Annotated in this window: 52 protein-coding genes (2 of these 52 only partly in view); 29 read left to right on the top strand and 23 right to left on the bottom strand. The window is 41.4% G+C overall.

Annotated features, from left to right (window positions below; translation table 11 throughout):
- A protein-coding gene (locus tag IEY40_RS05255) for a YbgA family protein (RefSeq protein WP_188954040.1) crosses the window boundary here: on the bottom strand, positions 1-496 show its 5' portion. 467 nt of this gene lie to the left of the window's left edge; 496 of the gene's 963 nt are visible here — the first part of the coding sequence; its start codon is at positions 494-496; its stop codon lies off the left edge, out of view.
- A gap of 270 nt (positions 497-766) precedes the next feature.
- Positions 767-1,702: a polyprenyl-phosphate transporter gene (locus IEY40_RS05250; RefSeq protein ID WP_487250656.1), complete on the bottom strand. Its 936-nt coding sequence runs from the start codon at positions 1,700-1,702 to the stop codon at positions 767-769.
- Between the two features lie 153 nt (positions 1,703-1,855).
- Here IEY40_RS05250 and IEY40_RS05245 point away from each other — a divergent pair, with 153 nt between their 5' ends.
- From IEY40_RS05245 to bamJ, 5 genes are all read left to right on the top strand, one after another.
- Complete coding sequence (locus IEY40_RS05245; protein WP_188954569.1) at positions 1,856-2,332, top strand: hotdog fold domain-containing protein; 477 nt, start codon at positions 1,856-1,858, stop codon at positions 2,330-2,332.
- Between the two features lie 43 nt (positions 2,333-2,375).
- Entirely contained in the window at positions 2,376-3,260 is an 885-nt protein-coding gene (locus IEY40_RS05240; RefSeq protein ID WP_188954038.1) for a prohibitin family protein, read from the top strand.
- A 173-nt stretch (positions 3,261-3,433) separates the two neighbouring features.
- Positions 3,434-4,582, top strand: coding sequence for a DUF418 domain-containing protein (locus IEY40_RS05235; RefSeq protein ID WP_188954036.1), 1,149 nt, complete (start codon positions 3,434-3,436; stop codon positions 4,580-4,582).
- 72 nt (positions 4,583-4,654) lie between these two features.
- The gene (locus IEY40_RS05230; RefSeq protein WP_188954034.1) at positions 4,655-5,002 is read left to right on the top strand and encodes a DUF1294 domain-containing protein; all 348 of its coding nucleotides are present in this window, start codon (positions 4,655-4,657) and stop codon (positions 5,000-5,002) included.
- Between the two features lie 109 nt (positions 5,003-5,111).
- A complete protein-coding gene (bamJ, locus tag IEY40_RS05225; protein ID WP_188954032.1) occupies positions 5,112-5,582 on the top strand; it encodes a BamJ family beta-barrel-assembly machinery protein in 471 nt (156 codons plus the stop codon).
- 80 nt (positions 5,583-5,662) lie between these two features.
- Here bamJ and IEY40_RS05220 read toward each other — a convergent pair whose 3' ends face one another.
- Positions 5,663-6,877, bottom strand: coding sequence for a M24 family metallopeptidase (locus tag IEY40_RS05220; RefSeq protein ID WP_188954030.1), 1,215 nt, complete (start codon positions 6,875-6,877; stop codon positions 5,663-5,665).
- A gap of 232 nt (positions 6,878-7,109) precedes the next feature.
- On the opposite strand from IEY40_RS05220, the gene IEY40_RS05215 reads away from it, so the two are divergent.
- The 4 genes from IEY40_RS05215 (at position 7,110) to IEY40_RS05200 (ending at position 10,381) form a co-directional block, all read left to right on the top strand.
- Positions 7,110-8,897 carry an aminopeptidase P family protein gene (locus IEY40_RS05215; protein WP_188954028.1) on the top strand — a complete coding sequence of 596 codons (1,788 nt, stop codon included), beginning with the start codon at positions 7,110-7,112 and terminating at the stop codon, positions 8,895-8,897.
- 249 nt (positions 8,898-9,146) lie between these two features.
- Entirely contained in the window at positions 9,147-9,623 is a 477-nt protein-coding gene (locus IEY40_RS05210; RefSeq protein ID WP_229777016.1) for a type VI secretion system amidase effector protein Tae4, read from the top strand.
- Positions 9,624-9,678: 55 nt separating this feature from the next.
- Positions 9,679-9,981 (top strand): hypothetical protein, encoded by a 303-nt coding sequence (locus tag IEY40_RS05205; RefSeq protein ID WP_188954026.1) that lies wholly within the window; start codon positions 9,679-9,681, stop codon positions 9,979-9,981.
- A gap of 166 nt (positions 9,982-10,147) precedes the next feature.
- The gene (locus IEY40_RS05200; protein WP_188954024.1) at positions 10,148-10,381 is read left to right on the top strand and encodes a hypothetical protein; all 234 of its coding nucleotides are present in this window, start codon (positions 10,148-10,150) and stop codon (positions 10,379-10,381) included.
- 79 nt (positions 10,382-10,460) lie between these two features.
- Here the strand turns inward: IEY40_RS05200 and IEY40_RS05195 are convergent, their stop codons facing one another.
- The 3 genes from IEY40_RS05195 to focA all read right to left on the bottom strand — a co-directional run bounded on the left by IEY40_RS05195 (position 10,461) and on the right by focA (position 15,073).
- Positions 10,461-11,927, bottom strand: coding sequence for an Lcl C-terminal domain-containing protein (locus tag IEY40_RS05195; protein ID WP_188954022.1), 1,467 nt, complete (start codon positions 11,925-11,927; stop codon positions 10,461-10,463).
- A 285-nt stretch (positions 11,928-12,212) separates the two neighbouring features.
- On the bottom strand, positions 12,213-13,079 hold the full coding sequence (locus tag IEY40_RS05190; protein WP_229777015.1) for a transporter substrate-binding domain-containing protein: 867 nt from the start codon (positions 13,077-13,079) through the stop codon (positions 12,213-12,215).
- Between the two features lie 368 nt (positions 13,080-13,447).
- On the bottom strand, positions 13,448-15,073 hold the full coding sequence (focA, locus tag IEY40_RS05185) for a formate transporter FocA (protein WP_229777014.1): 1,626 nt from the start codon (positions 15,071-15,073) through the stop codon (positions 13,448-13,450).
- Positions 15,074-15,968: 895 nt separating this feature from the next.
- On the opposite strand from focA, the gene IEY40_RS05180 reads away from it, so the two are divergent.
- The 3 genes from IEY40_RS05180 (at position 15,969) to purT (ending at position 19,515) form a co-directional block, all read left to right on the top strand.
- Positions 15,969-17,270 (top strand): DEAD/DEAH box helicase, encoded by a 1,302-nt coding sequence (locus IEY40_RS05180; protein WP_188954017.1) that lies wholly within the window; start codon positions 15,969-15,971, stop codon positions 17,268-17,270.
- A 148-nt stretch (positions 17,271-17,418) separates the two neighbouring features.
- Positions 17,419-18,051, top strand: coding sequence for a peroxiredoxin-like family protein (locus IEY40_RS05175; RefSeq protein WP_188954016.1), 633 nt, complete (start codon positions 17,419-17,421; stop codon positions 18,049-18,051).
- Positions 18,052-18,324: 273 nt separating this feature from the next.
- Positions 18,325-19,515 carry a formate-dependent phosphoribosylglycinamide formyltransferase gene (gene purT / locus IEY40_RS05170; protein ID WP_188954013.1) on the top strand — a complete coding sequence of 397 codons (1,191 nt, stop codon included), beginning with the start codon at positions 18,325-18,327 and terminating at the stop codon, positions 19,513-19,515.
- A gap of 108 nt (positions 19,516-19,623) precedes the next feature.
- On the opposite strand, the gene IEY40_RS05165 is transcribed toward purT, so the two are convergent.
- The 4 genes from IEY40_RS05165 to IEY40_RS05150 form a co-directional block, all read right to left on the bottom strand.
- Positions 19,624-20,577 (bottom strand): D-2-hydroxyacid dehydrogenase, encoded by a 954-nt coding sequence (locus tag IEY40_RS05165; protein ID WP_188954011.1) that lies wholly within the window; start codon positions 20,575-20,577, stop codon positions 19,624-19,626.
- Positions 20,578-20,608: 31 nt separating this feature from the next.
- Positions 20,609-21,382: a co-chaperone DjlA gene (gene djlA / locus IEY40_RS05160; RefSeq protein WP_188954009.1), complete on the bottom strand. Its 774-nt coding sequence runs from the start codon at positions 21,380-21,382 to the stop codon at positions 20,609-20,611.
- A 71-nt stretch (positions 21,383-21,453) separates the two neighbouring features.
- Positions 21,454-22,131 (bottom strand): N-acetylmuramate alpha-1-phosphate uridylyltransferase MurU, encoded by a 678-nt coding sequence (gene murU, locus IEY40_RS05155; RefSeq protein ID WP_188954007.1) that lies wholly within the window; start codon positions 22,129-22,131, stop codon positions 21,454-21,456.
- The gene (locus IEY40_RS05150; RefSeq protein WP_188954005.1) at positions 22,128-23,159 is read right to left on the bottom strand and encodes an aminoglycoside phosphotransferase family protein; all 1,032 of its coding nucleotides are present in this window, start codon (positions 23,157-23,159) and stop codon (positions 22,128-22,130) included. Before IEY40_RS05150 ends, murU begins: the two co-directional genes overlap by 4 nt.
- A gap of 143 nt (positions 23,160-23,302) precedes the next feature.
- Here IEY40_RS05150 and lptD point away from each other — a divergent pair, with 143 nt between their 5' ends.
- The 7 genes from lptD to IEY40_RS05115 all read left to right on the top strand — a co-directional run bounded on the left by lptD (position 23,303) and on the right by IEY40_RS05115 (position 32,414).
- A complete protein-coding gene (lptD, locus tag IEY40_RS05145) occupies positions 23,303-25,603 on the top strand; it encodes an LPS assembly protein LptD (protein WP_188954003.1) in 2,301 nt (766 codons plus the stop codon).
- A gap of 143 nt (positions 25,604-25,746) precedes the next feature.
- The gene (surA, locus tag IEY40_RS05140; protein ID WP_188954001.1) at positions 25,747-27,051 is read left to right on the top strand and encodes a peptidylprolyl isomerase SurA; all 1,305 of its coding nucleotides are present in this window, start codon (positions 25,747-25,749) and stop codon (positions 27,049-27,051) included.
- Between the two features lie 9 nt (positions 27,052-27,060).
- Entirely contained in the window at positions 27,061-28,044 is a 984-nt protein-coding gene (pdxA, locus tag IEY40_RS05135) for a 4-hydroxythreonine-4-phosphate dehydrogenase PdxA (protein ID WP_188953999.1), read from the top strand.
- Between the two features lie 9 nt (positions 28,045-28,053).
- Positions 28,054-28,860, top strand: coding sequence for a 16S rRNA (adenine(1518)-N(6)/adenine(1519)-N(6))-dimethyltransferase RsmA (rsmA, locus tag IEY40_RS05130; RefSeq protein ID WP_188953997.1), 807 nt, complete (start codon positions 28,054-28,056; stop codon positions 28,858-28,860).
- Between the two features lie 55 nt (positions 28,861-28,915).
- Complete coding sequence (apaG, locus tag IEY40_RS05125; RefSeq protein ID WP_188953995.1) at positions 28,916-29,296, top strand: Co2+/Mg2+ efflux facilitator ApaG/CorD; 381 nt, start codon at positions 28,916-28,918, stop codon at positions 29,294-29,296.
- A 2-nt stretch (positions 29,297-29,298) separates the two neighbouring features.
- Positions 29,299-30,117, top strand: a complete 819-nt coding sequence (locus tag IEY40_RS05120; RefSeq protein WP_188953993.1) for a symmetrical bis(5'-nucleosyl)-tetraphosphatase — start codon at positions 29,299-29,301, stop codon at positions 30,115-30,117.
- Between the two features lie 275 nt (positions 30,118-30,392).
- Positions 30,393-32,414 carry a methyl-accepting chemotaxis protein gene (locus IEY40_RS05115; protein WP_188953991.1) on the top strand — a complete coding sequence of 674 codons (2,022 nt, stop codon included), beginning with the start codon at positions 30,393-30,395 and terminating at the stop codon, positions 32,412-32,414.
- A 147-nt stretch (positions 32,415-32,561) separates the two neighbouring features.
- Here the strand turns inward: IEY40_RS05115 and IEY40_RS05110 are convergent, their stop codons facing one another.
- The 7 genes from IEY40_RS05110 to rplU form a co-directional block, all read right to left on the bottom strand.
- On the bottom strand, positions 32,562-32,969 hold the full coding sequence (locus IEY40_RS05110) for a DUF3718 domain-containing protein (protein ID WP_188953989.1): 408 nt from the start codon (positions 32,967-32,969) through the stop codon (positions 32,562-32,564).
- Positions 32,970-33,065: 96 nt separating this feature from the next.
- Positions 33,066-33,548, bottom strand: a complete 483-nt coding sequence (gene folA, locus IEY40_RS05105; protein ID WP_188953987.1) for a type 3 dihydrofolate reductase — start codon at positions 33,546-33,548, stop codon at positions 33,066-33,068.
- A 73-nt stretch (positions 33,549-33,621) separates the two neighbouring features.
- A complete protein-coding gene (locus tag IEY40_RS05100; RefSeq protein ID WP_188953984.1) occupies positions 33,622-34,092 on the bottom strand; it encodes a threonine/serine exporter family protein in 471 nt (156 codons plus the stop codon).
- On the bottom strand, positions 34,092-34,850 hold the full coding sequence (locus tag IEY40_RS05095) for a threonine/serine exporter family protein (RefSeq protein WP_188953982.1): 759 nt from the start codon (positions 34,848-34,850) through the stop codon (positions 34,092-34,094). Before IEY40_RS05095 ends, IEY40_RS05100 begins: the two co-directional genes overlap by 1 nt.
- A 20-nt stretch (positions 34,851-34,870) precedes the next feature.
- Positions 34,871-36,037 (bottom strand): Obg family GTPase CgtA, encoded by a 1,167-nt coding sequence (gene cgtA, locus IEY40_RS05090; RefSeq protein WP_188953980.1) that lies wholly within the window; start codon positions 36,035-36,037, stop codon positions 34,871-34,873.
- Between the two features lie 201 nt (positions 36,038-36,238).
- Positions 36,239-36,493 (bottom strand): 50S ribosomal protein L27, encoded by a 255-nt coding sequence (gene rpmA / locus IEY40_RS05085; protein ID WP_160054094.1) that lies wholly within the window; start codon positions 36,491-36,493, stop codon positions 36,239-36,241.
- 16 nt (positions 36,494-36,509) lie between these two features.
- Entirely contained in the window at positions 36,510-36,821 is a 312-nt protein-coding gene (rplU, locus tag IEY40_RS05080; protein ID WP_188953978.1) for a 50S ribosomal protein L21, read from the bottom strand.
- A 449-nt stretch (positions 36,822-37,270) separates the two neighbouring features.
- Between rplU and ispB the strand changes: the two genes are divergently transcribed.
- A complete protein-coding gene (gene ispB / locus IEY40_RS05075) occupies positions 37,271-38,242 on the top strand; it encodes an octaprenyl diphosphate synthase (RefSeq protein ID WP_188953976.1) in 972 nt (323 codons plus the stop codon).
- A 93-nt stretch (positions 38,243-38,335) separates the two neighbouring features.
- Here ispB and ung read toward each other — a convergent pair whose 3' ends face one another.
- A complete protein-coding gene (ung, locus tag IEY40_RS05070) occupies positions 38,336-39,001 on the bottom strand; it encodes a uracil-DNA glycosylase (protein WP_428848144.1) in 666 nt (221 codons plus the stop codon).
- 251 nt (positions 39,002-39,252) lie between these two features.
- On the opposite strand from ung, the gene IEY40_RS05065 reads away from it, so the two are divergent.
- Positions 39,253-39,570 carry a DUF3144 domain-containing protein gene (locus tag IEY40_RS05065; RefSeq protein ID WP_188953973.1) on the top strand — a complete coding sequence of 106 codons (318 nt, stop codon included), beginning with the start codon at positions 39,253-39,255 and terminating at the stop codon, positions 39,568-39,570.
- 42 nt (positions 39,571-39,612) lie between these two features.
- Here the strand turns inward: IEY40_RS05065 and IEY40_RS05060 are convergent, their stop codons facing one another.
- Entirely contained in the window at positions 39,613-40,230 is a 618-nt protein-coding gene (locus tag IEY40_RS05060; protein ID WP_188953971.1) for a LysE family translocator, read from the bottom strand.
- A 109-nt stretch (positions 40,231-40,339) separates the two neighbouring features.
- Between IEY40_RS05060 and IEY40_RS05055 the strand changes: the two genes are divergently transcribed.
- Positions 40,340-40,861, top strand: a complete 522-nt coding sequence (locus IEY40_RS05055; protein ID WP_229777013.1) for a thioredoxin family protein — start codon at positions 40,340-40,342, stop codon at positions 40,859-40,861.
- Positions 40,862-40,945: 84 nt separating this feature from the next.
- Here the strand turns inward: IEY40_RS05055 and IEY40_RS05050 are convergent, their stop codons facing one another.
- Complete coding sequence (locus tag IEY40_RS05050) at positions 40,946-43,519, bottom strand: TonB-dependent receptor plug domain-containing protein (protein WP_188953967.1); 2,574 nt, start codon at positions 43,517-43,519, stop codon at positions 40,946-40,948.
- Between the two features lie 470 nt (positions 43,520-43,989).
- On the opposite strand from IEY40_RS05050, the gene IEY40_RS05045 reads away from it, so the two are divergent.
- On the top strand, positions 43,990-45,588 hold the full coding sequence (locus tag IEY40_RS05045; protein ID WP_188953965.1) for an AMP-binding protein: 1,599 nt from the start codon (positions 43,990-43,992) through the stop codon (positions 45,586-45,588).
- 85 nt (positions 45,589-45,673) lie between these two features.
- Here the strand turns inward: IEY40_RS05045 and IEY40_RS05040 are convergent, their stop codons facing one another.
- A complete protein-coding gene (locus tag IEY40_RS05040; protein ID WP_428848135.1) occupies positions 45,674-47,491 on the bottom strand; it encodes an ABC transporter transmembrane domain-containing protein in 1,818 nt (605 codons plus the stop codon).
- Positions 47,492-47,619: 128 nt separating this feature from the next.
- Here IEY40_RS05040 and IEY40_RS05035 point away from each other — a divergent pair, with 128 nt between their 5' ends.
- Positions 47,620-48,099 carry a prepilin-type N-terminal cleavage/methylation domain-containing protein gene (locus tag IEY40_RS05035; RefSeq protein WP_188953961.1) on the top strand — a complete coding sequence of 160 codons (480 nt, stop codon included), beginning with the start codon at positions 47,620-47,622 and terminating at the stop codon, positions 48,097-48,099.
- An 11-nt stretch (positions 48,100-48,110) separates the two neighbouring features.
- Here the strand turns inward: IEY40_RS05035 and IEY40_RS05030 are convergent, their stop codons facing one another.
- Entirely contained in the window at positions 48,111-48,521 is a 411-nt protein-coding gene (locus IEY40_RS05030; protein ID WP_188954565.1) for a hypothetical protein, read from the bottom strand.
- A 196-nt stretch (positions 48,522-48,717) separates the two neighbouring features.
- Between IEY40_RS05030 and IEY40_RS05025 the strand changes: the two genes are divergently transcribed.
- Positions 48,718-49,863, top strand: coding sequence for a methyltransferase (locus IEY40_RS05025; protein WP_188953959.1), 1,146 nt, complete (start codon positions 48,718-48,720; stop codon positions 49,861-49,863).
- 430 nt (positions 49,864-50,293) lie between these two features.
- On the opposite strand, the gene IEY40_RS05020 is transcribed toward IEY40_RS05025, so the two are convergent.
- Positions 50,294-51,034: a FadR/GntR family transcriptional regulator gene (locus tag IEY40_RS05020; protein ID WP_188953957.1), complete on the bottom strand. Its 741-nt coding sequence runs from the start codon at positions 51,032-51,034 to the stop codon at positions 50,294-50,296.
- Between the two features lie 572 nt (positions 51,035-51,606).
- On the opposite strand from IEY40_RS05020, the gene IEY40_RS05015 reads away from it, so the two are divergent.
- The 4 genes in view from IEY40_RS05015 to IEY40_RS05000 are tightly spaced (at most 33 nt apart) and all read left to right on the top strand, a layout consistent with a single transcriptional unit that may run on beyond the window.
- Positions 51,607-53,895, top strand: coding sequence for a polysaccharide lyase 6 family protein (locus tag IEY40_RS05015; RefSeq protein ID WP_188953955.1), 2,289 nt, complete (start codon positions 51,607-51,609; stop codon positions 53,893-53,895).
- Entirely contained in the window at positions 53,892-56,189 is a 2,298-nt protein-coding gene (locus IEY40_RS05010; protein WP_229777012.1) for a heparinase II/III domain-containing protein, read from the top strand. Before IEY40_RS05015 ends, IEY40_RS05010 begins: the two co-directional genes overlap by 4 nt.
- 33 nt (positions 56,190-56,222) lie before the next feature.
- The gene (locus tag IEY40_RS05005) at positions 56,223-56,570 is read left to right on the top strand and encodes a cupin domain-containing protein (protein WP_188919606.1); all 348 of its coding nucleotides are present in this window, start codon (positions 56,223-56,225) and stop codon (positions 56,568-56,570) included.
- Positions 56,567-57,671, top strand: the 5' portion of a protein-coding gene (locus IEY40_RS05000) for an MFS transporter (RefSeq protein ID WP_188953953.1). The gene runs 182 nt beyond the window's last position; 1,105 of the gene's 1,287 nt are visible here — the first part of the coding sequence; its start codon is at positions 56,567-56,569; the stop codon falls past the right edge of the window. The genes IEY40_RS05005 and IEY40_RS05000 overlap by 4 nt, the downstream gene beginning before the upstream one ends.

Genomic DNA, 57,671 nt, shown 5'->3' with positions numbered 1-57,671 from the left:
AGTTTTCCCGTATAGGTAGATCATGCAAACGCCCTTCTTCCTCAACAGGCAAGAATGGGTAACGCTCCATTAATATTTTTGCAAAAACACCCACGCCTGTCTTACTACCATTATTAGTACCAATTTTGTATTCGGTTACTCGTTCCATTCCGCAGGTTGGTGACTTTGCACATAAAATATAACCGCCTAAATAGTCGAGCTCTTCTACTTTGCTTCTAGAATATTCATTAAGTTTATCGGTAACGTCTAACGACCCATCAGCACTGCGAATATGCACAATGTCGCCATCGCGGATTTGACGAATACTTTTGCGTGGCGCCCCCATGCCAATTGCCATTTCAGGACAAACTGTGGTGTATTCAAAAAATGGTTCAATCTCTTGTTTGCAGTAGTAAGAGTTTTTATGGCCGCCATCAAAACGAACTTGATTGCCCAATAAGCAACTGCTGATCCCAATTTGGATTTTTTCTGGTACAAATACGACTGTATCTGGCATGTATTACACTCCCGGACCGAATGAGTTTTGCCTATGATTGGCAAATAATTTAATGATAAATCGAATATTTATTATGGCTGATGATACGAAAATGAAATCAATTAAGTTCATTATTTATCATATGTTTTGATTAAAATTTGAAGTAATACTCAGATTATCGAGTAGAAGTATCTATAACAACACAAAATGATAGCAAAGGATAATATGATGGGCATAAAAAAAGCAGAACATATGTTCTGCTTTTTACAAGATAACGATTAGCTTTTACGCTTAAACCGCTTGCATTTTAGCTTTATGACCTACGTACTCAAGACCCCAAACCAAGCCAATGCCGACTAACGCAAACACGATGGCCATAACGATTTGCGATGGTTCACCTGTGACTTGTTCAAACTGAAACGGCGATAAGTTTTGCTCCAACAAAGGCACTTGTTCGCCTTTACTATTTTCACGCCAGCTAATCACTTCTTTCCAGGGCCAAATTTTACCTAGTGTACCGAGCATCAGCCCTGTTAAAAACAACACTGTAGCATCATGAAACTTGCGTAACAGCGCCGATAGCACATGGCTAAAACTAAGCAGACCGATGGCAGCACCCGCGGCAAAACACGCTAGATAAATAATATCGAATCCTTTTGCCGCTGCAAGCACCGCAGGATACATACCAAGTAACAGCAAAATAAAGCTGCCAGAAATTCCCGGTAAAATCATTGCACATATCGCAATTGAGCCACAAAAGAAGAAATTAAGGTAGGTAATCTGCATTTCAATAGGGTGCAACACCGTAATCGCCCACGCAAAAGTCACTCCGAGGATAAACATCACTATGCGCAACGCAGTATATCGCTCAACCTGCTTAACCATGTGTACAACAGAGTAAATAATTAACCCAAAAAAGAACGACCATACCGGAATTGGATGAGTGGCTAATAACCACGAGATCAACTTAGCCAAAGTAAAAATACTGGTTAATATGCCACCAAAAACACACAACAAAAATGGCCCATTAATGTGCATAAAGGCAGCTTTAATACCTTGTTGCTTAATAATGCCAAACAAAGATAAATTGATTTTGCGGATACCGTCTAAAAGTGGATCTAAAATTCCGGTAATAAAGGCAATCGTCCCACCAGAAACACCCGGCACCACATCGGCAGCTCCCATGGCCATACCTTTGATATAATTCAACAACAAGTTCGATTTCAAAATTTATCCTTAAATATTCAGCACTGGTAAAATTATACCTGTCGCCAAGCAAATGAGCGATGAAAAAGAGTATCTAGCACTTCACCCAAGGTTACAACAATGTTAATCTCATCCGACCAGAGAACCAATTCAGAGCATAACGCGAGTTTAAAAATGACACCTACAAAACCTAATAAAGTCATGTCACTGTACAAAAAAGTGACCTCATACCCTTTCGGTAAGCATATTTTTTCTAAAATGGTCGCACGCATGGCGCCCTATTTTGGCACGGTTCATCCGTACATTAACGAGTTAAAAGTTAATCGTTGTGAATGTTTAATTAAAAAACGTAAAAAAGTCCAAAACCATATTGGTACCGTGCACGTTATTGCGATTTGTAATGGATTAGAAATGGCAATGGGCACCATGGCCGAAGCTTCTATTCCAGCCCATTTACGTTGGATACCTAAAGGGATGTCAGTTGACTATACCGCTAAAGCGGGGACTGATATTCTGTGTGTGGCAGAGGTAACACCAGAGCAGTGGCAAGTTGGTGATATGTTAGTCGACGTAAAAGCCTATGACACGAATGGTGTAGTCGTAGTACAAGGCCACATTAAACTGTGGATTTCTGAAAAACCTAAAAAATAGTCATAAAAATCATATTCATTTTATTTTTTGCTAGGGAAGCATAATGTTAAAAAACGATCTCGCAAGTGTAAGCAATAATCACCTAGGTAAAATTATTCCGGTGTCGATATTACTGATCCTTCTGATCAGCCTATATGGCAGCTGGTATACCGTCGATCAGGGCGAACGCGGCGTATTATTGCGTAACGGTAAAATTATCGATACCGCAGAACCAGGCCTTGGGTTTAAAATTCCATTAATGGACACAGTGGTAAAAATCTCAACTCAAACCCACACTGCGAGCTATCAAGCATTACAAGCGTATAGCCGCGATCAACAACCAGCAACCTTACGCGCGTCAGTTACCTTTAGCGTACCGCCTGATCGTGTTGAAGAAGTCTATGCCAAGTTTAAAGGCATCGACTCTATGGTTTCACGCTTACTCGACCGCCAGGTGCCGACTCAAGTTGAAAACATCTTTGGTAAATATACCGCCATCTCTGCGGTACAAGAGCGTATTAAGTTTGGTATTGATGTAACTGATGCCATTACCAAGTCAATTAAAGGCCCAGTAACCATTACCTCGGTACAGATTGAAAACATCGATTTTTCTAATGCGTATGAAAAATCGGTAGAAGACAGAATGCGCGCCGAAGTAGAAGTGCAAACTCAATTGCAGAATCTAGAAAAAGAACGGGTTAGCGCCCAAATAGCGGTCACTCAAGCACAGGCTGAAGCAGATTCACAGTTAGCCCGCGCCATTGCCGAAGCTGAAAGTATTCGCATTAAAGGTAATGCTGAAGCATCTGCAATTAAAATTCGTGCAGAAGCATTAGCGCAAAACCAAAATCTAGTTGAACTGACAAAAGCGGAGCGTTGGGACGGAAAACTACCAACTACTATGTTACCAACGGGTACAATTCCGTTTTTAGAAGTACAGAAAAAATAATCAACTCGGCCAAGTCAGCATTGCAGGCATGTTTAATCCTCAATCATGATTAACAGCATAAAAAGCCAAGCAAAATGCTTGGTTTTTTATTGCCTCACGGGTACATTAACTGCAACGTTGATATTCTAAACTCTTATTGCAAAAGGACTTCTGCGATTAACAGTGCAAATAACATGGACGAGCAATCTGCTTCGACTAAACCACAACGTCTAGCCAACCTTGATGCCATTCGTGGTGTGGGTGTATTGGGTATTTTCTTTTTAAATATCTATTTTATGGGTAATAGCTTTTATGGCTATGCGCCGCATGCTGTACAGCCTATTGGCGATATTGCTATTGAACTGTTCAGTAACTTTTTTCTAGAAGGACGCTTCTTTAGCTTATTCGCAATGTTGTTTGGCGCGGGTATGTTAATTCAATTTCAAAAATACCAATCTGAATTAACGATTAACGCGTCCCAACCATTTCTCAAACAACAAAAATGGCGCTTATATTGGCTGATTATATTTGGAATTTTCCACGGGATTTTTATTTTCCCGGGCGATATTTTGTTGTCTTATGGCGTCAGTGGATTATTGGCTTTTAAGTACCGTTACCTCGATGCAGATGCATTAATCAGGAAGGCTAAATGGTTTATTTTTATGTCACTTATTCCTATTTCGTTGATATCGCTTACCCCAGATGACCAAGTGTACCTTCGTGACTCTACACTATTTATTGAGCAATTATCGGCATGGACTGGCAGCTATTCTGACCAATTATTTCTACATTTTATGATGCTTAGTTACATGGTGACGGTCATTCCACTGACGCTAATGTGGTTTATTGCTGGGCTAATGTTAATCGGTATGGCGTTGTATAAGCGCGAGATATTTAGCAAGGGATTAGACCCCAAGTTACTAAGACAATGTCTCTTCTGGGCTGTTAGTTTGTCGTTAGTCGATTCAGTATTGAGTTTTAGCGGTAATACATTATTAGAGGCGCTCTCTGACGTGATATTACTGCTAAGCGCTATCGCCTGTGCTTTGGTGTATATCCACGTTATTTGTTTGGTGTGTAACAACAGCCCACAGCGTTTAAGCGCGCTGCAAAACGTCGGGAAGCTGGCATTCAGTTTATATATTCTACAGTCCATTGTCGGAATTATACTGTTACGTTATATTGCCCCACAATGGCAGCAACAGCTTGATAGAGATGGTTATATCTCTATCGCAGTGATTTACAGCGTAATACAATTATTATTAGCACACTGGTATTTACGTTATTTCAAACAAGGTCCACTAGAAAAGTTGTGGCGATATTTAGTGCTTAAGCAAAGCTGAACTCTGTAAATATTAAGATAAGTTGCTCGGCATGTTAACCCACGACATCATCATAAAAGTGAACACGCACATATGAACAAATTTGCTTGGCTAATGTTAACAGTAATCAGTATTGTGAGCTTATTCACTCAACCTTGGCTAACCGCTGTATTTTTATCGATTAACTTGCTGACCATCAGCTTATATTACCTCGATAAACGTGCGGCAATTAAAAACTCACGCCGCATCAGTGAAAAAACATTACAGGTTTGTGCGTTACTCGGCGGCTGGCCTGCGGCGCTGTTAGGCCAATTTCATTTTCGCCATAAAACCCAAAAGAAATCTTTTATTCGGCTATTGTGGTGCTGCATTTTGGTTAATGTTGCCATAATAAGCGCTGCAGGCTATGTCTATTTTGATTTGACCACAGTGCAAATGTAATAAGGTATTAAACAATAACGCACTGACTAAAATAGAGTTTGCATATTTGATAGCACCAATCGTTTTGCGGTAAACTCATGCCACTAAACTTACTTTATTGAGAACAATTATGCGTATGATTTTGGCCGTTGTGGTCATTGCTGGCGTGATATTTTACTTTTTCAGCCAAATGAATAACTCAAAAGCAGCAAAAGAAAATATTGAAAAAGGTAAGCTATTTTTAGCTGAAAACGTCAAGCGCGAAGGCGTAGTGCAAACCTTGTCTGGGCTACAATATGAAATCCTCACCAAAGGGGACAACACCGAACATCCTAAAGCTAACAGCAAAGTGACTGTGCATTACCACGGAACATTAGTGGATGGCACCGTATTTGATAGTTCGGTTGACCGTGGCGAAACCATTAGCTTTGGCTTGAGTCAAGTGATTAAAGGGTGGACTGAAGGCGTACAATTGATGAGTGTGGGCGACAAGTTCCGCTTCTTTATCCCAAGCCAGCTCGCCTACGGCAACCGCTCAACCGGCAAGATTGTAGGTGGTTCAGTACTAATATTTGATGTTGAGTTATTTGCAATTAATTAATTTATGTAGTGCTGCTGACCAACATAAAAGCCTCCGAGATGGAGGCTTTTTAGTATCAACAAATTAGCTTTAGCCTATGCTCACCCTAAGTAAAACGGATCATCAATGGATTTAGCGGGTTGGGTAAACCACTTAGGCCCTTGCGCTGTCATATAAAAATGGTCTTCATGGCGAATACCAAACTCACCCGGAACACACAACATCGGCTCGTTACTAAAACACATACCACTGGCAAGTAAAGTTGAATCATTACCCACTAAATACGGCCATTCATGAATATCTAAACCAATACCATGACCAGTGCGATGTGGTAAGCCTGGCACCTTGTAACCAGGACCAAAGCCCGCAGCTTCTAATACCTTGCGCGCAGCAACATCGACATCACAGCATTTAATGCCTATTTGTGCGGCATTAAATGCTGCAACTTGTGCATCTTGCTCTAATTGCCATAACTGGCGTTGACGCTCATTGGGCTCACCAAATACATACGTTCGTGTAATATCTGAGTTATAACCGTGCAACTGACAGCCGGTATCAATCAGCACAGTGTCGTTAACTGCTAATGATTTTGGCGACTTAACCCCATGCGGATAAGCCGTGTCTTCGCCAAATAACACAATACAGAAATACGAACCTTTAATTGCGCCAACGGCGTAATGCGCCTGGTCGATAAAATCCTCTACTTCCGTAGTGGTGATCCCTTCGCGCAATATACTCGCCGCTGCTTTATGCACTTCAAGCGTCATATCCTTAGCACGTTGCATTAAGGCTATTTCGGCAACTGACTTAATCATTCGGCAACCTGCGGTAACCGTTGTTGCGCTAACAAGTCGATGTTGAGGTGCCGCTTGAGCGATGCCATCGCTAATAAAAAAGGGTGTCGATTCATCTATGCCAATCTTAGCTTGCTTAAGTCCCATGTTGTCGAGCACACTGGTAAACAACTGATAAGGGCTTTGGTCTTCATGCCAGGTGTTTACTTGACCTTTAATGGCCATATACCCTTGTAAAGTATCCAGTTCAAAAGCTGGGGCAATATACTCAATATGGCCCACTGCAGGAATAATCGCACCAACCATACGTTCACTTGAAAACCAACGTGTGCCGCTAAAATAGTACAAATTAGTACCCGCATTGACATAAATGGCATCTAGACCATGTTGCGCCATTAACTGTTGTGCACGCGAAATTCGTTGATTAAATTCATCATCGCTTATTGCTGCAACACCGTCAGCCATATGAGTTAATTTAGCTAACGCTTGCTGTGGACTTACGCCACCAATACCGATTGTCATAACATTTCCTTTATTATTGTTCTTATTTCGTTTAATTGAAGCATTTATTCTGAACAAGGATACCGTCTGCTTAATATTGTTACCATGCATACAATATCTATTTACAATATAAGTTTACAATTTTAGCCCACCTAATCTTAGCGACTTTGCTTGCAAGGCCTGTGCAGCCCTTGCGATAATTGTATTTCATTCTACAGAGCTGAGTTCATCAGTCGCCTCCAACGGAGAAATCATGTCCAATATTATTGCTACACGCCTAAATGCTATTCGCCAACAACTTGAAGTGAATCAAATTGATGCCTTTATTATTCCCCGTGCCGATGAATACTTAGGTGAATACGTGCCTGCGCGTAATGAGCGTTTACATTGGGCCACTGGTTTTACCGGTTCTGCAGGTATGGCGATTGTACTAAAAGATCGCGCAGCCATTTTTACCGACGGGCGTTATACCGTGCAGGTTCGCCAGCAAGTAGATGGCAGTTTGTTTGAATACTTAAGCCTGTACGACGACCCACAAATCGACTGGCTAATAGATACCTTACCGGCGGGAGCTAACGTGGGCATCGACAGCCGTTTACATACTCTTGCCTGGTATCAACAAACTAAAGCACAATTTGATAAAGCCCAAATTAATCTGGTTGAAGTGAATGACAATCCGATTGATGTAAGCTGGTTAGACCGCCCCGCGCCATCCGCATCCACCATGACGTTATTTAGTCATGAAGGTGCTGGGCGTAATAGTGTTGAAAAGCGTCAACAAATCGGGGCGTTAGTTAAAAAGCAAGGTGCTGATATGGCGCTTATTGCAGCATTAGATTCATGTTGCTGGTTACTTAACATTCGCGGTAACGATGTACCGCGCTTTCCGGTCATACTGGGCTGCGGTTTATTATCCACTAATGGCGATATGACCTTTTTTACTGACTTAGCGAAAGTGCCTAATAACATTACTGAGCATGTTGGTGCTGGAGTCAGTTTTAAAGATGAAGCAGAACTCGCCACCGCGCTCGCAAAAATGGAGGGCGTTAAGCTATTAGCCGATCCTCATTCAGCCAATGCTTACTCACAATTATTAGCGCAAAAGGGTGGAGCCAAACTCATTGTCGGGACCGATCCTGTCGCCTTACCAAAAGCACAAAAAAATAGCGCTGAACTCGCGGGCATGCGCGCCTGTCATATTCGTGATGGTGTTGCGGTTAGCCGCTTTTTAGCCTGGCTAGACAGCCAAGTAGAGCAACACATCATGCACGATGAAGCGCAACTGGCAGATAAATTAGAGAGTTTTAGACTGCAAGACCCACTGTATCGAGAGCCAAGTTTTGACACTATTTCTGCTACTGGCGCGAATGCAGCCATGTGCCATTACAATCATAACAATGGCACACCAAGTACCATGACCATGGACAGCATTTATCTGGTTGACTCTGGCGCACAATATATCGATGGCACTACCGATGTCACCCGCACGATTGCCATTGGCAAAGTAACCGATGAGCAGAAAAAAATGGTGACCTTAGTATTAAAAGGCCATATTGCTTTAGATACAGCACGTTTCCCTAAAGGCACCTCGGGCCAGCAACTTGATGCCTTTGCACGCCAATATTTATGGCAACACGGTTTTGATTATGATCACGGCACCGGCCATGGTGTAGGCCATTTTTTAAGTGTACATGAGGGCCCCCAACGTATCGGTAAAAACGTCAATGGCGTTGCGCTGTTACCTGGCATGGTGTTGTCAAACGAGCCAGGCTATTACCGCGCCGACGGTTTTGGTATTCGCATAGAGAACCTCGTCACGGTGCAACCTTGCCAAGCATTGCAAGGTGCTGAACGCGAAATGTATGAGTTTGACGCATTAACTCACATCCCAATGGATGCACGCTTAATCGATAAGTCATTATTAACTGATTTTGAAGTGAATTGGTTTAATCAATACCAACAAAAAGTACGTCAAACTCTTGCGCCATTAATGCAAGGCAACGAGCTAGCATGGTTAAACAAAGTAACCAACGCAATTTAAAATAGCGCTTAAACCATCACAACAGAAAGGCTTAGAGTGAGTTCATCTTCTAAGTCTTTTTTACATTAAAACCAGTTAAACGAATAAAAGAATATACTAATACGTTAAATACACTCTTCAAACACATACTTACAGGTGATATTTTTGTAAAGATTATCTGGTATTCTATTAATTTATTTAAGTGAAAAACTAGAATAAATCCTAATCATTAAATTAATAGAAAGGACTCTTCATGAAAAAACTGCCTAATTGGGACGTATTGAAAAAAATTACCCTGCATTACCTGCACCAGCTGTATTTAAACAAATCGGAGGTAAAGTTGAATTGAATTTTGATATTGGTGTATTTGGAAATTCATGCGCTACACGAGTATCAAAATCACTCAATGGTTCAGGAGGATTGCATAAAATCCCATTTTATAAAGCTATTGGACCTAACGGGAAGCTCGAAGGACAAGTATCATCAGGAAAAGATAAATCTTGGTATATTTTTAGGGTAAAAATATTAAATAAATATCTAACTGAAACTTATGGAATTCCAGAAACTTATACACCGGAAGAATATGAAAACAAAATAAAGAATCGTAAAGGTATTATTATATATGAAGTAAATGGGTGGTCTGATGCAACAGGGCATGCTGACCTATGGGACGGTTCTCAGTGCGTATACAAAGGCTATGGAGATGTTTCACATAAAATTCATTTTTGGGAAGCTCATAATGATTAAACTTATACGAATAACCATAACAATCAATATTTTAGCATTTATTTCCGGATGTTCGGTGGCCAAACCTACTTACGGAGACACAGATGCTTTGCTTGATTTTGCTGAGTCAAATTGCATATTCTGGTATTTAAAATCTAAAGACTATGAAGTATCTGACATAAAAAAAGTAACAGCAGGCATCGTTGAAATGAGCACTTATTCTGCTAATAAATTCCAACAAACGGCATTACTAGTAAAAGAGTATAAACCTGACATATCGAGAAACGACAACGTTGACTTAGACCTTTTAAAGTGTTTTACCATGAAAAAAGATAAGCTATTTTTAAAAAAATTAGAAATAATAAGAGTGCAGCAATAAGGTCATATATAATGTTTAATATGAGATTCGTCATTAAGTATGGCAATCATACTTAATACTATTAATTATTTTTTAGTTATTTACCTAAACAATCACAACAGAAAGGCTTAGAGTGAGTTCATCTTCTAAGTCTTTTTTACAATGGTTAAAGTCAAAGGATATGATATTGATAGAAGACACGTTATCAGCTTTGGGTAGAGTAATAGTCCAACTTATAAAGTGGATCATTATCGATGCCATTATTGAAGGGGTTGTTTATGGCTATGGTTATCTTAGCCTCAAACTCATCACCTTAGGCAAATACCCTAAAGCGAATCAACATAATGATATTCTATGTATTATCAGCGGTGTTATTTCCATTGCTGTCACGATTAGCATTATTGTGCTGTTTAGCTCATAGGATCGAGCCAAACCTTGCGGGTTAAAAATAAAAACGCAGGCTCTTGCGAGTCTGCGTTTTCATCAGGTTATGTCGATAGCTAATTTACATCACGAACCAAACGAACGTAGTTGTAAATGCGGACGCTATCCAGCTGAGGACCATAACCACCCGAGTAGTCTTCACCATCCCATATTTTTGGATCGCTACGCTGCGCACCTGCCCCATGAACATCGATCCAACGTCCGGCATCACTGTCGTAGCCCAGGGCTTTACCAAAAGCCACATAAGAGGCGGCATTACCATAGGTTGTATTTAAATCCGTATCATCAGAATAAAAGCCGTCTGCAGCATGGGTTGTGCTGCTCCAATATAGGCCATAATCAGCTTCACCATTCTCGTCGGTAATTGTTGTAATGTTAAATATATCGTCAATCACAGCATAGTCGGTATCTGCCAGCTCCTCGGTGTATTCAACTAGGCTATGTAACTCTTTTATATTTGGTAAACGCCAATCACTGTAACCTAAATAATTAGCCGCATTCATGGCATCAACATAAGTAAAGGCATCTTGCCATAACATTGCGCCGGCTAAATCAGTGTCGTCAGCAATGATCAAGCCATTACCGTCAGCATCTGTCCAATCTAGCTTGGTGTAATCAAAGCCTGTGGACTCTGTCACAGTGCCTTCCGTTTCATCAAAATCTGAACCACTGTCAGATTGCGCCCACATTAAGTTCGTAGCATTATCGGTTACTGTATGGTCACCATTGTCGATGAAATCATTAGTGGCATAATCGGTATTGCCGCGCATACACATCACAAAGTAAGTTTTGTCACCATTATAAAAAGCTTCGGTATAACCTTTAATACGACCATCGGCAAAGTTCACTCCGAACATCATTTCGGTTCCCTGGCCGTTGTAGAACTTTGAAGTCGTCGCATATTGAGAGTCGATTATCCGTTCGCCATCGGTGCTACCGTAGGCGAAATCAAAATAATCCCAATCAATAAAGGGTTGTAGATAAGTCAAATCATCAGAAGTTGGATCGGTTCCTTGAAAATTCATCAAAGAGTAAAGTTGTTTCACATTAGGCAGTTGCCAATCTGTTTGGCCCGCGTAGTCTAATGCCTCACAATAAGTTGCTGCTGCGCTTGAGCTGAGTTTATCTGCGCTGGTAATTTCACCATCATTATTCATTTCTGGGCTTTGGGTCCAGATAATTCCTGTGACATTATCGGTGACAGTGATGTCGCCATCATCGCTCACATTGGTAGTGTAGCTTTGTGCGCTACCATTGAGTATTTGAGCATCTTGACCATAAAAATCATCTAATGACGATGTTGGGCAAGATATTTCTATATTATTGTTATAACAGACATTCTGAGCGGAATCTGCAATGGCATAAGAATAAGCAGTTGATGAATTATCATCGCTATCCGTCGATTCTGATACTGTTGTTTCCGAAGCCTCAACGGAGTCATCTGAAGATGAGCTACCACACCCACCTATCAACAGTAGCATTACAATAATACTCACTTGGGTTAGCTTGGTTTGAACGCTCATTCTTAATCCTCTTCATATGACATATCAAGACTTGATAACTTGCCTTCACAATAGCGCTCCAATGTGCAGAAATTGTGTAAAAAAAATGCAAATATTGTTAGCTATATTCAAAGCGGAATCTGGCTCACATATTGATGAGGTATGCCTATGTAGTTATGCCAATCAAGTTGCCATAAGTAAAAATGAATCTAGGTATCAATGTTAATTATCGACAATGAGAAATAAAGAAGACAAATAGAAATGCGAAATAATTGACTGGCTTAATCGCGTCATAGTGAATACAAGCTACTGATATTGTTTACACAATTGATTAAAATCATCTCGCGGATTGAGCATAAAACCATTACCCAAGCTCGAGATTATCTCAGTTTCTGAAAGATACGGATTATCAATTTTAAAAATTAACCTTTTATCCAGTTTACTCTTGAGTAAAAACTCACAATGACGCTGATAAAATAACTGATCAAATTGACCATTTTCGATGATTCGTTGTAACCCTACTTGAATTCGTTGAGCAAGTCGCGGTTGATTAGGAGACACATAGTAATAGGTTGCAAGTGGAATGTGCAGCATTAGGTGCTCATCAATAATTAACTCGGGATAGAGTTGATTAAATTGTGTAATTTCTTGGAAAACTTCGTTAACACCACGGCCAAAAGTCACAAAACGCCCTTTTGCTAACATAGTAAATAAATTTTCATATTGGGTACTTTCCATCACATCAAAACCAGCTTGTTGCATGGCGTATTTAGTTGACCATTGACTACCAGACCCCGTTTTGAGAGACGTTAACTGTGCCAAAGTTGTGATGTTAGCAAGCGTGCTAGCATTATCTTTTTTAATAATAAATACCCTAAAGCCCTGAATCCCTTTGCGTATAGGGATTTTTATAGGAATAAGCTCTTCATTCCAGGTTGACCTAGACGCTTCAGCAATAACATTAATGCTTTCACCGTCTTTTAATGACCTAAAAATACGATTTCGGCTCATTCTCATCTCTGCAACAACTAAACTCCCTTCACCAAAGTCAGCCTTGGTCGCCTCAATGATTAACGCCAATAAATCATAGGTATATTGGTATCGACTATCTAATTCTGATTCTGAGCGATTAATAACAAATTGATCATCTGATTGACAGGTAGGGAAAAACATCAATCCCCCTATTATAAGCAGGCTTAACAATAAACATGAGCGCCGAACTGCATTCATAAATTAACTCGTTGCGATAGAAAAGATAATGGGTGCATATCCATGTTAGCCGCAAGAGAACGGATCAATTCGATAAAAAACAAACACCTTGACGTCATTTATCATAGATTGGCTTTGTATGAATATCAAACAATTGTGCAAAGCTATTGTGCAAGTGTGATGCAGGGCAGCGATTGTCGTTGTCCGCTGATATTAAGTGAGTACTTTAGTACTAGGCAGGTAATAAATAACCTCAACTCAGTCATCGCCGAGTTGAGGTTATTTAATTAAAAAGTACAGTGAATGAAGTACTTAATCTGAACACGAAAGAATTAAGCTACCGATTGTTGCTCTACAGGGTGACTATTGCCATCATGCTTTGGACAATAGTATTTTGAAAACATTTTTAATAATGCTTCGCGGCGAATCACACCGCATAAACGGCCGTTTTCAACCACTGGGTATACGCTTGGCACTGCTGCTGACGCATCACGTAAGCGCTCTTCATAGCTTTGATATCCACCGCTGATGTACATTCCTGTGTCGGTGACAGGGAAGAGTTTCTTTTTATCAACCACCATGAACTCAAGTAACTGAGCTATATTTTCGGTTGGCGCAACAGTAAGCATTTTAGTTTGCATAATATCTTTGACAGATATGGGTAACTTAGCAGAGAACTCCTCTGACCAAAGTGAGCGCATCAAATCTTGCTCAGAGACAAACCCTAATAACTGATATTTGCTGTCTACCACAGGCGCACTGCGTACATTGTCGTTTGCGAGTAATGTCAGTGCGTCATAAATAGTCATATCAATTGAAAGAGAGGTTGGTTTAGTGTCCATCAATTCACTGACGATAAGTTTTTGGATTTTATTTTTCATGGCAATGTACTCTTTACTAAGTTGATGTTGAGTTTGTGGATCAATGCTAACTTGTTGAAACGACTCCGAACTGGACATGTTTTGCTGTAGGTCGGGAGTTTGAACATGCATTAATGTGTGTTCTTGTGTGTCGTTAAAAGGACTTATATGTAACGATGGCGCGTTGTTAATGGCTTTAACACCTTTGTTATCTATCCAGTAATAACCTAGGCCGACAAATACCGCGCCACCCAAAATGTTGCCTAATGTCACAGGGATCAAGTTATGAAGCACAAAGTTGCTAATGGTTAAGTCTGCAAAGATTTGTGGCGCAACACCTAAAGCGATGAAATATTCATTACCCGCGAAGTGTTGAATGGCGATACCCAGTGGCACCATAAACAAGTTGGCAATACTGTGTTCAAAGCCGCTAGAGACAAACATCGCCACTGGTAATATCAGTAATAACGACTTGGCTAACGCATCTTTGCAGCTAAAGGTCATCCAAACCCCTAAGCAAACAAGTAAGTTACACAAGGTGCCTAAGGCAAAAGCCTGACTCCAATCATGATGAATTTTATGTTGAGCAACATGCAGTGCATTTAGGCCCCATTCATTACTATCTAAGCCATACATTTTCGACATCATGACCAATAGCAGTATCAACATGGCACCACATAAGTTGCCTAAATAGACTCGCATCCAACAGCTTAATAACTGTTTAGTTGTTACTTTCTTTTGCGCCCAAGCAATTGCACTTAATACCGTACTGGTAAAGAGCTCACCACCAAGCACCACAACAAGAATCAACCCTAGGCTGAAGGCAACACCACCACTAAACCTGACTAAGCCCCATGAGTTTTGAGCAGAGCCCGTGGTCACGGTAAGGTAAAATACAAATGCTAATGCGATAAAAGCCCCTGCAAATACCGATAACCCAAATGATTGCGCAATATCTTTAGTGACTTTGGCTTGCCCATACTCTGCTGCTTTTCCAAATGAACTCATCTGTGCAGGAGTTTCAACTACCGCAAGGTGGTTTACTGGCCGACCATGACCTTGTTGATGAAGCGCCTCTTGGGCGTAAAGACCTCTCATAATGTCATCCGCATAATATTGCGGACTCCAATGCAAGAGGAATGTCCATATGCTATATGCATGGGTAACTCCTTGAATTTGTTTATGACATGATTAGGTACACATTTAGAATACAGCAGACGGCCAAAAATAATATTGAGTCTTTCTTAGCTTATGCATCAATAAAACTGATACTTAAAAAATCAGTGGAATCTCATTTACACGAGGATTTATGCAGGTTTATTAGTGGTTTTTACACGATTTTGTAATAGGGATTAGTCTGATGATATTAGTAAAATGCGGCGAGGTTGATGGCGCAAAAATGATAAATATCTAACCTTAAGATTATAAAAACCCAGTCACAGCGCGGAAAAACAGACTTGATAGCGAGTATCAAATTTATATGTAATCACATACACATAAAATCAAAGGTTGTGACGTTTTATTGTAGAAAAATATAACTCAGCCCCCCCCATAGGCTCAAAATATTAATTAGCATCAAAAAAGGGGGCAAAACATGATTCGAATAAACAATATGATATCTGTCTGCTAAGGCGATAATCTTGTATTACGTTTTACTCAAGCAGCCGAAGTGCGCATATAAAACCCCGCATACAGTGAGTCGCTAGACGAGGATGATTCTCACGAAAAAATCTTACCGACAAACACAGATAAAGTTCAGGATTTAAACAAAAGTTTGTTATACTCCGCGGCCGCTTATCGATGGCGCCCAAATTGGGTATCCCACTCAAGCTTAACGTTTTTCAACTATCCTAAGAAGTTAACAACACGGTTAAGCATGAATTTAGCCATTTAATAAGGCTAACGACCCAAATTATCTAGATTAAGCTTGTGCAGCTGATAGGCTAAACACAACTAAATCGCTTTGTTTTGATGTACATACAGGAACCGCACCATGAAATTCGAATCTTTTAGCTTCGCCCCAGAAATATTACGCGCGATCGCTGAGTGCGGTTATCAATCTATGACGCCAGTTCAACAACAAGCGATCCCGGCCATTCGTCGTGGTGAAGATGTATTAGCCAGTGCGCAAACTGGTACAGGTAAAACCGCAGCGTTTGCATTACCAATATTGCAAAGAATGTGCGAAAACCCAAGAGAGACAATGCCGTCGAATACTCGAACGTTGATTTTGACGCCAACTCGCGAGCTTGCCGCCCAGGTTGCAGACAATATTAGCGCCTACAGTAAATACTTAAACTTAACAGTATTGACCATTTATGGTGGCGTTAAAGTAGACACTCAAGCGCAAAAGCTTAAACGCGGTGCTGACGTTATCGTGGCCACACCGGGTCGCTTACTTGAGCACATCACCGCCTGTAACTTAAGCTTGTCGAATGTGGACTTTTTAGTGCTTGATGAAGCGGACCGCATGTTAGATATGGGCTTTAGCGCCGACATTAAAAAAATTCTACAAGCGGTAAATAAAAATCGCCAAAATATGTTGTTCTCAGCGACCTTCTCAACGGAAGTAAAAAAGCTTGCTAACGACATGCTAGATAAGCCTAAAGTAATTACAGTTGATAAACAAAACACCACAGCAGCGACTGTCAGCCAAGTTATTTACCCTGTTGAACAACGTCGTAAGCGTGAATTATTATCTGAACTCATTGGCACTAAAAACTGGCGCCAAGTGTTAGTATTTACGGCAACGCGTGACGCAGCAGACAAGCTAGTAAAAGAATTAAACCTAGACGGTATTCCGTCTGGTGTAGTACACGGCGAGAAAGCCCAAGGCAGCCGTCGCCGTGCATTACGTGAATTTGTTGAAGGTAAAATTCGTGTATTAGTGGCCACTGAAGTTGCTGCTCGTGGTCTTGATATTCAAAACCTTGAATACGTAGTTAACTATGACTTACCTTTCTTAGCTGAAGATTATGTTCACCGTATTGGCCGTACTGGCCGTGCAGGTAAAACAGGTGTGGCTATCTCGTTTGTAAGCCGTGAAGAAGAACGTACCTTGGCTGACATTGAGAAATTAATCGGTCAGCCAATTCGTCGAGTGACTGTTCCAGGATATGAAGTAGGCAGCCGTGAAATGTTGCTTAAGCAAATTGAAAAGCGTCGTAGTTTTGCCAAAAAGCAACAACGCAGCGACAACGTGGGCGCGCAGATGATTGCTGAGAAAAACATGGACGGTCGTCGTGTTAAAGTGGGTAAAACGACCAGCACAGTAAAGTATAAAAAAATCAAATAACCTCATTTGGGTTAAACAAAAAAGACGCTTCGGCGTCTTTTTTGCTTTTAAATGAAATTATTACTGTTATTTACAGGTCTGCTTTTGTAACTTACACGTACGACTATGATATTAAGTACTTCAGGACAACAACAAACAAGGACATATCATGTTAAAAAACCTGCTTCTTACCACCACATTAATGCTAGCCAGTTTTGCTAGTATCGCTAAACCGATTGCCACTGACGAAAACAATGTGATGCCGCTTCTCAACGGTCATCAAATACCTGCTATCACTTTACAAGATGTTGATGGAAAAGCAGTTGAACTCGATAAGTTGGTGGCACAAAAGCCGACAATATTCTTCTTTTATCGTGGCGGTTGGTGTCCATTTTGTAACTCACAAATGGGTCAATTAAAAGCAATAGAACCAAAGCTGATTGAGATGGGATTTCAGTTAGTGGGGATTTCACCAGACACACCTGAAAAAATGCGCGCGTCATTAAACGACCAAAAACTCGATTACTTATTGTTATCAGACACGTCTATGGCGGCATCGCAAGCATTTGGATTAGCCTATTACACCAGTGCAGATATCACTAAAAAGTACATGGCTAGTCTTGCCGTTACCAACGACCTATTCACCACGCCTGAAGGCGAGAAACGTTTGGTACTCCCTGTTCCGGCAGTTTATCTGGCTGATAAAAATGGCTTAATTCACTTTCAGTATGTTAACCCAAACTATAAAGTTCGCCCGGCGCCTGAGTTAATTTTAACGGCAGCAGAACTACTCGTTAAGTAGTTTTTGGTTAAGTCATCGCTATAAATCCAGTACGGCTAAGCCAGCTACATTATGTTGCTGGCTTTTTTAAGTTAACGATATCAATCATCATTTAACTTAAACCACCGCAAAGTTGATGACTTATCCCTATAAAACACAATCTTCCATCACAAAAATTGACCATATGCACAATAAAATCATGATTTATTGATTTTTGTATTGGATTTTTAATCGTGCATCTCGCTACACTGTTCGCCATATAAAAATATCCCTACACAAAGGCTATAAATTATCATGTCCATTCCTACTACATTCGGTACAGCAAACACCCCTGGAACCATAAAAGCCATGCTGTTAGGTTGCGGTGAGCTTGGTAAAGAAGTCGCGATTGAACTACAACGTTTCGGTATTGAAGTGATTGGTGTCGATCGCTATCCAAACGCCCCAGCAATGCAGATTGCGCATCGTTTCCATGTCATTAACATGCTCGACACTCAGGCGCTTAAAGCCATTATCGAATTAGAAAAGCCTGATCTGGTTATCCCTGAAATCGAAGCTATTGCGACCCAAACCCTGGTTGAGCTAGAGCAACAAGGCTTGCATGTCGTACCCACAGCTAACGCAACTAAATTAACCATGGACCGCGAAGGTATTCGCCGATTAGCCGCTGAAACCTTGGCCGTACCTACATCACAGTATTTCTTTTGTGATACCCAGGCAGAGTTTGAAAAAGCCGTAAATGAGATAGGCATTCCTTGTGTTGTAAAACCGGTCATGAGCTCATCGGGTAAAGGGCAAAGTGTGATTAAGACGAACGATGCCATTGCCAAAGCATGGGCTTATGCACAAGAAGGCGGCCGAGCAGGCCAAGGACGAGTCATAGTAGAAGCTTTTATTCCATTTGATTATGAAATCACCTTACTTACTATTAGCGCAGTAAATGGTATTCATTTTTGCGACCCGATTGGTCATAGACAAGAAGATGGTGACTACCGTGAATCATGGCAGCCACAAGTGATGTCAGATGTTGTACTGCAAAAAGCACAAGCAATCAGCAAAAAAGTGGTAGAAGCATTAGGTGGCTATGGTTTATTTGGCGTTGAGTTATTTGTAAAAGGTGATGAGGTGTATTTTTCGGAAGTATCTCCAAGGCCTCATGATACTGGTTTAGTGACGCTAATTAGCCAAGACCTATCCGAATTTGCATTGCATGTCCGTGCTATTTTAGGACTGCCGATCAGTAATATCGTCCAGCATGGCCCTAGTGCCTCGGCGGTTATTTTAGCTGAAGGAACCTCAACTAATATTCGCTACCAAGGCATGGCAGAAGCGTTAGCACCTGCCAATACCCAATTACGTTTATTCGGCAAACCAGATATCGATGGTCGCCGCCGTTTAGGCGTTGCATTAGCGCGTGACACCTCGGTAGAAAGTGCCATTGAAAAAGCCAAAACGGTCGCAAGCAACATCAAGGTATTATTTTAATCAGCATCTGTAACGTGCAAACAACAAAGCCGCAATTATTTGCGGCTTTGTTGTTTGCACGTATATAAAGTAAATACTTTTTCGATATAACAGCGACCGAATACACCATTAACCGTTAACGCAATTAACGGTTTTACCTAGCTGAAACTGCTTTACATTATTAATAGCGATATTAAGTAAGTTTTGTCTTGCTTGTAACGTTGCCCAAGCAATATGTGGAGTAATGGTAATATTTGCTGCGCTAAGCAAGGGGTTATCAGGGCTTGGCGGCTCTGTCGATAACACATCAACCGCGGCAAAACCGTTATTTTGATTCAGCCAATAAGCTAAGTCGACTTCATTAATTAGATCGCCGCGGGCGGTATTTACGAGTAAACACTTAGGTTTGAGCAAACGTAAACTATCACTGTTTATCATGTATTTGGTGGCCGCATTTAGCGGACAATGAAGTGAAATAATATCAGCTTGTGTGAGTAAGGTGTCGCGTTCACACCATTGAATATTCTCAGGCAGGCCGGTTTTGGCTTGTGCACTAGTGATCAACACGTTCATTCCAAAAGCGACACCTAAAGTAGCTACTTGCTGGCCAATATCGCCATACCCTACCACACCTAACGTTAACCCTTTCAATGAGGTTAACGGACTTAAGGTAAAACAAAAGTCTCGACTGGCGCTCCACTGCCCCATTTTTACAGCTTGGTCATGCAATGCCACTTGTTGATGATGATGCAAAATATGAGCAAACACCATTTGTGCGACGGCATCAGGACCATAGGCGGGTATATTGGTTACAGTAATTTTATGCTGACTCGCACTGTGAATATCAACAACATTAGTACCTGTCGCTAACACACCAATATAACGCAGCAGCCCTAACTGACTGAGCGTTTGTGCATTGAGTATCGTTTTATTGGTCAACACAATTTGCGCTCCCTGGCAACGAGCAACAACCTCATCGGCTAGGGTATGATCATAAATTTCACACTCACCTATGGCTTGCAATGCTTGCCAATCCAAATCGCCCGGATTAAGTGTATAACCGTCTAGTACCACTATTTTCATTAACTACCTCAATCCTTTGTTAGGTCAAACATTAGCGCATTGAGCGTGATGTTTTAATGCGTTCATAAGCGGCTTGAATGTCTTGCGCTTTGGTTTTGGCTAAGGCCATCATTTCTTCTGGTAACCCTTTGGCCACAAGCTTATCAGGGTGATGCTCATTCATTAATTTACGATAAGAGCGCTTAACATCTTGATCGCTGGCCGATTCAGACACGCCTAGCATGACATAAGCGTCGGTCAGCGGCATTTTATTGCCCTGTGGCGATTGGTGATGGCTAAACTCAGCTTGCCATCGTGCTAGCATCGCATCCAGTTGCGATGCCATACCAAGCTTATTGGCAATAACCGATAAAATTTGTTTCTCGTTTGCGTGCAATTCACCGTCAGACAATGCCGTTTGAATTTGGATTTCCAAAAACATTTGCGCTAATTCGGCACGCCCTTGAATCACATGACGAAATTGTTCTAATTGCTTTGGTAAATCAAAGTCGGCTTGTCGTCCTTGCCTAAACGCTTCTTGGGCATCAATACGTGGTTGACCAGATAACTTCATCTGATCCATAAGCATGGTAGCAATACGAATATCGTTTTCAGTCACTCTACCGGATGCTTTAGCCACATGTCCCATTACAGCAAATGTCGCATTAAAAAACATCGCCTGACGCTCGCTGCCTTTACGCATTAATGATGATAAGCCTTGACGTTTATCGTACGCATGCCCGAGCCACAATCCTAAAAATGCACCAAAAAAACGGCCAAACATAAAGCCGATAATAAACCCGAAAACTTTACCCCAAATGCGCATTTTACCTTCCGCTTTATATAATTTCTTGAATCTGTACGCCGCATATTGTGGCGCTATATGTCATTCTGGAATTAAGCCAGCAATCTGTTTTGCAGTTGTTCCAGCCTTGCTAGTGTGCCGACATCACACCAGTAGGAATCAAAATATTCCCCTGCAATAGTTTGTTGGGCAATAGCCTGTTTAAGTAAAGGGCCGAGTGCTTGCTTACCCGCAGGTAGAGCATTAAAGAATTGCGGATGATAAATCCCTAACCCAGAAAAAGTCAGTTTGTCTGTTTCAGGTAAACTAAGCTTGCCATCAGCTTTAATTGCAAAGTCACCTTGTGGGTGATGCTCGGGATTATCAACTAACCACAAAAATGCTGCGACATGTCCTTGCAAAACTTGCTCATATGCCGCCCTCAAATCTGGTAGGTGATCAATAAAAACATCGCCATTAATCACTAAAAACGGATCGCTTCCGAGCAAAGTGAGAGCCTGCTTAATACCACCGGCTGTTTCTAATGCTTCGGTTTCAGCACTATAACTAATATCTAAACCCCAGCGCTGTCCATTATCAAGCATTTCTGGCAACTTATGGCCTAACCAAGCATGGTTAATTACGACGTGTTTTACACCTAAGAGTGCGAGTTTCTCAAGGTGATATTCAATTAAAGGTTTACCGGCAACACTCACCAAGGGTTTTGGCAATGTATCAGTTAATGGGCGTAATCGCTCACCGCGCCCCGCAGCCAAAATCATCGCTTTCATACGTTACACTCTGCTTGATTTGCCGCAGAAAGCTGTTCCACTCTTGGAATAATGACATGACTCACCCAAGAGCTAAACTCTGCAATTTGCGGGTATTGTGAGCCAATATCAACAATATATTGTAAGGTTAACGGAATATCAGCCAAGTAACCGCGCTTGCCATCACGATGATACAAACGTGCAAAAATGCCGGCTGCCTTAATGTGACGTTGAACACCCATTAAATCAAACCAATGTTGATAAGTTTCAAAGTCGACTGTGTTATCGATAAGTTGATGCGACTTAATCAATTGAAAATGATACTGCATTAATTCGTGCACTTGTTTTGCCGGCCAACGTACATAACAATCACGAAGTAATGAAACCGCATCGTAAGTAATCGGCCCTATTACCGCATCTTGAAAATCAACCACCGCAAGTTCATGTTCATTGAGTAATAAATTTCGGCTGTGATAATCACGATGCATGCCCACTTTAGGTTGCGACATCGCACTTTGTGTCAAAGCAGCAAAAGTATTGGTAATCATTTGCTGCTCATTGTTTGTTAATGTGTAATCTATATGCTTATTAACTAACCAATCAACAAATATCATCAACTCGCGCTGAACAAACTCTGCATCATAATTCGTTAACGGCCCAAGCTCAGTGTGGGTAACAGTGGCAATGGTCGGTAACAAATTAAGCGCTTGTTGATAATAGCTGGCCACGTTTTGTGGATTAAGCACAGATAATAACTGTTGCTCGCCAACGTCTGTTTGTAAAACAAATCCTTGCTCATTACAGGTTGCCAGCACTTCTGGCACCAATAACCCGACTGTTTTATACGCCTGTGCCATCGCAACAAATGGAGAAATGGGCACTAAGTCGATTGGCGAATCCGCTACAATATAGTGCTTACCTAAATGCTCAATACGAAAATAACGACGAAAACTAGCATCACCGCAAATTAACGTTGCACTCACTTGATCAGCAAAATATTGGTTTAACCAGTGGCTTAAGGCGACAAATCTTGGATCAGATAAACTCATCTCAATGGCTCTTCACGAAAAATTGCTTTATTATAGCCAGCATAACATTTGGAAACAGCTAAAGAATGGAATGTTTTACTTAGCTGAGTATCTTTTTCTCTCCAAAACTTTCCGGAATCAGAATTCATAAATTATTGACAACAATGCAGATCCGTTACTTTCTGGCACTATGCCTACTCCCTAATATTGTTTTAGCTGAAGAAGCTGAAGCGACTGAAGAGCCAATAACGCAATGCTTTGTTGCGCCTCCGGTTTCTCGTTCATTTGATGATAGAGCTGCATTAACTGGTATTGATGATGACCAAATCGTTATTATCAGCGACTATTCGACTGCGGCATTTAACAACCAAGCGCAATTTACCGGTGATGTAAGCTTTAGTCAGGGTCAACGTCATATTGCCGCTGACAACGCCATTTTGGACCAAAAAAACCAACGCTTAAATGCTAATGGCAACTTAATTTTTAAAGACGAATTATTTACCGTTACCGCTGACTCCCTTGAAGCGCAAATGAGTACCAACAGCGCAACGCTTCAAAAAGCACAATACTGGCTACATGGTCAACAAGTTCACGGCGATGCAAGTAAGTTACAAATCACTTCAGATAACAATTTATTACTGACCAAAACTAACTTTACAACTTGCCCACCTGGCGATGAATCATGGCTACTTGAAGCAGACATGATAAAAATTGACAGTAAAGAGGAATGGGGTGAAATTTGGAATGCTAAGTTAAGAATTGCTGATGTGCCAGTGCTGTATATTCCTTATATGACAGTGCCTGTATCTGATAAACGAAAATCAGGTTTTTTATTTCCAAGCTTCAGTACCAGTACAACTAACGGTGTCGAAATTAGCACACCTTATTACTGGAACATTGCACCAGAATACGATTTAACCTTTACACCAGACTTCATGTCATCTCGCGGGCTATTCACTAAAACTGAATTTCGTTACCTTGCTGGAGAGCAACAAAATGGACAGTTTAATGTTGAGTATTTAGGCAGCGATGACAAATTATCCTCAAATGAAGATCGTTATTTATATCATTGGAGTCACCAAGGCGCGATAAACCAAAATTGGCGCGTCAGATCAGACTATACCGATGTGTCGGATAACAATTACTTTAACGATTTGAGCTCTGATGTTAATCAATCAACTGACAATCAATTATCACGTATTGGCGAAGCCAGTTATTTTGAACGTAACTGGGATTTCACCATGCGAGTACAAGACATTAAAGTGCTTGGCGAAGATGAAAAACCTTATCAGGTGATGCCACAGCTAAACTTTAATTACCGTACCGCAGACATATTTGATGCTATCGATTTTAAGTTTAATACAGAGTTGACTAACTTTAGCCACCAAGAGAGCGAGTACAATACTGCGACGCGTTTACACCTAGTGCCCAGTTTAATTTGGCCTATCCAGGGGCCTGCAGGCTCGTTTACCAGTGAAGTTAAACTGCTGCAAACCCAATATTGGCAGCAAAGCCTCGATGAAGATTCAACCTTAGACGAGAGTGTAAGCCGCACCATTCCACAAGCACGCTTGCATGGCCAAGTTAATTTTGAACGGGCAACGCAATTATTTGATGAGCAATACCGTCAAACACTAGAACCGCAAATTCAATATCTTTATGTAGGTTATGAAGACCAATCAAATATTGGTATTTACGACACTGCAGAACTACAAGAAGATTACTATGGCTTGTTCCGTGACCGCCAATACTCAGGGTTAGACCGTGTAGCTGACGCGAACCAATTTACACTTGGTTTTACCACTCGCTTGTTTGACCATAGTAACCGCGAAAAATTTAAGTTCAGTGTTGGGCAGATTATGTATTTGGAATCATCTAAAGTAAGTCTGGATGATACTTTTGAAGAAACCTCGCCCTCAACATCTGTTTTAGCCGCTGAGTTAGATGCGCAACTGTATAATGATTGGTTTATTAGCGGTTCGGTACAACATGACACTGAAACAGGCGACAACAAAAAGAATGAAGTCACTTTAGATTACCGCCCAAGTGAAGATAAACTGCTGCAATTAAGCTACCGTTTTGTGCCAGACCTATTAAATACTAACACCAACGACCAAGTGGATATTTCACAAGCCGGTGTTCGTACTTCTTGGCCATTAACAGACAGCTTATATTTTGTCGGAAACTACTATTACGACCTAAACGAATCTCGTAATATTGAAACCTACACTGGTGTACAATACGAATCTTGTTGCTGGGCAGTCCGATTAAGTTACCATTATCGTATCAACACTAATTACGACGATGATTTATCAGAAACCATCGACGGGCGTGAAGAGTTTGAAAGTGGCGTATACCTAAACTTTGTCATTAAAGGCTTAGGGGGGTCTGGTCCGTTAGGCGTTGCAGACATGCTAAACGAAGGCTTATTTAACTACCGTAAGCCACTTTACTTGAGGAATTAGTAATCTTTTGTGATAGATTGCTGAACCTAGCGATAAACTCATAGTCCAATAACAACAAACATGCTGTTGAGTATGAAGAAGAAACCTTATTTTGGCGATGTATTGCCAGTTTTATTGAATCGAATGTGCCAAGGATTTTGTGGATGAAACACAGTAAAAAAATGATTTTTGCATTACTCGCACTGGCAATGAGCCAAACCAGTGTTGCAGCGCCAGTACCATTAGACCGCGTATCAGTTCAAATTAATGATGGTATTGTTCTCGAAAGTGAAATCAAAAATATGATTACCACTGTTAGAGCAAACGCAAAAGCAGCTAACCAAACTTTGCCATCGGAAGAGGCACTACGCACTCAGGTTATTGAACGTCTTATTCTAACCCACCTGCAAATGCAAATGGCTGAGCGTATTGGTTTACAAATTGGTGATCTCCAATTAGACCAAACTATCGAAAACATCGCCAAAGAACAGAAAATGTCTGTGGCGCAAATGCAACAATCTATTGAAAGCGAAGGTACCAGCTTTAACCAATACCGTGAACAGTTGCGCCAAGAGATCACCTTAGGTGAAATTCAACGTATCCAAGTTCAACGTCGCATTCAGGTATCTCCTCAAGAAATCAATGGCCTCGTAAAGCTTATTGAAGAGCAAGGCTTAAAAGATGTTGAATTTCAAATTGGTCACATCTTAATTGAAGTGCCAAGCAACCCAAGCAGTGAGCAGTTAGAAAGCTCAAGCCGCCGTGCTGAGATCGTCCTAAAACGCTTAAATGAAGGCGACGATTTCCGCAGTACTGCTATTGCATCATCTTCAGGCCCTAAAGCACTTGAAGGCGGTATTTGGGATTTCATGAACATCAATGAAATGCCAACCTTGTTTGCTGAAGTGGTTAATAGCGCTAAAAAAGGCGATATTATTGGTCCTATCAAATCAGGTTCTGGTTTTCATATTATTAAAGTAATCGACACGCGCGGACTGCAAACTCAAGAAGTGTCTGAAGTGAAATCACGTCACATTCTTTTAAAGCCGTCACCGATTTTATCGGAAGAGCGTGCTAAAGCGATGCTAGACAACTTTTTAGTGCAAGTTCGTAATGGTGAAGCCGACTTTGCTAAGTTAGCTAAACAGTATTCTGAAGATCCAGGTTCAGGGGCAAAAGGTGGTGAATTAGGTTGGGCGGATCCTGGTATGTATGTACCTGAATTCTCTCAAACTTTAGCCAGTTTAAGCGAAGGTCAAATCAGTGAGCCGTTCCGTACAACACACGGCTGGCATATTGTGCAACTCGAATCTCGTCGAACGACTGATGCAACCGATCAATTTAACAGTAATCGAGCTCATCAGTTAATCTTCCGTCGTAAATTTAACGAAGAATTACAAAACTGGTTAGATGAAATGCGCTCTGAAGCTTATATTGAAATTATTGAGCCTGAAACAAAACGAGGTTAAGCAAGATCAATGACTAAACGTATTGCTATTACTCCCGGTGAACCAGCAAGCATTGGCCCCGACTTAGTCATCAAACTCGCTCAGCAGGCTTGGTCTGCTGAGTTAGTTGTTTGTGCCGATCCAGATTTATTGATGAGCAGAGCCAAATTACTTGGACTCCCTTTGCAACTCAAACCTTATCAACCGTCACAACCGCCAAAACCTCAAGCAGCAGGCACTTTAACTATAGTGCCATTTTCATTAGCTGAGCCTTGTGAATGTGGGGGATTAAACGAAGCCAACAGCGCCTATGTTGTTGATACCTTGCGTTACGCTGGCGAAAAAAACATGTCTAATGAGTTTGATGCGGTCGTGACAGGCCCCGTGCACAAAGGCATTATCAATCAAGCCGGTATTCCATTTAGTGGCCATACTGAGTTTTTTGCGTTACAAGCAAACTGTGCCGACGTTGTTATGATGCTAGCAACGCCAGGCTTACAAGTTGCCTTAATGACCACGCACATCCCGTTAGCGTATGTAGCTAAAGCAATTACACGTGACAGATTGCACCATATCATTAGCATTTTACACCGTGAACTAGTGAGTAAATTTGGTTTAGGTTCACCTAAAATTTATGTATGTGGTTTAAACCCGCATGCAGGAGAAGACGGCCATTTAGGTCGTGAAGAAATTGATACCATGATCCCCGCGTTAAACGAGTTACGTGCGCAAGGTATGGATATTGTTGGCCCACTGCCAGCAGATACTCTATTCCAGCCAAAGTACCTTGAACAAGCTGACGTGGTGCTCGCCATGTATCATGACCAAGGATTACCTGTGCTTAAATCGTTAGGATTTGGCAAGTCGGTCAATATTACCTTAGGTTTACCTTATATCCGCACCTCAGTCGACCATGGTACAGCACTAGAACTCGCTGGTACCGGAAAAGCGGATAGCGGCAGTTTTACCTGTGCATTAAACAAAGCCATCGAATTGGCCTCAAAAAGTAAGTAACCCATTTTAATGAGCAATAAAGTACATTTAGGCCACACGGCCAGAAAACGTTTTGGACAAAACTTTCTTACCGATCAAGGCGTGATCAGCAGTATTGTCGGTGCTATCGCACCTGATAACGATCATGTAATGATTGAAATTGGTCCAGGTCTTGGAGCCTTAACCGAGCCGGTTGCAGACACCATTAATAACCTAACCGTTGTTGAATTAGACCGTGACTTAGTAGAACGTTTACAACAACACCCTATTCTTAAAGACAAGTTAACCATTCATCAAGGTGACGCGCTGCAGTTTGATTTTTCGAAACTACAACAACCTGGCAAAAAGATGAAAGTGTTTGGTAATTTGCCTTATAACATTTCAACGCCGTTGATGTTTCACTTGTTTGAGTTTGCTGAACAAATTGAAACGATGCACTTCATGCTACAAAAAGAAGTGGTATTGCGTTTATCAGCCAGCCCAGGCACAAAAGCTTATGGACGCTTGACCGTTATGGCCCAGTACTTCTGTCAGGTTGTTCCTGTACTTGAAGTGCCACCGCATTGCTTTACACCAGCACCTAAAGTTGACTCCGCAGTAGTGCGTTTGTTGCCATACGAAGTTAAACCTTGGCCATGTAAAGATGTGAATGTGCTACGACACTTATGTTCAACAGCGTTTAGTATGCGCCGTAAAACATTACGAAATAACCTAAAAGCTTTACTGTCTGATGATGATTTTGCATCATTAAATATCGACTCAAGTATGCGGCCAGAACAAATCAGTGTTCCGCAGTATGTCGCGATGGCTAATTTACTGTGTGACAACAAAAAGTAATAATAAGGGCATGCCAATACGAGCATGCCCTTTTGTTTTAAAGACAGGATGTAGAATGAGCCAAGGCGAATCTCCGATAAAAATTAAAGTCGACACCCAATATCTAGAACAACAATCAGATGTTGCCGACAACAAATACCTTTTTAGTTATACCATTACCATCATCAATTTAGGTGACAGTAAGGTCACACTCAAAGATCGTCACTGGATTATTACCGACGCTAATGGCAAAGAAAGTGAAGTAAAAGGCCCTGGCGTTGTAGGTGAAACCCCGACAATTTCGCCCAATACGGCTTATCAGTATTCAAGCGGCACCGTCATGGAAACGCCAGTAGGCTTTATGCATGGGTCTTATGGAATGGAAGATGCGCAAGGCAAGCGTTTTTTAGCAGCTATTCCGGCGTTTAGATTAGCCGTACCAGGCATTTTACAGTAATCATGGCACACTATTTTGTTGGTGATATTCAAGGATGCTTTGCAGAGCTAACCTTACTATTACAAAAAGTAGACTTTAACCCATCTAAAGATGAGTTGTGGGCGGTCGGCGATTTAGTCGCCCGTGGAAGCGAATCGTTGGCAACGTTAAGGTTTTGCAAGTCACTGCAAAACTCCGCGAAAGTGGTGCTCGGCAATCATGATTTGCATTTACTGGCACTGCATGGAAAGTTAAAACGACCTCATCCACAAGATCATCTTAGTGAGTTACTTAACGCGCCCGATATCAATCAACTGATCGATTGGCTCAGACAACAACCGTTAGTTCGCACATTGCCAGAACACAATATCATCATGACGCATGCAGGCGTTCCACCACAATGGGATATCGACACCCTGTTACAAGAAGCTGAGCAGGTCAGCATTGCTCTACGAAAAGATGATTACTTAACGGCGTTAATCGCACAAATGTATACTGAAGATTCAGAGCAATGGTCAAGTGAGTTACAAGGTATTAATCGGTTACGTTATTGTATCAACGCCTTAACACGAATGCGTTTTTTGCACTCAGATGGTCGCCTTGATTTTAAATGCAAAACACCACCACAACAGCAAACTTCGTCTGAGCTAGCCCCCTGGTTTGAATTTCCTTCACGCTGCGCCCCGCAAAACACGCTAGTATTTGGCCATTGGGCAGCGCTGATGGGACAAACACCTCAACCTCATTTTATGGCGTTAGACACAGGTTGTTGTTGGGGCGAGCACCTCACGTTGTGGCATCTTGAAAAGAATGAAAAAATTACCCAAAAAAGGTTAATTTAACGTTAAACTAAAGTAGCAATTTGCCGATAGCAATCATATTGTTTATCTGATCTTGCTGTAAAAGCTCGAACGACCCTATAAATAAAAGTGAAGCTTTACAAATACTATCTGTGTACATCAAAACAGTCCTTTAAAAAGCTGTTATACCAAAAAGTGATTGATATAAATCTGAGAATTAATGAAATTTGCCTGAGAAACATGTGTTCATTAATTCATTCAATATCAAAAATCACTAATAAAAAACCAGGATCAAATAATAATAGTCGGAGTATTGTATGAAAATTAATGTAGCGACCAGGGTTATTGGCGGTTTTACCGTTATAACACTGTTACTTGTGGTCCTCGGGATTGTAACTCTACTCAGTAACAACAGCATCAAGGACGGCACTACCATCCTTAAAACTGTCAGCTTACCGGCGTTAGAAGCGACCAGTATTTTAAGTGAAAACCTCAGCACGCAACAGATTGAAGCCGTACTAGCATATTACAGCACTCACTCATCTAAAATTCCGGCTATCGAGAAAAAACTGACCGAACTCGACAATCGTTTTAAAAGCGATTTGACTCGTTTAGGCAGTTTAGTCAGTCAACAGGATCAACTTGCCTCTCCGTTAGACGGGTTAACGAAAAGCTATAACGTGTATGAAGCAAGTGCAAACACCATGCTGAATGAAAGAGAAAGCGCGCTTAGCTTGCAAGAAAAACTCTTAAAAATGCGCAGTAACTTAGAAAATGCCGCTGATGACTCATCGTCTATTCTACTCGACGTGATTGACTTAGAAACAAGTGAAGATGAAACTGAGCTCAGCCTGGCTGCATCAGCAAGTTTAGTTGATGGCACACTAATTAATATTATTACGACTATTTACGACTTAGTTGCTGCAACCGAACAAAGTAAGTATGACCTCATCATCAAAGAACTTGATTATATGGTTAGCGAAGCGACAACTAAAATCGACTACATTAATCGCCAAGGTGCTGGCGTGATCAGCAGCTCCATTTTAGAAGACTTGTCTGCCGAAAGCGCAAAAGTCTTTAAATTGCTTAATGGTAATGACTCAATAATTGCACTAAAGCAACAACAGCTAAATCATGAATTTGCTGCAACAAAGCAATTAAACGATACGCAAACTGCAGCTAAAGATGTCAATGCAAAAATGACAGTACTAGCTAAGTCAATTGACACTTTTGCTGGTGATATCAGCAATGAAGCACTTAACATCATTGATTCTGCATTTTATAAAACCCTCCTGGTTGTTCTCTGTGCCATTGTTGTGGCCGCCATTGTGAGTTATGCCGTTGTTAAACCTCTAACTCAGTCTTTAGATAAAGTGAACTTGGCACTTAACGTACTTGCCTCAGGAGATTTAACGCATAAGTTAGATGATTCTGGACACGATGAGTTTGCTGAACTTGCCAAAAACTGTAATCGTTTAGTCGACAGCTTACGAAGCTTAATTGTGGGTATTGTAGACCGCGCCAACCAACTTGCGGCAGCAGCGGAGCAAACATCAGCAATTACCTCGCAAACAACGATTGGTATTCAAGAGCAAAAAAGCCAAGTTGATCAGGTTGCGACCGCTACAACTGAATTAAGCTCAAGCGCACAACAAGTCTCTATGAGTGCAGACCAAGCTTTAAATGAAATCAAGCAGGCAGATCAAGAAGCACAGCACATGCGCTCGCTTGCTGAAGAAAGTAAAAACACCATCCTTGCATTGGCTGATGAAGTGGCTAAAGCAGGGGTTGTAATTAACAAAGTTCACTCAGACAGTGCTTCAATTGGCTCAATTCTGGATGTGATTCGTGGCATTGCAGATCAAACTAATCTACTGGCTTTAAACGCTGCTATTGAAGCTGCCAGAGCTGGCGAACAAGGCCGTGGTTTTGCTGTAGTTGCCGACGAAGTACGTAATCTTGCTTCCCGCACCCAGCACTCCACCAGTGAAATTCAACAGATGATTGAAGTCCTCCAAGTAGGCACTCAAGAAGCGGTCGCGGTTATGGAGCTTGGACGTACACAAGCAAATAGCTGTGTAGAAAAAAATGAACAAGCTAACATTGCTCTTGAAACTATCAGTAAATCAGTTCATAGAGCCTATGATTCGGGTAACCATATTGCCCATGCAGCACAAGAGCAAAATATTGTTAGCCAGCAGGTATCTGAAAAACTAGAGCACATTGCATCTATCTCTGAAGAAACAGCCACAGGTGCGGATCAAACAGCTCAATCAAGTCATCAAGTTGCAATGCTTGCTGAAGAGCTACAAGCCTCTGTACGAGAGTTTAAAGTGTAATGGTTTGCATGTTATAACATGATAGATAAAAGGCCCTCCAAGGGCCTTTTTAATACCTAATTCAATTTACCTTTAGCTAAAAATATAAAAAAATACCGATAATCTCTTATCGGTATTTTTTATGGTATATCTCACTAAGTCGAACGATTACTCGTCGTCTTCACCGCCAGCACCACCAACACGACCTTTAATCGCATCAGTAATGGGGCCGCTATCATGACCATTAGCCGAAGCCCAATCTAAGATGGTTTTACCATCTGCTTCAGGGGCTGCTAGGTCAGACGATGGCATACGCTTTGCGATAAACTCACCGACATCATTTGCATTTGAATTGTAGGCAGTACGCAATAAACTGCTGCCATCACAAGAAATACTAGAATAAACGTTACGTAATTTGACTCGAGTTTCTTTCATCTTTTTACGTAAACGATTTTTGTCGTCTGACTTAACATAATCACAAATGTTTGCTACTAATTGTTCTGTATTGGCAACAGCAGGGGCTGACACAGAAGATGCTGCAATCAGGGCTGCAATAGCCACAGGCAATAGACGCATCTGACACTCCTTTATTTTTATATTTTATTAGCTATGCATACAGTGGCCAGTAAAGGTCGCCGTTGCATATTAATTCAGGGTATAAACGTGATTAATTTAACACTTTTTTACCAATGTGTTAAAGCTATATTGCAATCCTTTGTCGTTTGTTGCAGTTTCTGAGTTTTCAATATGCCACGAACCATCATCCCAAGCGGGAAAGTGTGTGTCACCTTCGACGTCTAAATCAATCATAGTTAGGTATAACACGTCAGCTTGGGGTAGTAATTGTTCGTAAAGTTGGCCGCCACCAATAACCACGACTTCTTCACAGTCACCAGCAACATTAAGTGCAGCATCAAAGTCGGTAACACATGTCACGCCATCAATCGTCAGCAGAGGATTACGACTAATTACAATATTGTGGCGCCCAGGTAATGGTCGGCCAATTGATTCAAAGGTTTTGCGTCCCATGATCACCGGTTTAGAAAGTGTCATGGCCTTAAAATGGCGTAAGTCTTCCGGTAAATGCCATGGCATTTTGTTGTCCTTACCTATGACTCTATTATTGGCCATAGCGGCAATCATTGCGATACGCATTGAGTAAATCCTTATTATCTCGAGGAATAGACGAACAGACTACTTTATTGAAATTGCGGTTCAGTTTATCAAATCAAATAATCGGTCTGGTGCGGTAATAAAGCAGGCTCGGCAATGCCAACCCAACAGCCAGAGCGCCTAGGATAAATACAGTTTTTAAACCATTAAGGATAACTTGGGCTGTGAGCTCTGGGCTAACTTGGCTTTGCGCAGTTAATTGAATAAGTGCGATTACTGTATTAAAAGCATAAGTGCCTGGAACCATAGGAATAATTGCAGCTACAGCGTACATTAATGGTGGCGCTAAATGGCGTTTGGCAAACTGGATGGTGATAACACCGACCATTGCCGCTGCAACAAACGTAGCCCACTCGATAGGCATAGAAAACTGCAATAATAATGTTCTAAAACTATGACCTATGGCACCAGCAATAGCACAATAAATCAAATAACGTTTAGGGACATTAAACACCATCGCAAATCCAACGGCAGGTATTGCAGAGAAAAAGGCGTCATGTAGTAAGATGCTTAATAAAGATAGCATTAAAAAATCCCGCCCATTTGCATAGCAATCGTAATACCAATTACCGAAGCAAGGGTCAATAAGGTTGCATGCCCCCAACGCGAAATACCCACATTCATATGGCCTTTAACCATATCGGAAATAGCATTTATTAATGGGAAACCGGGAACTAACATCAGTACGCTGGCCGCCATCGTTGCTTGCGGAGTCGTTGTAATGGGCCAAATATAGCCAATTTGCGCAACCGCTGTAATAACAAAGGCAGTAATTGAAAAATTAACTAACAAATTGAAGTGCCGAGAGGCAAAAAATAACCGTACGATCATGCCGATAGAAGAGGCAAAAAAAGTAATTATGCTAGCGATCATGTCGCCATCAAACAAATGACAAAAGCTGGCACAAGACAAGCCAATCATGGGAACAACAGCTATTGCGGGGTAAGTTTTTGGTTTTATGTGCGCTAAACGACGCCGAACCTCGTTTGCACCATAAATCCCTTTTTCAGCTAGGATGCATATGCGCTGGAGCTCGCAAATGACCATCATATTAATGCCGTGGGCTCGAATACGCCGAGTTGTAGTAATACAACGTCCATGCACAAGGCTAGTGAGCACTAATGCATTAGAAGAAATAGACAGTTCGATACTGGCAAGTCCGAGCGCTTTGCCAAGACGCTGGCTGATCTCTTCAACAAGATCAGACTCAGCACCATAGGCCAGCAGTAATTGCGCACAGCGCACTACAAGGCGGGTTATATCATTTTGGCTATCTGCGTACACGATATCCTCAAATGAGCAAATTAACGTTGGTAAATAACTTCGACATCATAATCATCATCATCGAAATCATCATCAAAGTCATCATCATAATCTTCATTGACAGACTCATCAGCACCCTGATGATAGTTATCCCACTTAAACTCAACGTCTGCGTCGGCAATGATCTCTTCTTTAACCACAGGGATACTCTTGATGTAATCAAGCATTTTGATGCTTAACTCTTCAGTTCCAGTGCGGTTATAAGCAGACATGGTGTACACATCGCCTTGCCAATCGAGCTCTTTAACAATCGCATCGATTTTTTCTTGTAACTCTTCATCAAGCAATAAGTCGGTTTTGTTAAAGACTAACCAACGTGGCTTCGCAGCTAACTTTGGTGAGTATTTTTCAAGTTCACCTACAATCGCACGTGCTGAATGTACAGGATCACTACCATCAATAGGCTCAATATCGATGATGTGTAATAACATACGACAGCGTTCTAGATGCTTTAAGAAACGAATACCTAGACCAGCACCTTCAGCCGCACCTTCAATAAGGCCGGGAATATCGGCAATCACGAAGCTTTGACCTGGGCGTGGATTTACAACACCCAAGTTAGGCACTAACGTGGTAAACGGGTAATCAGCAACTTTAGGCGTTGCACGCGATACTGCACGGATAAAAGTAGACTTGCCAGCATTTGGCATGCCTAACAAACCCACATCCGCAAGTAATAATAATTCAAGCTTAATCGAACGCACTTCACCAGGTGTACCCAATGTCTTTTGACGTGGTGCACGGTTGGTACTGCTTTTAAAGCGGGCATTTCCTAAACCGTGGAAACCACCTTTAGCAACAAGTAGCTTTTGTCCATGAGTAGTTAAATCACCCAATGATTCTTCGGTTTCTTGATCGATAGCGCGAGTACCCACTGGTACTTGAAGAACCAAATCAGTGCCGCCATGACCAGTACAATCACGACCACGACCATTTGATCCTCGTTCAGCCATATGGAAACGAGTAAAACGGTAATCGATCAGCGTGTTAAGGTTCTCGTTGGCTTGTAGATATACACTACCGCCATCGCCACCGTCACCGCCATCTGGACCACCATCTGGAACATACTTTTCGCGTCTAAAACTGACGCAACCGCTTCCGCCGTCACCCGCTTCTACGCGAATGTTCGCTTCATCAACAAACTTCATACTGACTCCTGACGCCACTTAATCTGTAATTATAACCCCAAATCACTGGGATTTGCAGGAAAGCGCTGAAGATAGCATTCATCACGATATCGCCTACTGCATATAAACAAAATCATTAAACTATCAAATGAAGTTTAATGATATAAAAAACACAAAAGCCCCACCATAGGCAGGGCTTTCGAGATCTAGCTTAGTAAAGAATTAAGCTTCGATGCTAATAAACTTACGGTTATTAGGACCTTTAACTTCAAACTTCACTTTACCGTCTGTTAATGCGAATAGTGTGTGGTCACGACCAACACCTACATTAATACCAGCGTGGAATTTAGTACCACGTTGACGAACGATAATGTTACCAGCTAGAACTGATTCACCGCCAAAGCGCTTAACACCAAGACGTTTACTTTCTGAATCGCGGCCGTTACGAGTAGAACCGCCAGCTTTTTTATGTGCCATGAGTTAGACTCCTAAATTATGCGCTAATCGCAGTGATTTTAACTTCAGTGAACCACTGACGGTGGCCCATCTTCTTGTCGTGATGCTTACGACGACGGAACTTAACGATAGTTACCTTTTCGCCGCGACCGTGGCCAACTACTTCAGCTACGACTTTACCGCCAGCAACTAAAGGAGCACCAACATGTACTGTTTCGCCATCAGCGATCAATAAAACTTGATCGAATTCTATGGTTTCACCAGTAGCAACTTCTAATTTCTCTAAACGAACTGTATGACCTTCAGCAACACGATGTTGCTTTCCGCCACTTTGAAAAACAGCGTACATAGCTATTTCACTCCAAATGACTAACACACTAACTCATATAATTGACGAGACTAGGTGCTAAAAAACTTTTAATGACAATGGGCGCGGATTCTACGCGAAGAATTATCATCAGGCAAGCCTTAATTCGCATTCAAATAAAAAAGAGCACATAACTGCACACTATTCACCATTAGCTAATGTGCGAGTGATAAAAATTAGCTAACATATTCCTAATCGTGAACAACATTCGCTTTAACCATTAAACACTGGCGCGCTGTCACTCAACACTGCGTTTGTGAACTAAATGGGTCGTAAATAAGTAAAGGTATACCTAGACAGCATTATGTAATACACGTTTGATACAATACTTACTTTGAAAAACAGCGTTGATATCCTGTAAGATATGCGCTCAAATTCGATATGACTAATTAAAGGGTGCGAACCCTATCGCCCAACAACCAGAGACTATTATGGATTTAAACGCCATTCGTCAACTGGCTGACACTGATATGCAAGCAGTCAATCAGCTGATATATAAACAACTTGAATCTGATGTAGCCCTAATTAACCAGCTAGGTTATTACATTATCAATGGCGGTGGTAAGCGTTTACGTCCGTTACTATCGATATTAGCAGCTAAGACGGTTGGCTATACTGGTGAACAGCACCTTAAGCTTGCTGCCATTATCGAATTTATTCACACAGCATCTCTATTGCACGACGACGTTGTCGACGAGTCAACATTGCGCCGTGGTCGTGAAACAGCAAATGCACTATTTGGTAATAGTGCCAGTGTATTGGTAGGTGACTTTCTCTATACTCGCTCATTTCAAATGATGACAGAGTTAGACAGCATGAAAGTGCTTAAAGTCTTAGCCCATACAACCAACGTGCTTGCTGAAGGAGAAGTACTACAGTTAATGAACTGTAACGATCCTGATACTAGCGAAGAAAGTTATATGCGGGTGATTTACTGCAAAACGGCTAAGTTATTCGAAGCCGCAACTCAATTGGCCGGTGTATTAGCTAATGTGAGCCCAGATCAAGAACAAGCACTTGGTGATTATGGTAAATTTTTAGGCACTGCATTTCAGCTAACTGATGACCTTCTCGACTACACTGCTAATGCCGATGAGTTAGGTAAAAATATTGGTGATGACTTAGCTGAAGGTAAACCTACCTTACCGTTAATCTATGCCATGGAAAATGGTTCAGATGCGTCTAAGAAACTTATTCGTGAAGCAATTGAGCAAAGCGATGGCACTAAAGCCATTGATGAGATTTTAACCGCATTGCATGAATCTGGCGCATTATTATATACCCAAGAAAAAGCCCAGATCGAAGCTCAAAAAGCAATTGATGCGTTAAACATTTTCCCTGAAAGTCATTACAAGCAAGCATTAATCTCACTGGCTCACTTATCAGTTAACCGCAACAATTAACAACAGCTATTAACAACAGCTATTAACAACAGCTATTAACAACAATAATTATCCACAATGGCGCATTGACTTAATGCGCCCTGCCCTTCAATTTTACACTTGCCAATCAATTGGCTTTTCACCTTGCTCAATCAACATCAGGTTAATCTTCGAAAAGTGCTGACACCCAAAAAATCCGCGATAGGCCGATAAAGGCGAAGGATGTGGGCCAGTTAAAACATGATGATGTGATGCTGTAATCAAGCCACCTTTCTTAATGGCATGGTTTCCCCAAAGAACAAATATTATGGGGCGATTCTGTTGATTCAACTCGATTAATACATTATCTGTAAATATTTCCCATCCTGACTTTGCATGAGAATGTGCTACACCTTGCTCTACCGTCAGCACGGTATTTAATAATAATACCCCTTGTTTAGCCCATGCAGACAGCTCACCATGTGATGGGATATTAAAACCTTCAATATCAGCACTCAGTTCTTTGTACATGTTTGCTAATGAAGGTGGCGGCTTAACCCCTTTTTTAACCGAAAAAGACAGCCCATGCGCTTGATTAGAGCCATGATAAGGGTCTTGCCCTAGTACCACTACTCTAACCTCATTTAGAGGCGTTAAATCAAATGCTGTAAACACTTCGTCATCGGGCGGATATATCACTTTACCTTGCGCTCGCTGTGCAACGATGAACTGTTGCAGCTGTTGGTAATATAATTGAGACGATTGCCCTGCTAAAAATGTTTGCCAACTAGCCACCATGATGCTTCCTCTTATTCAAAAATGTACTTAAAAATATGATCTCATGAGACTCAACTGAACACGAGCCAACACCTAAAAATCAATGCTTATCAGGAATAATTGTTGTACTGAAAAAATCTTATCAACCAAGCATTACAGCTGAATAGCAACAATAAAATCGTAGATAAAGATCCCAATAGACAATTTATTACCTGATATTTTACATAGAAATCGTTACACTCAATTGAAACTAACTCACCGACAAAGTGGATCTGATGTCTGAACAAAAAACTGAACTCACCATGTACCAAATTGCCGATCAATTTATTGCGCTAGCCAATCAATTAAGCCAACAAGAAAATGATATTGGCAAAGTCGGAACCGCAATGAGATTTGCTTCTGCACGCTTTAACGCTTTCGAAGCCGCCATTAAATCAACTGATTTAGCCGCAGAAAAAGAAAATGCTTTAGATTGGTTTTCAAAAGAATTCAAGGCTATGTTAAACGAGAACCTAGACGACCATATTGCTAACCCGCCAGTTCCTGCACAGCAACCTGCTGATGATGCAGTCAAAATGTTTAAAGCGGATTAAACATTAATATGATTAAGCCATCATACTCGATGGCTTAACCATTTAAAAAAGTGAATAAACTACTCTAATCGCTAACAAAATTAACACTACACCAGATAACCTATCAATCAATTGTGACTTTTCACGCAATTTTGGTAATACGGCTGAATGCGATAATACAAAAGCGATAATGGTGTACCATAGCCCATCAATCACTAACGGGGTCAACACAATCAAGCCTTGGCCAACAGGTGTTTGAGCCGCAAGCACAAACTGGCTGAACAATGCCAAAAAAAACAATAAAATCTTAGGATTAAATAACGAAATAGCTAAACCATCGCGTGCAGCTTCCCATAAACGACTTGGTTTATTGGCAACTAACTTTTGTTGCATACCCCCCTTAGACTGTAATGATTGTATGCCTATCCAGGCTAAATAAATTGCCCCTATCACAGCTATCGCATTAAAAATCATTGGAGAAGCTTTAAGCACTACAGCTAACCCAAGCAAGGTCACTAAAGCATAAATACCAATTCCAATCGAATGAGCCCAAGCGCAGACTACGCCGTGTAAACGACCGCCACTTAATGTATGTCGAACAACCATTGCTAAACTGGGCCCAGGCGACATTGCCCCTAAACAACAAATAGCTAACAACCCCAGCCAAGTACTTAATGTCATAACATCTCAATCTTCTATTAATATTTTTAACTACCAGTTAAGCGTGCGCTGTTAATGTTACCTCACTTTGCACTTTCATAAACAAATAACAGGCTCTATGACTATTTTAATGATGATATTGCTAGCAGTAATTTTTACTGCAGTTGCGGGGCTAATTTGGGCCAAGATAAACGGAAAAGCAATCCCAACACTTGTAATTATTATGCTGGCATTCATGGGGCTATGTTTTGCCGGGGTGATAGCATTCGTCAATAAAGGTGAAGATTATTTAGCTCACCACGCTTTACGTTGGCAACCACTAGAACCAGATAAAATTGCAGAATATGTGTCTCAAGGTAAGATTGTGTTTGTTGATATTACTGCAGATTGGTGCGTCCCCTGCCAAACAAATAAAGCAAATGTGTTGCATCGAGAACAAGTGGTTAATCAATTGAACCAACCACACATAGTGCTTATGCAAGGGAACTGGACCGAAGCCGATACGGTTATCGAACAATACATGGGGCAACAAGCTGTTGCGGGCACACCATTTAATAAAATATATGGCGCAGCTTACCCTAACGGTATTGAACTTCCTAAAGTGTTGATTATTGACGACATTGCAAAATCCTTGTCTCTAGTAACTGATTAATAAAAATATTCCAGCGCCAATAAAAAAGACTGCCGAAGCAGTCTTTTTATTAATAACGTTCACTATTGAGAGCGTAATATTCGCTTAGAAGCGATAGTTTACACGGCCGTAGTAATATCCACCGTTGTAATCAAATGGACCACTTTCGTAGTACACCGCACCTAACTCACCTAAAGTACCATCTTTAAGCTTTTGCGCTTCTTGATCGAATATGTTGTTAGCACCTACAGATACCGTTAAGTTATCCATCACGGCATAGCTAACTTCGAGGTCAATGGTCACAGCAGCATCAGCCGTTTCAGAACCCCAATCAGAAGTATCATCAGCATGTGTCGCGTAGTACTCACCAAAGTAGTTCGCACGAATCGACGTACTTAGGTCATCCCAGCTTTGGCCCCAAGTTAATGTGGCACGGTGTGCAGGAATACCGTCTTCTAAACGACGCACTTTTCCTAGGTCCGTTGTTTCTTCGTCAAACTTATCGACCGTAGTGTCTGTCCAACCATACGCAAGGCTAAATTTAGCATCGCCAGAGAACAGGTCCATACTGTAAGAACCTACGATATCAACACCTTGAGTAGTGGTATCAAAATCGTTGGTATAATACGTTACCGCTGAAATTAACTCAGGGAACTCAACACCAGCAGCTCTTAACGCATCGTAGTCGCTAGCTTCAACAGTAATCTGGCTTGACTGTGCAATACGGCCTGTCACTTCAATATTGTAGTAATCAACCGTTAAGAATAGATTTTCATATTCATAAACGAAGCCAGCAGCATAACTTACAGACTCTTCAGGCTTTAACGTTTCACCACCATAAAATGCGGCTAGTGGGTTCGTTGGTGGCGCAATAAAGGTCTGGATCAAATCACCATTTACAATTGATGTTTGGGTATTAACTACGTTTTCTTGACCAACCGTTGGCGCGCGGAAACCAGTACTGTGAGAGGCGCGGAACGACAATTCATCAGTAGCCATATATTGAGCAGTTAATTTGTAATTTAATGTGTCGCCAAACGTAGAGAAGTTCTCATAACGCAGTGCAACCCCGAGCAAGATGTCATCCGTTAAATATGCTTCAACGTCGGTATAAACACCGATGTTGTTACGCTTATTTTTACCTGCAGACTCAGGACCAAAGCCTTTAAAACCGTGTGAACCGATGTTAAACCCTTGTTCCGCATACGGGCCAGCAACCCACGAAGCCTCTTCACCTTGACCAATCTCAAATGACTCTTCGCGCCATTCAAAACCAGTAGCAAAGCTAATATCCTCTAAACCACCAATGGTCACAAAACGATTCATATCAACGTTAAAGGTTGTCTCTACTTGCTCGTAAGAACCTGTATCAAAATCGGTTGGTGTCGCTAAACCCAATGACGGATTAAGTGAATTTTTTAAACCAAAAGTGGCTTTGTTACTACCTGTACCAGCACTGACATCATAGTTCCATTCACCTGAAGTCCCTTTAATACCAGTAAAGAAAGACATGTCTTCAATTTTACCGGTAAATTGAGGTGTATAACCACCTGGGCGAATTTGGTTCATTGAGAAACAATTTGGATCCGCTACCATCGCTTGGTATTCAGAAGTATTCAGCACGTTACCCACGTTAGCAGGGACATTACCTACCCACGAACACGACGCAACACCATTTTCAGCTAAACCAACATCACCAACTAGTAAAGTGTTACCACCATCATTTGAATAGACGTTACCGCGATTGTGCGGATTACGATAATAAAAACCACCCGTTGCTTCACGAGACGATACGTTACCAAATGCATACAAGTGAGTATTATCGTTAATGTCAAAGCCTGAGTTTACAAATACGGTAAAATCATCTTCGATTTCAGGATTACCCCAAGTTTGTGCAGGGTCAAGAATGAATTCATTACCAGCGCTGGCAATTGCAGCTGCATCTGTACGCTGTACACTGCGACTTGTTGCATCTGCAGTTTTATATTGCGCACTGATGTTAACAAAGCCATCATCAGTTAACGGTAAGCCGATGTTGCCATCAATAGTCGTTGCTGCGCCGTCACCTTCGTAATATTCACCCTGACTGACCGTGATAGAGCCGCCTTCAGAGGCATCTTTTAAAACAAAGTTCATTACACCGGCAATCGCATCAGAACCATACTGCGCAGCTGCACCGTCACGTAACACTTCCACTTGTTTTAACGCAACACCAGGAATAACTGAAATATCAGGTCCTTGAGCACCATCGTTAATACCACCACCTTGGAAAGCAATAACTGAAGCACGGTGACGACGTTTGCCGTTCACTAAAATAAGCGTGCTGTCTGATGGCAGGCCGCGAAGGTTAACAGGGCGAACAAGCGTGGCCGCGTCACTAATTGGTTGCGCGCGTGAGTTAAATGAAGGAACAGAGGTTACCAACATATCAATCATGTCGGTAGAACCATTCTTCTTGAGGTCATCACTACTAATAATATCAACCGGCACTGGCGAGTCACCAATTGAACGAGGAGCCGCACGTGAACCCACTACAGCTATTTTTTCAACGTTTTCTTTTTTTGCCACTTCTTCGTCTGCAGCGAAAGCTTGGGAGCTGACAACTGTTCCGGCAAGTGCAAAAGAGATGGCCAAGCTCAACGAGCTGATACCAAATTTAGTTTTTTTTGATTGCATCATTATTATCTTCCCAACTGCTTATTATTGTTGTGTTTCAACTTAGTTGTAGGTGATTCATGTCTATAACTAGTTGTTGTCTAAAATGTGAAACATTCCTTATTCCGATTACATTTTTATAACAACGAAAACACAATTGCTAACACTTTCTGAGATTAATTAAGCAGTGCCTAAAGAATAAATTAGCCGTAGAAACAGTAAATGCATGATTTTAAGTGATATATGTCACATTATGACTTTTTCTCACTATTTTATTTTTTGTAGAAAAAACAACAAAAAAACTCAATGTATAATAAAGTTTACACATTCATCACTACTTTTTTATGGCTGCCCTCAAAGGGGGAGTAAGCCTAAAAATGACATTCTCGATACAACCTTTGCCAATTAATCGAGACCCGTGTAGGTTAATGGAACAATCTAAACGTACGTTTGATTTAAAAACAATAACAACCCAAAATTTATAGGGGGTAAGCATGACTTATGATGCTGATTCAACACTCGATTTACAGCAGTACACATCTATCGTCGATCTCATTGAGAAGTCTTGTCGCAAGTTTGCCGATAACACTGCATATGCATGTTTAGGAAAAGACACTACATTCACTGAAATAGAGCGTGATTCACGTCATTTTGCAGCTTATCTACAACATTGCACTCATTTACAAGCTGGTGATCGAGTTGCTCTTCAACTGCCTAATATTACTCAATTTGTTATAGCCGCATATGGAATTATTCGTGCTGGTATGGTGTTAGTAAATACCAACCCAATGTATACCGAACGGGAACTAACTCACCAATTTAATGACTCTGGAGCTAAAGCCTTAGTCGTGCTATCCGATTTATTACCGACACTAACAAATGTAGTCAAAAACACTCCAATTGAGCTGGTCATATCAACTCACGCAATGGACTTGATCCAGGCACAGCCACAACCAGAGACACCGTTTGCTAAAATGACTTTTTTAGACGTGCTAACTGAAGGGGGAAAACTGCAATATCAACCCGTAACGCCTATCCATAGTGATTTAATTGCCTTGCAATATACTGGTGGCACGACGGGGTTATCAAAAGGTGCGATGCTCAATCATGGCAACCTTTTAGCTAACTCGGCTCAAGTAAAATCACGTATCGCCAGCACCATGAATCAAGGTCATGATGTCTTTGTTGCACCGCTACCGATTTATCATATCTATGCGTTTATGGTTAATTTAGTGTTGTATTTTGAATCGGGTAGTTGCTCTGTGTTAATTCCTAATCCACGCGATATTAGTGGGTTAATTAACACAATGAAGCAATACTCTTTTACCGGGTTTGCAGGTTTAAATACCTTGTTTGTGGGCTTATGCCACCAGCCAGAGTTCAAAGCCTTAGATTTTAGTAAAATGACCATCACTATTTCGGGTGGGACAGCATTAACCAGTGCGGCTGCCAACTTATGGCAACAAACCACAGGCTGCATGATTTCCGAAGGGTATGGCTTGTCAGAAACATCACCGGTTGTCAGTTTAAATTCACCCGGGCATCAACGTCTTGGTACAATTGGTAAGCCTGTACTGGGCACCGAGGTGAAAGTGCTTGATATGGATGATATGGAAGTCGCAACTGGTCAAGCAGGAGAACTAGCCGTTCGTGGTCCACAGGTTATGCAAGGTTATTGGAATAAACCGGAGGAAACAGCCAAAGTAATGACCCAGGATGGCTTCTTTAAAACGGGTGATATTGGCATTGCTAGCGAAGATGGTTACCACACCATTGTTGATCGTAAAAAGGACATGATTATCGTTTCAGGCTTTAACGTTTATCCGAATGAAGTCGAAGACGTACTCTCGACCAATGAACTGGTGCTTGAATGCGCTGTAGTGGGCGTTGAAGATGAACGAACAGGTGAAGCGGTAAAGGCTGTCATTGTGTTAAAACAACCGTCAGCCGATATCGACGCAACTAAGCAAGTTATTAATGATTATTGCCGTAGCCAACTAACCGCCTACAAGGTTCCGCGGATAATTGAATTTACAGAGCAATTGCCAAAAAGCACCGTGGGTAAAATTTTACGCAGAGAACTGCGCAAATAAGCGCCAAGCAGGATAAATAAACGTTAACGGTTTTCGTCATAAAAAAAGATGCCTCGGCATCTTTTTTATTTACTCATCATACCCACTAAACGGAGTCGTTATCCATCAACAATTGCAGGCTGGCAAATTCCCGATAAAGCTCATTGCTGGCCATTAATTCATTATGCGTGCCGCTAGCAACTAACTGACCTTTATCCATAACAAAAAGGCGATCGACATTAATTACTGTCGCTAATCGGTGAGCAATAATCACAGTAGTGCGGTTAGCCATCAATGAATCAAGGGCCTGTTTCACTTTGACTTCACTCACTGCATCTAAGGCGCTGGTTGCTTCATCAAGCAACAACAACGGTCTGTCGGCTAAAATAGCTCTGGCAATGGCTATTCGTTGCTTTTGACCGCCCGACAATCTCACGCCGCGTTCACCTAGATACGTTGCATAGCCGTCGGTAAACTCGCTAATAAATTCATCAGCTTTAGCAGCAACACACGCCTGAATAACCTCGTCATCGGTTGCGGATAAACGACCGTAACGAACATTTTCAAGGACATTCATTGCAAAAATGACCGACTCTTGCGGGACTAATGCATACTGCTGACGTAAATCGGTTAAAGACAACGTTGAAATATCAACATTATCTAATAAGATTTTGCCAGCTTTGGGTTGGTAAAATCGCATCATCAACTCAAACAGGGTACTTTTACCTGCACCACTAGGTCCAACAAGCGCGACACGTTCTCCTGGCTGAATAGTGAACGATAATTGCCGAATAACATCTTGGCCACTGTCTGAGGGATATGCAAACACCACATTGTCGAAATGTAATAACCCTTTTACCGGCAAGTTCAATTGATGAGGTACAGCTTGCTGCGGAATATCAATGGGCGTATGAACCAATTCCATTAAGCGTTCTGCTGCGCCAGATGCACGTTGAATTTCACTAAATACTTCACTTATTGTCGCGACAGCCCCCGCCACCATGACGGCATAAAACATAAATGCAGATAACTCTCCTGCACTGATATTACCGCTCATTACATCTTTTGCGCCAACCCATGTCACAAACGCAATGGCACCAATACTTAAAAACATCACAGTCGAAATCAATAGAGCACGGTATTTTATTCGCCCTTTCGCCACATCCATTACCGCTTCGACACGGTCAGCAAATAGTTGACGATCTTTTGTCTCATGAGTATAAGCTTGAACAGTGTGGATTTCGTGCAACGTCTCATCAATATATGCGCCTAAATCGCCAACACGATCTTGGCTTTTACGCGACAACACTCTAACTTTTCTACCAAAATAACTCACAGGCCCCAGCACTAAAGGCACAGCAAATAAGACTAAAGCCGTCAGCTTTACACTGGTAAAACCCATCATAACAATACCGCCCAATACTGTTACACTTGATCTCAACGCCATTGACAAACTAGAGCCAACAACACTTTGGATTAACGTACTGTCTGCGGTAAATCGAGAAATGACCTCACCCGTGCGTTGGGTAGCAAAAAAACCTGGTGATAGCGACAACAGATGCTGATAAACCTGCAAGCGAATGTCGGCACTTACCCGCTCACCCAACCATGTCATTAAATAAAAACGACAGAAAACTGCAGTACCACTAATTGCGGTAATCCCCACTATAATTAACATAATCTCATCTAATCTTGCGGCATTGTCGGCAATAAATCCTTCATCAACCATCATTTTGACGCCCTGCCCAAGTGATAACCACGCGAGCGAACCTATAAACAAGAAGATGATGGCAGCAACAACCTTTAATTTATAAGGAGATAAAAAATGTAAAATCCAAGGTAAAACACGGTGTGGTGTCGTCACTATTGAGGCAGAGTCTAAAGTTGCAGTAACAGCGGATGCCGTTGTCGTTGAATTCGTCACAGTATTAACCAGCAAATAAAACTAAGATAAAGTGATAGTAACAACAAAATGTGAGATTGTAGATGCCTTATAAACTAGGTAACCCAAAACCCACAATTATAAAAATTAATAATAAGAAGAAATAGGTTATGCAGAACAAGCTAAATAAATCTAAAGGGTTCAGCTTAATAGAACTCGTTGTTGTGATTGTTATTTTGGCAATACTCGCCATCATTGCCAGCAGTAAATTCATAAATTTACGCACAGATTCTATTGTATCGACTATGGAAGGAATGGAAACTGCAATGCAATCAGCAGCAACTCTGACCTATTCTAAAGCCGCCATTGCTGGAGTTGAAAGACTTGCATCTACAACGCTCAACATTGATGGTGTAGACGTAGTATTAGCTTATGGTTACCCCAACGGTACGGCTGCTGGGATAGATTTATTAATGAACGTCCCCACTGACGACTGGCAAAAACGCGCAAGTGTATATACCGGCGCTTGGATTTATTGGCATGGGGTTATCACAGAAGATGCTGGTGTTGCGCAATGTTATTTACGATATAGACAAGCGACCTCAACCACAGCAAGGCCAATCATTAATGTTGAAACTAGCGGTTGCTAACCGCAGTTTTGTTAAGCTTCAGGGTAACGAGTTTCAATATTTTTTAATGAACGCAAAAACAAGCCTAGTCCACCAATACTGAGCACTAAAATAACAATTAAGTCGAATGCACTCATGTACGAAAACCTAAAATTAATTGAACTAATCACCCCAAAAATAAGCGCAACTAACGAGCCAAAGGTTAATAACCAACCTAATGGATTTTTGCCGTTATAAAACATTAACCCAACCCCAAACATAAATGGGATCATCACCATGCCACTCGTTAATCCAAAACCACCAAATTGATATAAATGACTGCCAAAACCAAATGAACTGGTCACTTTAATCGCATTGAGTAACATGTAAAAACCGCCACACATCATAGCTAAGCCAATAAAAAACTGCCCTATACCACCGCTTGTTCCACCTGCACCTTTCATCATTATTCCTTGAAATTCTTTACGATAACGACAATTTACTCAACCGCTTAGCGAATAGCAATCTTTGCCCACATCGCAATTTCTCGCGCTGCTAAGCGATATCTGAGATAATACCTAAGTGTTTATTGAACAACATCGATCACAATAAACTCCTCCTTGGCAATTCATCACAATTTATTATTTAGGTAATACACCCATGACCACCCAATTTGCTTGCGCAGGCATTGAACTTGAGCTCTTTCGTTACCCCACTCAACAAGCCTCAAACTTACAAGCATGGGATGCCGCAGATGAGCATTTGATTAAACACTTAATCGACGGTCAACAGCCTGTAGTGCCGACAGCCATACTCAATGACAGTTTTGGTGCACTTACCTGTGCGTTAACCACCTTTAACAATAAGTGGCCAATCACACTAGAGACCGATGCTAAAACCAGTTTGCTCGGTTGCCAGTATAATTTGCAACACAATCATTTGACGCCTGAGTCGTTACAAATCATTAATAGCCGTGAGACTCTACCGCACAATATTCAACTGGTATTAATGAAGCTGCCTAAAAACCTCCATTATTTTGGCCAACAACTTGCCCGTTTATCAACAATTCTCCCTGCGGGTACATCTGTATTCATCTCAGCCAAGGCTAAATCGATTAACGCAGCCTTGCTTAGCCTTATTGACAAAAATTTAGGCCAATCGAGTGCCAGCTTAGCCTGGAAGAATACCCGAGTAATTACTTGTATCAGTGATGGTAAAGCGCGCACTATCGCAGCGCCAGTTAATTGGAAGGTGAACGAATTAGGATTCACAATTAGTAACTTAGCAAATGTGTTTGCAGCAAATAAATTAGATATTGGTGCAAGAATAATGCTCGATAATATGCCTAAGGGAGACTTTGCACACGTCGTTGATTTAGGATGTGGTAATGGTATTTTGGGGCTTCATGCAAAACAACGTTACCCACAAGCACACGTTCACTTTGTTGACGACTCTGATATGGCTATAGCATCGGCAAAGCACAATTGGCAGCACAATGGATTAGAGTCTTCTGATGATACGCCACACGGATATTTTTATTGGGATGATTGCTTAACCAATTTACCCGATGAGATCATCCCAGATCTCGTACTGTGTAATCCCCCCTTTCATCAAGGTGAAGCAATTACCGATCATATTGCATGGCAAATGTTTGTTGATGCGTATAAACGCTTAAAGACAGGCGGTATTTTACATGTTGTAGGCAATCGCCACTTAGCCTACCACGTAAAAATAAAACGTATTTTTAATAACTGCACAACAATTGCTGCCAATGGCAAATTTGTCATATTACAAGCCAAAAAATAACCCACTTAGATAGCCTATACCTAAGCATGCTCGCTTAGGTATGGGATCATTTCCCATAAACAATCCATTTACATAGCAGTATTACCCGCTTTTTATTCGTCAATGACAATCGTGACAACCACCTAAATTGGACTTACCAAAAAAAATAAATTGGTTGACTAAATGCATAGCCAAAGCCTAAAATCGTATTACCAATTTAATTTGAATCAAATTGTTGCTATTGATGCTGGTTCAAACTTAAATTTTTCTAATCAACACATGACAACACTCGACATGGACGTCGCTTATTTTAGGTTGAGCTCCTCTGTCTCATACCACTAGTCGGCCCCTTAGCTATCTTTGGGGTCTTTTTTTTGATGATAGAACATAAAAAAACGCGCTAACAAAAATGCTAGCGCGTTTATTCATCAACGTAATATCGTAAAGCAATTTAGCCTTTAATTTTTACTAAATTTTCAATCGAATATAAATCCCGATTAGCGCTGTTTTTACGACGCACTTCCTCTAAAGCTTGTTGTTCTAACTTATCAAACAACACATTGATTAAGCGATTAAAATGCTTATGCATTGCTAATCGAGCCTCAGCGGCATCATGTGCAGATAACGCTTCGTAAATCGCCGTATGTTCTGCCAAGGTTTTATTATTGTCGGTACTGCAAACGATATTATAATCTTCAATAATCTCGTTGCTTGATGAGCGTAATGCCCACATATTTTCAAACAAATTAATTAGCGCACCATTGCGAGTAGAGTAAGCAATAATTTGATGAAACAACTCATCTGCTTCTTCGACATTTTGCATGTCTTTCATCATCACTAGGGTGCCATGGAGCTTTTCAAGCTCTTCTGTTGTGATGGTCTTAGCAGCTAATGCAGCGATCTCGCCTTCAACAAGCGCACGGGCTTGAGTCAGTTCAAAAGCGTTTACACTGTTTACGCTAACACTTTGCTTTTGATTGTTGACAACATAAACACCTGAGCCAGTTTTCACTTCCACTTTCTCACGCACTTCTAACGCAATAATCGCTTCACGAATGGTGGGCCTGCTTACTTCAAACTTCTCTGCAAGCTCTCGCTCTGGGGGTAAACGACTGCCTACCGGATACTCGCCACAGGCGATAGAGGCTTCAATCGTATCGACTATTCGCCAAAATAAACGACGGTTTTTCATATACCTTCCTTCGAAAAGTAAAACCAATTTAGTGGTTTAATACTGACATATTATCGGTTAAAACCGTGACAGCAAACAACTAATAACATGACCTGCCACTCACATAGTAAAAATAATAACACATTGTCCAACCTTTAAAAGCATTGGTAATAACAATTAACAATAACCCCAACCTAATTGGTAAAGCAAATTGGTTGACACAATGTTGATTGTTGGTTAGTTTCTATTCAGGCGCAAAGTAATACTCAATATGCCTTAATAGCGGCATGTTCCGCTGACAGAACGAATGCACAGATCTGGGGAGATTAAAGTGAAATTTAACAAAATAAATGATACTGCAAACAAAATAGAAGCGAACAAACAGCCTCATGTAATCATGTTGTGTGCCTCATTTCATCACCTTTAAGCCTTGAGCGATCCATTAATATCCTTTGACGCAGACACGCTGCTCCAATGACAGACTGTGATACCCAAGCGCCAAAACGCGTTTGTTCACATTGAAGGATATCTGGTCCACCAATTTATATCGATGTATTGGTGGAAAATTAATTAGGCTCTACTAGAGAGACAACATGACCCCATTCAACTCCCACACACCATTTTCGTATGGGTTATTCACAAAAATATTTGTGTTATCGCTGTTGATTCCTTTAACGGCTCAGGTAAATGCACAAGAGCACTTAGTTGCATCACAAGCACAATATCAACAAGTATTAAAACAACTACAACCAGGCGATAGCATCATTTTACAAGATGGCACCTGGCAAGACTTTGAAATGGTATTTTCAGCTAAAGGCACAGCTAAACAACCAATCACATTAACTGCACAGACCAAAGGCAGTGTCATCCTTTCAGGCCAATCTAATCTAAAATTGGCAGGCGAATATTTACAAGTATCAGGTTTAGTGTTTAAAGATGGCTTTACACCAAGTAATGAAGTCATCGCCTTTAAAAAAAGTAATAATGAGCTAGCAAACCACTCCCGTGTCACCGAAGTTGTTATCGACAATTACAACAACCCAGACCGTCAAATGTCAGATAATTGGATTGGCATGTATGGTCAGTACAATCGATTAGATCATAATCACTTTGTGGGTAAACGTAATGCAGGAGTAACGTTAGCAGTGCGTCTAGAAGGTGAACAAAACCAGCAGAATCATCACCGAATCGATCACAACTATTTTGGTCCTCGACCTATTTTAGGCTCTAATGGTGGTGAAACCATTAGAATTGGCACTAGCCATCACTCGCTGACTAACTCATTTACTGTGGTCGAAAACAACTACTTTGATCGCTGCGACGGTGAAGTTGAGATTATTTCGATCAAATCAGGTCAAAACCGGATTCAAAATAACTTATTTAATGGTTCTCGAGGCACATTAACCTTAAGGCATGGCAATGGTAATATTATCGACAGCAATGTTTTTTTAGGTAACGGTATTGAACATACTGGCGGGATCCGCATTATTAATCGGGATCAAACCGTCTCCAATAACTACCTTGAAGGTCTCACAGGTACGCGGTTTGGTAGCGGATTTACCATTATGAATGGCGTTCCAAACTCACCGATTAATCGCTATCATCAAGTGGTAAATGCTGATATTCACCATAACAGCTTTATTAACTTAGACCATATAGAACTGGCTGCGGGCAGTGACAGCGAACGCTCTGCACCACCTAAAGACAGCACGCTCACTCAAAACGTATTTATCAACCCCAAATCGCCATTCACCTTGTATGATGACATAAGCGGTTTGCGCTTTAACGACAACATCACTAATTTTGCCAGCAAAGACTTAAACCCAATCATTCAAAAGGGGATGAACACCCACAATATCACTATGGTCCGGGCTGCAAACGGCTTGTTATATCCCAATGATCCTAAACTTGCGCAGTATGGTGTCAGTAGTACTTTAGTCCCCACAACCAAACAACAAACAGGTACGACTTGGTACCCAAAATCTGAACCTACAGTGGCTTTTCAATCAGGCAAGATTATTAAGGTCAACGCCACAGATGGAGAGTTAGACAACGCCGTAGTTGCTGCGCAATCAGGTGATACATTATTACTCAACGATGGCCAGTACAGCATCGATACTCTACTCGCTATCAATAAAACCTTAACGTTTAAAGCAGCAAACCCTCATAAAGCCATTATTAGTTTCGAACGCCCTAGCCTGTTTGAAATTCAGAATGACGGTAACTTACAACTCGACGGACTAGTCATTAATGGTCAACTTAGCCCTGATGCGCCAGGTAACAGTGTCATCAGAACCCTTAAATGGGGCATGTTGACGAACTATCGTTTTGACATGAGCAATAGCATTGTCGAACAACTCAATAACAGTAACGCCTTTCACTTTTTTGACTCTGGTAGCCGCGCTTTTGCCCATATGATTAATGTTAATAACAGCCAATTCCGTCACATAAGCGGCGATGTATTTCGCCTTAATAAAGAAACCGACGACATCGGCATCTATAACGCCGAATACCTTAACCTCACGCACAATCAGTTTGAAGATATTGGCGGTATCGTTGCAACGGTTTATCGCGGCGGCACCGATGAAAGCACATTTGGCCCACATGTTTTAGTTAGCCATAATCAGTTCACCCATGTGGGTAAAGGCCAACAAAATAAAACTGGGTCAATATTAAATCTGCATGGCGTTCAAGTAAGCCAAATAGGACACAACACATTTGCCGACAGTGCCGCTATTACTATTTTCCATACAGTAGGCGAGCCGCAAACCACCATCACCAATAACCAGTTAATAAATACCCCTGTTCCACAGGTGACGGAGTTTGTCACTCAAGGGAAACACACTGCCAACATCAATAATAATAAAGTGCAAACACGATGAATAACATCAAGCAAGACAATGGCAAAAGTCAGTTAATCCGGTTGATGCGTAAGCGCACTAGCCGACTAGTAGCCAGTTTAACATTTATAGCGCTCACCTCGCTCGGTGCTTTGCTGCCCGTATTTGCGGCTAGCCACCCAAACCTTGTGATTAATCAGCAAGACGTAGCCGCAATGCAGCAGGCTATCGCTCAACCTGGCGCGTTTCAAAATGCATTTAATGCAAAGCGTATAGAAGTTGATTTAGGGCTAATTCAACCTATTGAGGTCCCTGTACCTGTTGATGCTGGCGGCGGTTATACCCACGAAAAACACAAAAGTAATTATCAGCAAATGTACGACACCGGCATCATTTACCAACTAACCGGTGATAAAAAATACGCAACTTACGTAAAAGACATGCTGTTGCAATATGCCAAGCTTTATCCAGAACTGCCATTGCACCCAAAACGTAAAAGCAGCAACGAAGGCAAACTCTTTTGGCAGGGATTAAACGAAGCTGTTTGGTTGATGCACACAGTGCAAGCCTATGATTTTATTTATGACTCATTAACACCATCTGAACGTGAACGTATTGAAGCAGGCGCAATTACCCCAGCGGTGTTGTTTTTGTCTGAGCAGTCGCCACGCACCTTTAATAAAGTACATAACCACGGAACATGGGCCACTGCCGCCGTGGGTATGAGCGGCTATGTTTTAGACAAACCATTATGGGTTGAACGAGCCTTGTATGATTTAACCCTATCGAAAAAAGGCGGCTTTATGCGCCAACTCGACGAGTTATTTTCACCAGACGGCTATTACAACGAAGGTCCTTATTATCAACGTTATGCCTTAATGCCGTTTGTTACTTTTGCTAAAGCCATTGAACAAAATGAACCGCAACGTAAGATTTTTCAACACAGAAATGGCATATTACTCAAAGCCATTAATACATCGGTCGCGCTCAGTTACAACAAACTGTTGTTTCCGCTTAACGACGCCATAAAAAGTAAAGCCATTGATACTATAGAATTAGTTAATGGTATCGCGATTGCTTATGGAATAAACAACGACCCTCACCTATTAGATATTGCTAAACAACAACACAATATCTTACTCACCGGTGATGGACTTAAAGTGGCACAGGCACTAGACAAAGGCCTTCAACAATCCTTTGCATTTACATCTGCACTGTTTAGAGATGGTAAACAAGGTGATAAAGGTGCATTAGTGGTTATGCGCCAAGGTAGCCCAACCGACCAGGCGATTGTATTTAAAGCCACAGAACAAGGCTTAGGTCATGGCCATTTTGATAAGCTTACATGGCAATTTTATGATGCTGGTAATGAAATTGTTTCAGATTACGGCGCAGCACGTTTTCTAAATATTGAAGCCAAATTTGGTGGCGGATACTTGCCAGAAAACACAACTTGGGCTAAGCAAACCATTGCGCACAATACCCTAGTTGTTGATGAGACAAGCCACTTTAACGGCAAAGTCAAAACCGCAAATCAGTTCCATCCCACGTTACATTTTTTTGATCAACAAAAAGACCTCACCATTGCTTCCGCCTCCATTGACAACGCCTATGAAGACGTCAAATTCAAGCGTACTCAAGCCTTAATAAAAATTGAAAACCGTGACGCGGTGTTCGCGATAGATATCATGCAAGTTACCGCAAACAAGCCTCATCAGTACGATCTACCAGTGCACTATCAAGGCCAGTTAATCGATACCAGCTTTACTCGTGATACATCACTAACACAACTGTCAACATTAGGCACAAAGCACGGTTATCAGCACTTATGGCTGTTAGCAAAGGCTAACTTAGCCCAAGACAATACTGACAATACACTGGCAAGAGTGACATGGTTAAACGACAACGGCCGTTTTTACAGCTACAGCACGTTAGTCAACACTCACTCCAATAATGCTACTCATGAGCACATGCTATTTGCACAATTAGGAGCTAATGACCCCAATATGAATTTACGCCAACAGCAGGCGTTTATTCACCGAGTCACTGCCACTAACCATACCTATGTCAGCATGATTGAACCGCACGGTGAATACAATTCAGCTAAAGAATACACCCTCGATGCTACCAGTAAGGTTGCCAAACTCACTCATTATCAGCAAGCAGAACTGGAAGCTGTGCAAATTCGTTTCACAGATGGTCAGCAATATTTACTTGCAATCAATCAAACCGAGCAAGCAATCACGACAGAAACTCGCAGTGTTATCAATATCAATGGCGTTGCATACCCATTTAAAGGGCGATCTCAATTACTCGAAATTAACGAACTCAATTAGCAAATATATAACAAAAATTTAGGAGCTCCGACTATGAAACAGAATCAACATTTTGGCTTTGGCGATAAAACAGAAATACAAGACATTGGCGGCGGATTAAAGCGTCAAATGCTTGGATATAACCATGAGTTGATGGCCGTTAAAATTTGGTTTGATAAAGGTGCTGAAGGTTACGTACACGCCCACCGTCATTCTCAAGTCTCGTATGTTGTAGAAGGTGAATTCCATGTCAATGTCGACGGTGTGATTCAAATACTCCATGCCGGCGACAGCTTCTTTATTCCACCACATGTAGAACACGGCGCAGTGTGTCCAACCGGCGGTATTTTAATTGATACTTTTAGTCCTCCTCGCGAAGACTTTGTTGAGGACTTAGCATGAAAAACAGTCCATTCAAGCTAAAGCACTTACGTTGGCTGGTGGTGAGTTTAGTCGCCTTAGCCACCGTGATTAACTATATCGACCGCTCTGCACTTGCCATTATGTGGCCGGGTATTGCCGAAGACTTAGGCTTAGACAAAAGCGATTATGCCAACATTATTACTGTGTTTATGATATCTTACGCAATCGGTCAATCCTTGTTTGGTAAGATTTTTGATGCCATTGGCACACGTCTAGGCTTTTTACTGTCTATCGTAGTGTGGTCGGTATCCATTGCGTTACACGCTATTGCAGCGACGGCTATGTCATTTGCCATATTCAGAGCCATTTTAGGTCTGGGTGAAGCCGGTAACTGGCCGGGTGCCACCAAAGCCAACGCTGAATGGTTTCCAATTAAAGAGCGCGCGTTAGCTCAGGGGATTTTTAACTCAGGCGCCTCTTTAGGTTCGATTATTGCGCCGCCATTAATTGCATTTTTGTATGCCTTTTTAGGTTGGCAAGCAACGTTTATTGTCATCGGTTCTTTAGGGCTTATCTGGATCATTCCTTGGATGATTATTTACAAATCAGCTCCAGATGCTCACCCATGGATCACCGAAACAGAGCGCCAATATATTCTTACCGGCCAGCAATGCTCAACCGAAGAGAAACAAGCAAAAGAATACGTACCAACCACTGGCCAACTATTACGCCATCGTCAAACCTGGGGCGTCATTGCTGCACGTTTTTTTATCGACCCTATTTGGTGGCTATTTGTTGCTTGGTTGCCTCTGTATTTAAATGAAAAATTTGGTTTTGATGTTAAAGAAATTGGCGCATTTGCTTGGCTGCCGTATGTCGGCGCAGCAATTGGGGCATTGTTTGGTGGTTGGCTAAGTGGCCATTTATTAAGCCGTGGCTGGACGGTGAACAAAGCACGCCGTAGCGCGATTGTATTGGGTTGTGTGGTAATGCTTCCGGCACTGCTATTAACCTCACAAGCAGCCACGCCTTGGTTGGCTATGGGCTTAATTGCGGTGATTTTATTTGGTTTTCAAACTGCTATTGGTAATGTGCAAACCTTACCGAGCGATTACTTCTCAGGTAAAACCGTGGGGACAT

The sequence above is a fragment of the Shewanella ulleungensis genome, from assembly GCF_014648315.1.
In the GTDB taxonomy this organism is placed as follows: domain Bacteria; phylum Pseudomonadota; class Gammaproteobacteria; order Enterobacterales; family Shewanellaceae; genus Shewanella; species Shewanella ulleungensis.
Note: the sequence above shows the minus strand (reverse complement) of the source record. Positions and strands in the feature narration are given on the sequence as shown.

Excerpts from the sequence above, each read along its gene's own strand:
- IEY40_RS05190 (WP_229777015.1), bottom strand. The coding sequence starts at position 13,079 with ATGTTTTTCCCTACCTGTCAATCAGATGATCAATTTGTTATTAATCGC.
- IEY40_RS05165 (WP_188954011.1), bottom strand. The coding sequence starts at position 20,577 with ATGAAAATAGTGGTACTAGACGGTTATACACTTAATCCGGGCGATTTG.
- bamJ (WP_188954032.1), top strand. The coding sequence starts at position 5,112 with ATGCGTATGATTTTGGCCGTTGTGGTCATTGCTGGCGTGATATTTTAC.
- IEY40_RS05235 (WP_188954036.1), top strand. The coding sequence starts at position 3,434 with ATGGACGAGCAATCTGCTTCGACTAAACCACAACGTCTAGCCAACCTT.
- IEY40_RS05230 (WP_188954034.1), top strand. The coding sequence starts at position 4,655 with ATGAACAAATTTGCTTGGCTAATGTTAACAGTAATCAGTATTGTGAGC.
- purT (WP_188954013.1), top strand. The coding sequence starts at position 18,325 with ATGTCCATTCCTACTACATTCGGTACAGCAAACACCCCTGGAACCATA.
- IEY40_RS05195 (WP_188954022.1), bottom strand. The coding sequence starts at position 11,927 with ATGAGCGTTCAAACCAAGCTAACCCAAGTGAGTATTATTGTAATGCTA.
- cgtA (WP_188953980.1), bottom strand. The coding sequence starts at position 36,037 with ATGAAGTTTGTTGATGAAGCGAACATTCGCGTAGAAGCGGGTGACGGC.
- IEY40_RS05020 (WP_188953957.1), bottom strand. The coding sequence starts at position 51,034 with ATGAAAAACCGTCGTTTATTTTGGCGAATAGTCGATACGATTGAAGCC.
- murU (WP_188954007.1), bottom strand. The coding sequence starts at position 22,131 with ATGAAAGCGATGATTTTGGCTGCGGGGCGCGGTGAGCGATTACGCCCA.
- djlA (WP_188954009.1), bottom strand. The coding sequence starts at position 21,382 with ATGCGCATTTGGGGTAAAGTTTTCGGGTTTATTATCGGCTTTATGTTT.
- IEY40_RS05005 (WP_188919606.1), top strand. The coding sequence starts at position 56,223 with ATGAAACAGAATCAACATTTTGGCTTTGGCGATAAAACAGAAATACAA.
- IEY40_RS05010 (WP_229777012.1), top strand. The coding sequence starts at position 53,892 with ATGAATAACATCAAGCAAGACAATGGCAAAAGTCAGTTAATCCGGTTG.
- IEY40_RS05015 (WP_188953955.1), top strand. The coding sequence starts at position 51,607 with ATGACCCCATTCAACTCCCACACACCATTTTCGTATGGGTTATTCACA.
- IEY40_RS05065 (WP_188953973.1), top strand. The coding sequence starts at position 39,253 with ATGTCTGAACAAAAAACTGAACTCACCATGTACCAAATTGCCGATCAA.
- IEY40_RS05100 (WP_188953984.1), bottom strand. The coding sequence starts at position 34,092 with ATGCTATCTTTATTAAGCATCTTACTACATGACGCCTTTTTCTCTGCA.
- IEY40_RS05215 (WP_188954028.1), top strand. The coding sequence starts at position 7,110 with ATGTCCAATATTATTGCTACACGCCTAAATGCTATTCGCCAACAACTT.
- focA (WP_229777014.1), bottom strand. The coding sequence starts at position 15,073 with ATGAGAGGTCTTTACGCCCAAGAGGCGCTTCATCAACAAGGTCATGGT.
- rsmA (WP_188953997.1), top strand. The coding sequence starts at position 28,054 with ATGAGCAATAAAGTACATTTAGGCCACACGGCCAGAAAACGTTTTGGA.
- folA (WP_188953987.1), bottom strand. The coding sequence starts at position 33,548 with ATGCGTATCGCAATGATTGCCGCTATGGCCAATAATAGAGTCATAGGT.
- rpmA (WP_160054094.1), bottom strand. The coding sequence starts at position 36,493 with ATGGCACATAAAAAAGCTGGCGGTTCTACTCGTAACGGCCGCGATTCA.
- IEY40_RS05025 (WP_188953959.1), top strand. The coding sequence starts at position 48,718 with ATGACCACCCAATTTGCTTGCGCAGGCATTGAACTTGAGCTCTTTCGT.
- apaG (WP_188953995.1), top strand. The coding sequence starts at position 28,916 with ATGAGCCAAGGCGAATCTCCGATAAAAATTAAAGTCGACACCCAATAT.
- IEY40_RS05180 (WP_188954017.1), top strand. The coding sequence starts at position 15,969 with ATGAAATTCGAATCTTTTAGCTTCGCCCCAGAAATATTACGCGCGATC.
- rplU (WP_188953978.1), bottom strand. The coding sequence starts at position 36,821 with ATGTACGCTGTTTTTCAAAGTGGCGGAAAGCAACATCGTGTTGCTGAA.
- IEY40_RS05050 (WP_188953967.1), bottom strand. The coding sequence starts at position 43,519 with ATGATGCAATCAAAAAAAACTAAATTTGGTATCAGCTCGTTGAGCTTG.
- IEY40_RS05150 (WP_188954005.1), bottom strand. The coding sequence starts at position 23,159 with ATGAGTTTATCTGATCCAAGATTTGTCGCCTTAAGCCACTGGTTAAAC.
- IEY40_RS05055 (WP_229777013.1), top strand. The coding sequence starts at position 40,340 with ATGATGATATTGCTAGCAGTAATTTTTACTGCAGTTGCGGGGCTAATT.
- IEY40_RS05035 (WP_188953961.1), top strand. The coding sequence starts at position 47,620 with ATGCAGAACAAGCTAAATAAATCTAAAGGGTTCAGCTTAATAGAACTC.
- IEY40_RS05240 (WP_188954038.1), top strand. The coding sequence starts at position 2,376 with ATGTTAAAAAACGATCTCGCAAGTGTAAGCAATAATCACCTAGGTAAA.
- IEY40_RS05120 (WP_188953993.1), top strand. The coding sequence starts at position 29,299 with ATGGCACACTATTTTGTTGGTGATATTCAAGGATGCTTTGCAGAGCTA.
- IEY40_RS05220 (WP_188954030.1), bottom strand. The coding sequence starts at position 6,877 with ATGACAATCGGTATTGGTGGCGTAAGTCCACAGCAAGCGTTAGCTAAA.
- IEY40_RS05030 (WP_188954565.1), bottom strand. The coding sequence starts at position 48,521 with ATGAAAGGTGCAGGTGGAACAAGCGGTGGTATAGGGCAGTTTTTTATT.
- surA (WP_188954001.1), top strand. The coding sequence starts at position 25,747 with ATGAAACACAGTAAAAAAATGATTTTTGCATTACTCGCACTGGCAATG.
- lptD (WP_188954003.1), top strand. The coding sequence starts at position 23,303 with ATGCAGATCCGTTACTTTCTGGCACTATGCCTACTCCCTAATATTGTT.
- IEY40_RS05115 (WP_188953991.1), top strand. The coding sequence starts at position 30,393 with ATGAAAATTAATGTAGCGACCAGGGTTATTGGCGGTTTTACCGTTATA.
- IEY40_RS05245 (WP_188954569.1), top strand. The coding sequence starts at position 1,856 with ATGACACCTACAAAACCTAATAAAGTCATGTCACTGTACAAAAAAGTG.
- IEY40_RS05110 (WP_188953989.1), bottom strand. The coding sequence starts at position 32,969 with ATGCGTCTATTGCCTGTGGCTATTGCAGCCCTGATTGCAGCATCTTCT.
- ispB (WP_188953976.1), top strand. The coding sequence starts at position 37,271 with ATGGATTTAAACGCCATTCGTCAACTGGCTGACACTGATATGCAAGCA.
- pdxA (WP_188953999.1), top strand. The coding sequence starts at position 27,061 with ATGACTAAACGTATTGCTATTACTCCCGGTGAACCAGCAAGCATTGGC.
- IEY40_RS05045 (WP_188953965.1), top strand. The coding sequence starts at position 43,990 with ATGACTTATGATGCTGATTCAACACTCGATTTACAGCAGTACACATCT.
- IEY40_RS05175 (WP_188954016.1), top strand. The coding sequence starts at position 17,419 with ATGTTAAAAAACCTGCTTCTTACCACCACATTAATGCTAGCCAGTTTT.
- IEY40_RS05060 (WP_188953971.1), bottom strand. The coding sequence starts at position 40,230 with ATGACATTAAGTACTTGGCTGGGGTTGTTAGCTATTTGTTGTTTAGGG.